Annotated in this window: 48 protein-coding genes, 1 tRNA gene and 1 pseudogene (1 of these 50 running past the window's edge); 26 read left to right on the top strand and 24 right to left on the bottom strand. The window is 70.4% G+C overall.

The features are described from left to right. Positions 1 to 133 precede the first annotated feature (133 nt). Positions 134 to 1,927 carry a methionine--tRNA ligase gene (metG, locus tag AB0F91_RS01945; RefSeq protein ID WP_360593911.1) on the bottom strand — a complete coding sequence of 598 codons (1,794 nt, stop codon included), beginning with the start codon at positions 1,925 to 1,927 and terminating at the stop codon, positions 134 to 136. A 62-nt stretch (positions 1,928 to 1,989) separates the two neighbouring features. Here metG and AB0F91_RS01940 point away from each other — a divergent pair, with 62 nt between their 5' ends. The 5 genes from AB0F91_RS01940 to AB0F91_RS01920 all read left to right on the top strand — a co-directional run bounded on the left by AB0F91_RS01940 (position 1,990) and on the right by AB0F91_RS01920 (position 6,436). After that, the gene (locus AB0F91_RS01940; protein ID WP_360593910.1) at positions 1,990 to 2,577 is read left to right on the top strand and encodes a helix-turn-helix transcriptional regulator; all 588 of its coding nucleotides are present in this window, start codon (positions 1,990 to 1,992) and stop codon (positions 2,575 to 2,577) included. A 91-nt stretch (positions 2,578 to 2,668) separates the two neighbouring features. Further along, entirely contained in the window at positions 2,669 to 3,679 is a 1,011-nt protein-coding gene (locus tag AB0F91_RS01935) for an ATP-binding cassette domain-containing protein (protein WP_360593908.1), read from the top strand. After that, on the top strand, positions 3,669 to 4,433 hold the full coding sequence (locus tag AB0F91_RS01930; protein WP_360593907.1) for an ABC transporter permease: 765 nt from the start codon (positions 3,669 to 3,671) through the stop codon (positions 4,431 to 4,433). Before AB0F91_RS01935 ends, AB0F91_RS01930 begins: the two co-directional genes overlap by 11 nt. A 96-nt stretch (positions 4,434 to 4,529) precedes the next feature. Continuing rightward, entirely contained in the window at positions 4,530 to 5,141 is a 612-nt protein-coding gene (locus AB0F91_RS01925) for a GH25 family lysozyme (protein ID WP_360593906.1), read from the top strand. A gap of 44 nt (positions 5,142 to 5,185) precedes the next feature. Next, entirely contained in the window at positions 5,186 to 6,436 is a 1,251-nt protein-coding gene (locus tag AB0F91_RS01920; protein WP_360593904.1) for an aminodeoxychorismate synthase component I, read from the top strand. A gap of 174 nt (positions 6,437 to 6,610) precedes the next feature. On the opposite strand, the gene AB0F91_RS01915 is transcribed toward AB0F91_RS01920, so the two are convergent. Next, positions 6,611 to 7,570 carry a zinc-binding dehydrogenase gene (locus AB0F91_RS01915; RefSeq protein ID WP_360593902.1) on the bottom strand — a complete coding sequence of 320 codons (960 nt, stop codon included), beginning with the start codon at positions 7,568 to 7,570 and terminating at the stop codon, positions 6,611 to 6,613. A 57-nt stretch (positions 7,571 to 7,627) separates the two neighbouring features. Between AB0F91_RS01915 and AB0F91_RS01910 the strand changes: the two genes are divergently transcribed. Beyond that, complete coding sequence (locus AB0F91_RS01910) at positions 7,628 to 8,227, top strand: QsdR family transcriptional regulator (protein ID WP_360593900.1); 600 nt, start codon at positions 7,628 to 7,630, stop codon at positions 8,225 to 8,227. Between the two features lie 169 nt (positions 8,228 to 8,396). Here the strand turns inward: AB0F91_RS01910 and AB0F91_RS01905 are convergent, their stop codons facing one another. Together AB0F91_RS01905 and rsmI are read right to left on the bottom strand one after the other, a co-directional pair. After that, on the bottom strand, positions 8,397 to 8,909 hold the full coding sequence (locus AB0F91_RS01905) for a hypothetical protein (protein ID WP_360593898.1): 513 nt from the start codon (positions 8,907 to 8,909) through the stop codon (positions 8,397 to 8,399). 12 nt (positions 8,910 to 8,921) lie between these two features. Then, entirely contained in the window at positions 8,922 to 9,749 is an 828-nt protein-coding gene (gene rsmI, locus AB0F91_RS01900; RefSeq protein ID WP_360593896.1) for a 16S rRNA (cytidine(1402)-2'-O)-methyltransferase, read from the bottom strand. 54 nt (positions 9,750 to 9,803) lie between these two features. Here rsmI and AB0F91_RS01895 point away from each other — a divergent pair, with 54 nt between their 5' ends. Then, positions 9,804 to 11,372, top strand: coding sequence for a phospholipid carrier-dependent glycosyltransferase (locus AB0F91_RS01895; RefSeq protein WP_360593895.1), 1,569 nt, complete (start codon positions 9,804 to 9,806; stop codon positions 11,370 to 11,372). Here the strand turns inward: AB0F91_RS01895 and AB0F91_RS01890 are convergent. After that, on the bottom strand, positions 11,323 to 12,114 hold the full coding sequence (locus tag AB0F91_RS01890; RefSeq protein ID WP_360593893.1) for a helix-turn-helix transcriptional regulator: 792 nt from the start codon (positions 12,112 to 12,114) through the stop codon (positions 11,323 to 11,325). The genes AB0F91_RS01895 and AB0F91_RS01890 overlap by 50 nt on opposite strands. 55 nt (positions 12,115 to 12,169) lie before the next feature. On the opposite strand from AB0F91_RS01890, the gene AB0F91_RS01885 reads away from it, so the two are divergent. Beyond that, entirely contained in the window at positions 12,170 to 12,742 is a 573-nt protein-coding gene (locus AB0F91_RS01885) for a class I SAM-dependent methyltransferase (RefSeq protein ID WP_360593890.1), read from the top strand. On the opposite strand, the gene AB0F91_RS01880 is transcribed toward AB0F91_RS01885, so the two are convergent. Continuing rightward, a complete protein-coding gene (locus tag AB0F91_RS01880) occupies positions 12,736 to 12,876 on the bottom strand; it encodes a hypothetical protein (protein ID WP_360593889.1) in 141 nt (46 codons plus the stop codon). The two genes, AB0F91_RS01885 and AB0F91_RS01880, sit on opposite strands and share 7 nt — an antisense overlap. A gap of 322 nt (positions 12,877 to 13,198) precedes the next feature. After that, positions 13,199 to 14,932: a serine/threonine-protein kinase gene (locus tag AB0F91_RS01875; protein ID WP_360593887.1), complete on the bottom strand. Its 1,734-nt coding sequence runs from the start codon at positions 14,930 to 14,932 to the stop codon at positions 13,199 to 13,201. A 206-nt stretch (positions 14,933 to 15,138) separates the two neighbouring features. Here AB0F91_RS01875 and AB0F91_RS01870 point away from each other — a divergent pair, with 206 nt between their 5' ends. From AB0F91_RS01870 to AB0F91_RS01855, 4 genes are all read left to right on the top strand, one after another. Continuing rightward, complete coding sequence (locus AB0F91_RS01870) at positions 15,139 to 17,013, top strand: propionyl-CoA synthetase (protein ID WP_360593885.1); 1,875 nt, start codon at positions 15,139 to 15,141, stop codon at positions 17,011 to 17,013. 46 nt (positions 17,014 to 17,059) lie between these two features. Then, positions 17,060 to 17,842: an alpha/beta hydrolase gene (locus AB0F91_RS01865; RefSeq protein ID WP_360593884.1), complete on the top strand. Its 783-nt coding sequence runs from the start codon at positions 17,060 to 17,062 to the stop codon at positions 17,840 to 17,842. A 23-nt stretch (positions 17,843 to 17,865) separates the two neighbouring features. Beyond that, positions 17,866 to 18,681: a helix-turn-helix domain-containing protein gene (locus tag AB0F91_RS01860; protein ID WP_360593882.1), complete on the top strand. Its 816-nt coding sequence runs from the start codon at positions 17,866 to 17,868 to the stop codon at positions 18,679 to 18,681. 105 nt (positions 18,682 to 18,786) lie between these two features. After that, the gene (locus tag AB0F91_RS01855) at positions 18,787 to 20,361 is read left to right on the top strand and encodes a beta-N-acetylhexosaminidase (RefSeq protein ID WP_360593880.1); all 1,575 of its coding nucleotides are present in this window, start codon (positions 18,787 to 18,789) and stop codon (positions 20,359 to 20,361) included. Between the two features lie 53 nt (positions 20,362 to 20,414). Here the strand turns inward: AB0F91_RS01855 and AB0F91_RS01850 are convergent, their stop codons facing one another. After that, the gene (locus AB0F91_RS01850; protein WP_360593879.1) at positions 20,415 to 21,110 is read right to left on the bottom strand and encodes an MOSC domain-containing protein; all 696 of its coding nucleotides are present in this window, start codon (positions 21,108 to 21,110) and stop codon (positions 20,415 to 20,417) included. Between the two features lie 237 nt (positions 21,111 to 21,347). On the opposite strand from AB0F91_RS01850, the gene AB0F91_RS01845 reads away from it, so the two are divergent. Continuing rightward, positions 21,348 to 22,493, top strand: a complete 1,146-nt coding sequence (locus AB0F91_RS01845) for a hypothetical protein (RefSeq protein WP_360593877.1) — start codon at positions 21,348 to 21,350, stop codon at positions 22,491 to 22,493. A 191-nt stretch (positions 22,494 to 22,684) separates the two neighbouring features. Here the strand turns inward: AB0F91_RS01845 and AB0F91_RS01840 are convergent, their stop codons facing one another. Continuing rightward, positions 22,685 to 22,945 (bottom strand): hypothetical protein, encoded by a 261-nt coding sequence (locus AB0F91_RS01840; RefSeq protein WP_360593875.1) that lies wholly within the window; start codon positions 22,943 to 22,945, stop codon positions 22,685 to 22,687. Between the two features lie 41 nt (positions 22,946 to 22,986). On the opposite strand from AB0F91_RS01840, the gene AB0F91_RS01835 reads away from it, so the two are divergent. Further along, positions 22,987 to 23,262 carry a hypothetical protein gene (locus tag AB0F91_RS01835; protein WP_360593874.1) on the top strand — a complete coding sequence of 92 codons (276 nt, stop codon included), beginning with the start codon at positions 22,987 to 22,989 and terminating at the stop codon, positions 23,260 to 23,262. An 831-nt stretch (positions 23,263 to 24,093) separates the two neighbouring features. On the opposite strand, the gene AB0F91_RS01830 is transcribed toward AB0F91_RS01835, so the two are convergent. Continuing rightward, positions 24,094 to 24,414, bottom strand: a complete 321-nt coding sequence (locus AB0F91_RS01830) for a helix-turn-helix transcriptional regulator (protein ID WP_360593872.1) — start codon at positions 24,412 to 24,414, stop codon at positions 24,094 to 24,096. Between the two features lie 155 nt (positions 24,415 to 24,569). On the opposite strand from AB0F91_RS01830, the gene AB0F91_RS01825 reads away from it, so the two are divergent. Together AB0F91_RS01825 and AB0F91_RS01820 are read left to right on the top strand one after the other, a co-directional pair. Then, positions 24,570 to 25,355, top strand: coding sequence for an SGNH/GDSL hydrolase family protein (locus AB0F91_RS01825; protein ID WP_360593870.1), 786 nt, complete (start codon positions 24,570 to 24,572; stop codon positions 25,353 to 25,355). Then, positions 25,352 to 25,921 (top strand): TetR/AcrR family transcriptional regulator, encoded by a 570-nt coding sequence (locus AB0F91_RS01820; RefSeq protein WP_220244346.1) that lies wholly within the window; start codon positions 25,352 to 25,354, stop codon positions 25,919 to 25,921. Before AB0F91_RS01825 ends, AB0F91_RS01820 begins: the two co-directional genes overlap by 4 nt. Before the next feature lie 297 nt (positions 25,922 to 26,218). On the opposite strand, the gene AB0F91_RS01815 is transcribed toward AB0F91_RS01820, so the two are convergent. Beyond that, positions 26,219 to 27,604 carry an NAD(P)/FAD-dependent oxidoreductase gene (locus AB0F91_RS01815; protein ID WP_360595109.1) on the bottom strand — a complete coding sequence of 462 codons (1,386 nt, stop codon included), beginning with the start codon at positions 27,602 to 27,604 and terminating at the stop codon, positions 26,219 to 26,221. A 199-nt stretch (positions 27,605 to 27,803) separates the two neighbouring features. On the opposite strand from AB0F91_RS01815, the gene AB0F91_RS01810 reads away from it, so the two are divergent. The 3 genes and pseudogenes from AB0F91_RS01810 to AB0F91_RS01800 form a co-directional block, all read left to right on the top strand. Beyond that, positions 27,804 to 28,532 (top strand): DUF2786 domain-containing protein, encoded by a 729-nt coding sequence (locus AB0F91_RS01810; RefSeq protein ID WP_360593868.1) that lies wholly within the window; start codon positions 27,804 to 27,806, stop codon positions 28,530 to 28,532. Positions 28,533 to 28,671: 139 nt separating this feature from the next. After that, positions 28,672 to 29,406 carry a Long-chain-fatty-acid--CoA ligase gene (locus tag AB0F91_RS01805; protein ID WP_360595107.1) on the top strand — a complete coding sequence of 245 codons (735 nt, stop codon included), beginning with the start codon at positions 28,672 to 28,674 and terminating at the stop codon, positions 29,404 to 29,406. Positions 29,407 to 29,554: 148 nt separating this feature from the next. Then, positions 29,555 to 30,550 (top strand): annotated as a pseudogene (locus AB0F91_RS01800) (adenosylhomocysteinase); the annotation flags it as partial. A 143-nt stretch (positions 30,551 to 30,693) separates the two neighbouring features. Here the strand turns inward: AB0F91_RS01800 and AB0F91_RS01795 are convergent. Genes AB0F91_RS01795 through AB0F91_RS01785 form a run of 3 tightly spaced genes read right to left on the bottom strand, consistent with a single transcriptional unit; the run spans position 30,694 to position 32,032 of the window. Further along, entirely contained in the window at positions 30,694 to 31,017 is a 324-nt protein-coding gene (locus AB0F91_RS01795) for a VOC family protein (protein WP_360595106.1), read from the bottom strand. A 50-nt stretch (positions 31,018 to 31,067) separates the two neighbouring features. Then, positions 31,068 to 31,436, bottom strand: a complete 369-nt coding sequence (locus tag AB0F91_RS01790; RefSeq protein WP_360593866.1) for an SgcJ/EcaC family oxidoreductase — start codon at positions 31,434 to 31,436, stop codon at positions 31,068 to 31,070. Then, entirely contained in the window at positions 31,433 to 32,032 is a 600-nt protein-coding gene (locus AB0F91_RS01785; protein ID WP_360593864.1) for a hypothetical protein, read from the bottom strand. Before AB0F91_RS01785 ends, AB0F91_RS01790 begins: the two co-directional genes overlap by 4 nt. Before the next feature lie 86 nt (positions 32,033 to 32,118). Between AB0F91_RS01785 and AB0F91_RS01780 the strand changes: the two genes are divergently transcribed. Continuing rightward, positions 32,119 to 33,084: a LysR family transcriptional regulator gene (locus AB0F91_RS01780; protein WP_360593863.1), complete on the top strand. Its 966-nt coding sequence runs from the start codon at positions 32,119 to 32,121 to the stop codon at positions 33,082 to 33,084. Positions 33,085 to 33,108: 24 nt separating this feature from the next. Further along, complete coding sequence (locus AB0F91_RS01775; protein ID WP_360593861.1) at positions 33,109 to 33,555, top strand: VOC family protein; 447 nt, start codon at positions 33,109 to 33,111, stop codon at positions 33,553 to 33,555. Positions 33,556 to 33,569: 14 nt separating this feature from the next. Here AB0F91_RS01775 and AB0F91_RS01770 read toward each other — a convergent pair whose 3' ends face one another. The 3 genes from AB0F91_RS01770 to AB0F91_RS01760 all read right to left on the bottom strand — a co-directional run bounded on the left by AB0F91_RS01770 (position 33,570) and on the right by AB0F91_RS01760 (position 36,922). Then, positions 33,570 to 34,712, bottom strand: a complete 1,143-nt coding sequence (locus tag AB0F91_RS01770) for a P-loop NTPase fold protein (protein ID WP_360593859.1) — start codon at positions 34,710 to 34,712, stop codon at positions 33,570 to 33,572. After that, entirely contained in the window at positions 34,679 to 36,226 is a 1,548-nt protein-coding gene (locus tag AB0F91_RS01765) for a P-loop NTPase fold protein (protein ID WP_360593857.1), read from the bottom strand. The genes AB0F91_RS01770 and AB0F91_RS01765 overlap by 34 nt, the downstream gene beginning before the upstream one ends. A 294-nt stretch (positions 36,227 to 36,520) precedes the next feature. Further along, positions 36,521 to 36,922: a hypothetical protein gene (locus tag AB0F91_RS01760; protein WP_360593856.1), complete on the bottom strand. Its 402-nt coding sequence runs from the start codon at positions 36,920 to 36,922 to the stop codon at positions 36,521 to 36,523. Positions 36,923 to 36,963: 41 nt separating this feature from the next. On the opposite strand from AB0F91_RS01760, the gene AB0F91_RS01755 reads away from it, so the two are divergent. Then, the gene (locus tag AB0F91_RS01755) at positions 36,964 to 37,374 is read left to right on the top strand and encodes an LppA family lipoprotein (protein WP_360593855.1); all 411 of its coding nucleotides are present in this window, start codon (positions 36,964 to 36,966) and stop codon (positions 37,372 to 37,374) included. A 122-nt stretch (positions 37,375 to 37,496) separates the two neighbouring features. On the opposite strand, the gene AB0F91_RS01750 is transcribed toward AB0F91_RS01755, so the two are convergent. From AB0F91_RS01750 to AB0F91_RS01730, 5 genes are all read right to left on the bottom strand, one after another. Further along, positions 37,497 to 37,569: transfer RNA gene (locus tag AB0F91_RS01750), tRNA-Ala, on the bottom strand. A gap of 72 nt (positions 37,570 to 37,641) precedes the next feature. Then, positions 37,642 to 38,496, bottom strand: a complete 855-nt coding sequence (glpR, locus tag AB0F91_RS01745) for a gephyrin-like molybdotransferase receptor GlpR (RefSeq protein ID WP_360593853.1) — start codon at positions 38,494 to 38,496, stop codon at positions 37,642 to 37,644. 161 nt (positions 38,497 to 38,657) lie between these two features. Beyond that, positions 38,658 to 39,317, bottom strand: a complete 660-nt coding sequence (locus tag AB0F91_RS01740) for a GNAT family protein (RefSeq protein WP_360593852.1) — start codon at positions 39,315 to 39,317, stop codon at positions 38,658 to 38,660. Then, complete coding sequence (glp, locus tag AB0F91_RS01735; RefSeq protein ID WP_360593851.1) at positions 39,317 to 40,600, bottom strand: gephyrin-like molybdotransferase Glp; 1,284 nt, start codon at positions 40,598 to 40,600, stop codon at positions 39,317 to 39,319. Before glp ends, AB0F91_RS01740 begins: the two co-directional genes overlap by 1 nt. After that, on the bottom strand, positions 40,597 to 41,502 hold the full coding sequence (locus AB0F91_RS01730) for a UTP--glucose-1-phosphate uridylyltransferase (protein ID WP_360593849.1): 906 nt from the start codon (positions 41,500 to 41,502) through the stop codon (positions 40,597 to 40,599). The genes glp and AB0F91_RS01730 overlap by 4 nt, the downstream gene beginning before the upstream one ends. 24 nt (positions 41,503 to 41,526) lie before the next feature. Here AB0F91_RS01730 and AB0F91_RS01725 point away from each other — a divergent pair, with 24 nt between their 5' ends. From AB0F91_RS01725 to mscL, 4 genes are all read left to right on the top strand, one after another. Next, positions 41,527 to 42,120: a 5-formyltetrahydrofolate cyclo-ligase gene (locus tag AB0F91_RS01725; protein ID WP_360593847.1), complete on the top strand. Its 594-nt coding sequence runs from the start codon at positions 41,527 to 41,529 to the stop codon at positions 42,118 to 42,120. Positions 42,121 to 42,209: 89 nt separating this feature from the next. After that, a complete protein-coding gene (locus AB0F91_RS01720; protein ID WP_360593845.1) occupies positions 42,210 to 42,518 on the top strand; it encodes an FmdB family zinc ribbon protein in 309 nt (102 codons plus the stop codon). 130 nt (positions 42,519 to 42,648) lie between these two features. Then, positions 42,649 to 43,296, top strand: coding sequence for an SAF domain-containing protein (locus tag AB0F91_RS01715; RefSeq protein ID WP_360593844.1), 648 nt, complete (start codon positions 42,649 to 42,651; stop codon positions 43,294 to 43,296). A 57-nt stretch (positions 43,297 to 43,353) separates the two neighbouring features. Next, a complete protein-coding gene (mscL, locus tag AB0F91_RS01710; RefSeq protein WP_360593843.1) occupies positions 43,354 to 43,761 on the top strand; it encodes a large-conductance mechanosensitive channel protein MscL in 408 nt (135 codons plus the stop codon). Between the two features lie 3 nt (positions 43,762 to 43,764). On the opposite strand, the gene AB0F91_RS01705 is transcribed toward mscL, so the two are convergent. Together AB0F91_RS01705 and AB0F91_RS01700 are read right to left on the bottom strand one after the other, a co-directional pair. Continuing rightward, positions 43,765 to 43,932: a hypothetical protein gene (locus tag AB0F91_RS01705; protein WP_360593842.1), complete on the bottom strand. Its 168-nt coding sequence runs from the start codon at positions 43,930 to 43,932 to the stop codon at positions 43,765 to 43,767. 90 nt (positions 43,933 to 44,022) lie between these two features. Next, on the bottom strand, positions 44,023 to 44,400 hold the 3' portion of the coding sequence (locus AB0F91_RS01700; protein WP_220244409.1) for a MogA/MoaB family molybdenum cofactor biosynthesis protein. It continues 123 nt past the right edge of the window; 378 of the gene's 501 nt are visible here — the last part of the coding sequence; its start codon lies beyond the right edge, outside the window — the gene reads right to left on this strand; it ends in the stop codon at positions 44,023 to 44,025.

Raw genomic sequence — 44,400 nt, 5'->3', positions numbered from 1 at the left:
CCACTCCGGGGGGGCGCCGGGCGGGGCCGAGCCGGGGGGGGCGCTCACACCGCGCACCCCGGGGGGGCTGGCGCCGAACCCCCCCCCCCACGCCACATTGGGTGCGCTCAACGCACCCGATGCCGCATGGGGGTTACTTGACGATCGGGGCCCAGTCGGGGCCGGTCTCGCCGAGGCCCGGATCGAGCTTGGTGAACAGGGGCGTCGGCTTCTGCAGGGGGCGGCCGACCTCGATCGGCTGCGACTCCCACTTGGCCTGCTCACCTGTGTAGTCGCCGGTGAGGATCGGGTTGATCCGGCCCGGGATGTCGAGGTCCTCGACCTCCTGCAGCTCCGGCTGCGCGGCCCACACGCCCGTGCCGCCCAGCGCCTCGTGCACCTTCTGCGCCGAGTGCGGCAGGAACGGCGTGAGCAGTGTGTTCGCGTCGCTGACCACCTGCAGCGCGGTGTGCAGCACGCTGTCGCGGCGAGCGGGGTCGTCCTTGAGCTTCCACGGCTCCTGGTCCGACAGGTACCGGTTGGCGGCCGTGACCACGCGCATGGCCTCCGATGCCGCCGCCTTGAAGCGCGAGCGGGCCAGGTGGGCACCGGCGACGTCGAACGCCTTGCGCGACAGTGTCTTCAGCTCCTCGTCGGCCGCAGTGGGGGCGTCCGGACGCGGAATGGCGCCGACGTTCTTGTGGGCCATCGAGATCGAGCGGTTCACGAGGTTGCCCCACTCGTTGGCCAGCTCGAAGTTGGTGCGGCGGACGAACTCGTCCCACGTGAAGTCGGTGTCCTGCGTCTCCGGGCCCGCCACGGAGATGAAGTAGCGCAGCGCGTCTGGGCCGAACTCGCGCAGGAAGTCGTGCACGTAGATGACCGTGCCGCGCGAGGTGGAGAACTTCGAGCCGCTCATGGTGAGGAACTCGCTGGACACGATCTCGTCGGGCAGGTGCAGCTTGCCGTACTTGCCCGGCTGGCCGCCGTGGTCACCCTCGCCGTTGTGGCCGAGCAGCAGAGCCGGCCAGATCTGGGCGTGGAAGGTGATGTTGTCCTTGCCCATGAAGTAGTAGGAGCGCGCGTCGGCGTTGTTCCACCACTCCTGCCACGCGTCGGGGTTGCCGCTGCGCCGGGCCCACTCGACGCTGGCGGAGAAGTACCCGATCACGGCGTCGAACCACACGTAGAAGCGCTTCATCGACTGGTCGCGCCAGCCGTCGAGCGGGATCTTCACGCCCCAGTCGAGGTCGCGCGTGATCGGCCGCGGCCGCATGTCGTCGATGAGGTTCTTGGTGAAGTTGAGGACGTTCGGGCGCCAGTCGTTCTTCGTCGACAACCAGTCGCCGAGCGTCTTGGTGAACGCCGGCAGGTCGAGGAAGTAGTGCTCGGTCTCGACGAACTTCGGCGTCTCGCCGTTGATGCGCGAGTGCGGGTTGATGAGCTCGGCGGCGTCGAGCTGGTTGCCGCAGTTGTCGCACTGGTCGCCGCGCGCGAACTCGTAGCCGCAGATCGGGCAGGTGCCCTCCACGTAGCGGTCGGGCAGCGTGCGCCCGGTCGACGGGCTGATCGCGCCGCGCGTGGTCTTCGGCACCACGTACCCGTTGCGGTTGAGCGCGAGGAAGATCTGCTGCGTGACCTCGGCGTGGTTGCCGGTGGAGGTGCGGGTGAACAGGTCGTAGGACAGGCCGAGACCGCGCAGGTCCTCGTCGATCTGGCGGGTGTACTTGTCGGCCGTCTGCTGCGGGGTGAGGCCCTCGTTGTCGGCCTGGACGGTGATCGGTGTGCCGTGTTCGTCGGTCCCGGACACCATGAGCACCCGGTTGCCGGCCATTCGCTGGTAGCGGGAGAAGACGTCGGACGGGACGCCGAATCCGGATACGTGGCCGATGTGGCGGGGGCCGTTGGCGTAGGGCCAGGCCACCGCTGTCAACACAGAGGTGCTCATACCTGTTTAGCCTACGGAAACCGTCCAAGGCATTGTTGGGCGGTACGCGAAGGGAGAACGCGGTGTCGGCGACGCGTCTGCTCGTGCTCGGAGTCGTGCGCATGTTCGGCCGGGCGCACGGCTACCAGGTGCGCCGGGAGCTGCTCACGTGGTCGGCCGAGAAGTGGGCGAACGTCCAACCGGGTTCGATCTACCACGCGCTGAAGAAGATGACGGCCGAGAACCTGCTGGAGAAGGTGGACGTCGAGCCGGGCGACTCGGGACCCGACCGCGTCGCCTACCGGCTGACCGACGACGGCGAGCAGGAGTTCCAGCTGCTACTGACCCGCGCGTTGTCCGACCCCGAGGTGGGTCATCCGGAGATGTCGGCGGGCATCGGGCTCATGCCCGCACTGCCCCGGCAGCACGCGATCAGCCTGCTGCGGCAACGGCTCGTGCACCTCGAAGGAGAGGAGCGGCGGGCGCGGCTGATGCTCGACGATCAGGCCGATTGGGGCCAGCCGCCGCACGTCGTGGAGCTGTTCCGGTTGTGGGCCGGCATCTCGGGCGCGAGCCACATCTGGCTGGAGAATCTGATCGAGCGCCTGGAGAAGGGCGAGTACGTGATGGCCGACGACGCCGAACCGTTGTTCCGCAAACCCCCGGAGTAATCAAATTTGCCTAGCGCAGCGGGCTCCGGCACAGTGTGCTCGTCGATTAGTCAATTTTGACTAGTTGATCTCTGGGAGGAGAGGGGTCTTCATGATCACGGCACGCGGTCTCGAGCGGCGGTTCCGCCGCAAGGGCCGGGGCGGGGGCCGGGGTGGGGCCGGCAAGGAAGTCCACGCCGTCAAGGGGGTCGACCTCGACGTGGCGGCCGGCGAGCTGGTGGGGTTCCTGGGCCCGAACGGGGCGGGCAAGACGACGACCCTGCGCATGCTCACCACACTGCTGAAGCCGTCGGCCGGGACGGCGACCGTCGGCGGGCACGACCTGCTCGCCGATCCGCTGGGGGTCCGGCGCAACATCGGGTACGTCGCGCAGGGCGGGGGCGCGTCACCGGAGGTGCGCGTCGCCGAGGAGATCGAGCTGCAGGGCCGGCTGTACGGCATGTCCAAGGCCGACGCGATCGCGCGTGGCGCGGTGCTGAGCGAGCAGCTCGACCTGGCGGGGCTGGACCAGCGGCTCACGAAGACGCTGTCCGGGGGTCAGCGGCGCCGGCTCGACATCGTGCTCGGTCTCGTCCACGACCCCGGGCTCGTGTTCCTCGACGAGCCCTCCACCGGGCTCGACCCGCAGAGTCGCGCGAACCTGTGGGACCACATCCGCCGCCTGCGCGCGGAGCACGGCGTGACGATCTTCCTCACCACGCACTACCTCGACGAGGCCGACGCCCTGGCCGACCGGCTGATCGTGATCGACGACGGCCGGATCGTCGCGGAGGGCACGCCCGATTCACTGAAGTCCCGGGTGTCCGGCGACGGCGTGGTGATCGGCGTCGACCCGTCGGCGGCCGCGGACGCGGCGGATGTCGCCCGGCAGCTCAGGGGCGCGCACGAGTTCGACGTGGCCGGCGGGTTGATCCGCTTCCGCGTGCCGCGCGGCGACACCGCCATGCCGGAGCTGCTGCGCGCACTCGACGCGAAGGGCATCGTGATGGAGTCCATGCAGGTCACGCGCCCGACGCTGGACGACGTGTTCCTCACGCTGACCGGCCGCACCCTGCGTGACGCCGAGCAGCCGAGTTCCCCGGAGGTGTCCGGTGTTGCTTGACACGTGGCTGATCTTCCGCCGCGACATGACCGCGGCGCGGCGCAATCCCGCGTGGCTGCTCATCGGGATCATGCAGCCGCTGCTGTACCTGTTCTTCTTCGGGCCGCTGCTGGTGAAGACGCTCAACGCGCAGGGGATGTCCGACGTCGACGGCTGGATGGTGCTCACGCCCGCGCTCATCGCGCAGCTGGCGCTGTTCGGCAGCTCGTTCGTGGGGTTCTCGCTGCTGGCCGACTACCGCTCCGGCGTGGTCGAGCGGCTGCGCGTCACGCCGGTGAGCCGCGCCGCGCTGCTACTCGGGAAGGTGCTGGCCAACGCGTTGCAGGCAGTGGTGCAGTCGGTGCTGATCATCGTGCTGGCGTACCTGGTGTTCGACCTCGACGCGCCGGTCGGCGGGGTGCTGCTGAGCCTGCTGATCGTGTTCCTGCTGGCGCTCACGCTGGCTTCCTGCTCGTACGCGTTGGCGCTCACGCTGAAGAGCGAGGAGTCGTTCCCCGCGCTGCTCAACGCGGTGCTCATGCCGCTGCTCCTGCTGTCCGGGATCCTCATTCCGATCACGGCCGGACTGGCGCCGCAGTGGCTGTACACGATTTCGCAGATCAACCCGTTCCGGCACGTGGTGGACGTGGAGCGCAACAGCTTCCGCGGCGACTTCTCCATGGACGCGCTGTTCACCGGCAGCGTGGTGGTGCTCGTGATGGCCGTGCTCGCGATCTGGTGGGGCACGCGCACGTTCCAGCGGGAAAACGCCTGATCAAAGGCCGGGACACGCCGCGTCTTGGCCGCGCTGTGCCTGGGTTGGGGACGTAGGGTGGCCTCTCACCCGTCGTGGGGCTGGCAGGGGCGCAGAGTGATCGAACCGGAGAGCGAGCGTGGGCTCACCCTCACCCATCGTGAGCAGGTGCTCGACTGGGCGGCGGTGCGTGCCGCCGACATCCGCTTCGCGTCGGTGACCATCAGCGAGAACGTGAACTGGAGTGACCCCGGCGCCGAGCGCATGCTCGCGTCGGCCCAGCACGCGAGGATCCACACGGGAGCGCGGCACTATGCGCGGCCGGGCGCCGCGCACGACCAGGCCGAGCACTTCGTGCGGACGGCCAGCAAGCTGGGGGCGTTCGCGCCCGGGTCGCTCGCGCCTGCGCTGGAGGTCGATGCGCAGAGCGTGGACGACCGGTTCGTGAAGGCGTGGATCAAGCACGTGCGCCACGCCGCGCGGATCCGGCGCGTGCTCGTGTACGCCGGGCACGACTGCTGGGCGCACCGCCTGCACCCCGACCGCTGGGCCGATCCCGACGTGGTGCTGTGGCTCGTGCGGCACAACGGCATTCCCGGTCGGCCCGGCTGGTTCCACGCGCGGCTGGGGTTGCACCAGCACGCGTTCTCGGGCCTGCCGGGCGTGGCGGGGCCGGTGGCACAGGATGCCGTGGTCTATCCCTTCACAATGTCGGACGTGCTGCTCTGATCACGTCTTGTTTTTGACGCTTTTCGGTGGGGCAGAATGTCCGGATGCGGTTCTCCCGGCAGCGGTTGACGACGGATGTGCCGCCTTCGCGGGCGGTTGCTCTGTTGTCGGCTCACGCCGCTGCCGTGGGGTTGCCGCAGCCGGCGGCCTTGTGCGGGTCATGGTTCGGGTCGTCGGCTGTGGTGGCGCCGTTCGTCGGGGTTTCGCCAGGGCCGTTTCCTGATTCGTCGCCGGTTGTCGCGCCGCCGGGGTGCGTCGGGGGCGGGTGGTTCGGGTACCTGTCGTACGACTCGGCGGACCCGTCGGGGCGTTCCACGGGGTTGCCCGCTTCGGCTTGGGGGTGGGCGGATCACGTGCTGCGGTGGGATCTTGCCGGAACGTGCTGGTTCGAGTCGCTGGCGGATGATCCCGGTCCGTCGTTGACCACTGTGGAGCGCGTGCTGCGTTCTTCTGGTTCTTTGTCGTGGACTGCTTCAGCTCTTGAGCGGCCTTCTGCTGCTTCGCACGAGCAGGCGGTGAAGTCGTGCGTCGCCTCGATCGAGGCGGGGGAACTGTTCCAGGCGAACGTCTGCACGCGGTTCACGGGGACGTTTTCGGGGTCTCCCGCCGCATTGTTCTCGGAGGGAGTTTCTCGCCTGTCCCCTCGACGCGCTGCGTTTGTTTCCGGCGCTTGGGGCTCGGTGGTCTCGCTGTCGCCGGAGCTGTTCCTCTCGCGGCACGGCCGGCGAGTGCGCTCGATGCCGATCAAGGGGACGTTGCCGCGGCGCGGTCCCGTTGACGACGGCAACGCCGTGCTGCTGCGGCAGTCGGTGAAGGACGTCGCCGAGAACGTGATGATCACCGACCTGGTGCGCAACGACCTCGGCCGGGTGTGTGCGGTCGGGAGCGTGGTGGTGCCTTCGCTGCTCACCGTGGAGCCTGCGCCGGGGGTTTGGCATCTGGCGTCCACTGTGGACGGCGTGCTGGCCGGCGGTGTCTCGGATTCCGCGTTGCTCGACGCGACTTTCCCGCCGGGTTCGGTGACCGGCGCCCCGAAGATCCGCGCCCTGGCTGAGATCGCGTCGCTGGAACCGGCCGCGCGCGGCGTTTACACGGGCGCCGTCGGGATGGCTTCCCCGGTGGCCGGGCTGGAGCTGAACGTCGCCATCCGCACCTTCGAGATCTCTGGTTCCCGGATTTCCCTGGGCGTCGGCGGTGGCATCACGGCGGACTCGGACAGCGCGGCGGAGTGGCAGGAGTGCCTCCACAAGGCTGCGCCTCTGGAAGCACTCCTGGCCACGCCACCTGCGGTTTAGTTGCTTGCGGGGGGCGCCTGTCGGGCTGGCGGCGGCCGCCGCCGGAGCCGCTTCGACTTCACAGCCGCCGACAGGACTCTTCCTCACCCCTCGCTCGTCCGACCGGACCGCGCCGCGGCGCACGTTGACGGCCGCGGCTCCGCCGCCCCGGTCGGTCAACCGGGCGCCGTGCCGCTACTTGCGGGGGTCGAGCAGCAGCTTGCCGACCGTGCCGCGGGAGCGGAGGGCTTCGTGGGCCGCGCGGGCGTCGGCGAGGGCGTACTCGCCGCCGGCGATGGCGCGGAGCTTGCCGTCCTGGATGAGGGTGAAGAGTTCGGTCAGGGCGGTGCCGAAGACATTGCCGGGCAGGCGGAAGACGTGCGGCAGCCACATGCCGGTGACCGTGGTGCTGTGGCCGAGCAGGTTGCGCAGCTCCACGGGCTTGGGCTGCTGGCGGCCGGCCATGCCGTAGAACGCGAGGCGGCCGAACGGGGCCAGCGCCGCGATGCTCTGGTCGGTGGTCGTGCCGCCGACCATGTCGAGGACGACGTCGACGCGCTTGCCGTTGTTGGCCTGCGTGAGCGTCTCGGTCATGTTCTCGGCTTTCGAGTCGACCGCGACGTCGGCGCCGAGCTGCAAGGCCAGCTCGCGCTTCTCGTCGCTGCTGGCCGTCGCGATGACGCGGCCCGCGCCCCACACCTTCGCCAGCTGCACGGCGATCGACCCGACCCCGCCGGCCGCCGCGTGGACGACCACGGACTCACCGGGATCGAGGTGCGCGTTCTTGCGCAGCAGGATCCACGCGGTCGCACCCTGGACCAGCATGGACAACGCGTTGAGATCATCGACGCCCTCGGGCACCTCGAACGCCATCGCCTCCTCGGCCACGGCCTTCTCCGCGTACCCACCCCCACCGTTGAGCAGCGCGACGACCCGCCTCCCGTCCTGCGTCCGCCCGACCACCTCGCCGCCGGGGACGAGCGGCAACTTACTCGGCGCCAGATACGAGTTCTCCGCCTGATGTGTATCCGCGTAGTTCACCCCGACGCGATCCACGTCGATCAGCACCTGCCCGCTGCCGGGCGTGGGCTCCGGCAGCTCGACGAGGTTGAGCACCTCGGGCCCACCGAACTCGGTCACCTGCACAGCACGCATGGCTTCTTCTTTCGTCTTTTTCGTCGTCGGGTGGTGAGACATTCTGCCAGATGTCTCATGAGTGCGACACTCCGTGCTAACGTCTCACCCATCGACACCCCACTCACCTCCCTGCAACCCCGCCCGGACGCCGCCTCCGCCTTCACCTTGGCGTGCTCGTGGTTCGCCGCGGGCCGCCGCGTGGACATGCGCGAGCTCGCCGCCGAGCTGGGCGTCTCCCGCGCCACCCTCCACCGCTGGCTCGGCAGGCGCGACCACCTCCTGGCGGAGGTCCTGTGGGCCGAGACGTCTCGGGTGTTCGACAACGTCACCTTCACCGGCCGTGGCGCTCTTGGCATCGCAGACGCCATCGGGTCTTTTGTCTCGACGGTCAACTCGTCCGCGGCTTTCCGCACCTTTCTGCAGCGAGAACCAGAACGCGCGCTGCGGCTGCTGACCACGAAGGCGAGCGTGGTCCAGTCGCGCACCATCGCTCAGCTGACGGACTTGCTTTCTGCGGAGATCTCCGCCGGCCGCCTGACCACCCCGTTACCGACCCCGGACCTCGCCTACATCCTCGTCCGCCTGGCCGAATCCTTCATCTACACAGACTTGATCACCGGCGACGAACCCGACGCGGCGAAGGCCCACGCTGCCACACAATCCCTACTTACCTGATACACACCGCGGGTAGATCTAGCTGCGTACGTCCTCGTCTCCGTTCCGACCGATCGGTCAATTCCGACAGATCGACCAGCGTCGCGAACGACTCGCTGCAGGTGAGAATCCCTTCCTCAGCCGGCATTTTCAGCCTCGGTTCAGTTCCAGCTCCACGCCTGCGCCTTCCTCACCCGAGCCGCCCTTTCCGCCGCCACCGAACGAAGGCGGACGGCCGTCGCCCGGGCTCGGCTTCGACGCGGGGCGGGAGGGAAAGCTCGTACTGCAGCAACTCCGTGAACGACGGCCACCCATAGGACGGCACATCTTCGCCTTTGACATAACGAACGACTTCCGCGCCGGCCCCATGCGGACCGCCCATGACGTAGAACTCGCGCTCCTGATACAGGCCGACCACGACGAGGCCATCGGCATGCGCGATCCGGCCGCGAAGCGACGGGAACTCGTCGAGGGCTTCGGTCTTGAGACCGAGGATCTGCGGATAAAACAGTTCGGTGTCCACAAACAACAACCCGCCGACTCGGCGCCCCATGAGCGACAGGAACCTCCGCCACTCCCGCGGCAGCTCCGCGACGTCCTGATCGCGCCTGACCTCTTCGAGCTCGGCATCCGACAGGCCGCTGACGCCGGCCTTCCCATACCGATCACGCAAGTCGCGTGCCACCGCGTCGACGTCGGTCACCGGACCGGTCGATCACTTCCGGGAAGCGACCACAGCATCATAAAGGTCCTTTTTAGACACCCCAGCCCCCTCCGCCACCTCGGAAGCCACCGCCTTCAACCTCTCCCCAGCAGCGACCCGGGCGGACACCTCCGCAACCAAGTCCGAAACCGACACGGCAGCAGCCACAGCCCCCTCGAGCACCACCGTGATCTCCCCCCGCACCCCATCCGCAGCCCACGAGGCCAGCTCACCCAGAGTGCCCCGTTTGACCTCTTCGTACGTCTTCGTCAGCTCACGACAAACAGCAGCCCGCCGGGAAGAACCCAAAGCCGCGGCAGCGTCCGCCAGCAGAGACCCCACCCGGTGCGGCGACTCGAAGAACACCACGGTCCGCGGCTCCGCCGCCAGCGAGGCGAACCACCGCGAACGCTCCCCCGGCTTGCGCGGCGCGAAACCCTCGAAGCAGAACCGGTCGCACGGCAAACCGGACAAAGCCAGCGCCGTAGTCACCGCGGACGGGCCCGGCAAACAGGTCACCGGCAGGTCTTCCGCGACGCAGGCCGCAACCAGGCGAAAGCCCGGATCCGACACCGAGGGCATGCCGGCGTCCGTCACCAGCAGCACCGTCTCGCCGGAGCGCAGCGCCTCCAGCAACCCGGGCAGGCGCGAAGTCTCCACGTCCTCGTAGAAGGACACCACGCGCCCGGAAGGGGTGACGCCCAACGAAGAAGCCAGTGAGCGCAGGCGGCGGGTGTCCTCGGCGGCGATGACGTCCGCCGAGGCCAGGGCGGAGACCAGGCGCGCCGAAGCGTCGCCCGGGTCGCCCAGGGGGGTGGCGGCGAGCACGAGACGTCCCATGCCCGCCAGCCTAACGACACGACCATCACACCCGGGGTCGTAGTATCAGGCCCCGTGACCGCGCTGCTGACCCGTCCCGACGACGAGAGCGTGCGGCCGGACCCGGTCGACTCGCTGCGTCCACCGACCGACCGCGAGGCCACCCTGCTGGGCCGCGGCATGCCGACCGACCGCCTGCGCGGCTGGCTCGTCACGCTGATCCTCACGGTGATCGGCGGCGTCGTGCGCCTGCAGAACCTCGGGGTGCCCACCGACCACGGCACGCCGGTGTTCGACGAGAAGCACTACGTGCCCCAGGCGGCGCAAATGCTGCGCAACGGCGGGTACGAGGACAACGCCGGCTACGAGCTCATCGTGCACCCGCCGCTCGCGAAGGACTTCATCGCGATCGGCGAGTGGCTGTTCGGCTACAACGGCTGGGGCTGGCGCATCATGCCGGCGCTCGCGGGCACGCTGATCATCCTGCTCACCATCCGCGTCGCGCGGCGGCTCACGCGCTCGACGCTGCTCGGCGGCATCGCGGGCGTGCTCGTGATCAGCGACGGCGTGCTGCACCTGCAGTCGCGCATGGGGATGCTGGACATCTTCATCGCGTTGTTCGTGCTGGCGGCGTTCGCGTGTGTGCTGTGCGACCGCGACCAGGTGCGACAGCGGCTGGCCGTCGCGGTGCGCGAGGGGTGGGTCAACGAATCCGTCTGGGGGCCGAAGCTCGGCTTCCGCTGGTGGCGCTTCGCGGCGGGCCTGATGATCGGGCTGACGTTCGGCGTGAAGTGGTCGGCGCTGTACTACATCGCGGCGTTCGGCCTGCTCACGGTGTTCTTCGACGTCGCGGCGCGGCGCGCGGCGGGTGTCGAGCGGCCGTGGGTGGGGACGATCCGCCGGGACGTCGCGCCGGCGTTGTGGGCGATCGTCGCGATCCCGCTGCTGATGTACTTGGCGGCGTTCTGGGCATGGTTCGCCAGCGAGACGGCCACCGACCGCCACTACACCGAGATCAAGGACATCGACCCCGGCCTGTTCGCCTGGGTGCCGCCCGCGCTGCGCTCGCTCGGCGACTACACGCTGAACGTCCTGCACTTCCACGAAACGCTGCTGACCCCCAAGGACAACCCGCACCCGTGGGAGTCGAAGCCGTGGACGTGGCCGATGGGCCTGCGCCCGATGCTCTACTACTACGACGGCGCCGTCACCGGCTGCGGCGAGTCGCGCTGCGTCGGCGCGACGATGCTGATCGGCACGCCCGCGATGTGGTGGCTCGCGCTGCCGATGCTCGGCTGGGGCCTGTGGCGCTGGATCTTCCGCGCCGACTGGCGCTACGCCGCCGTGCTCACGGCCTACTTCGCCGGACTGCTGCCGTGGTTCACGAACATCGACCGGCAGATGTACTTCTTCTACGCCACGCCGATGGCGCCGTTCCTGGTGCTCGGCCTCGTGCTGGCGCTGGGCCAGATCCTCGGCGGAGCCCGGCGCGGGTTCGAGCGCAGGGGTACCGGCCTGCTCGTCGTGGCGCTCTACACAGGACTCGTGGTGGCGAACTTCGCGTGGCTGTGGCCGATCCTCAACGGCGTGCCCATCACGACCGCGCAGTGGAACGCGGAGATGTGGCTGCCCTCTTGGCGGTAGCGGTTGCGGCGGTGAAGTAGGCCCCCGGCGGCACGCCGACGGCCCGCCGGAACGCGGCGACGAACGCGCTCGCCGTCGCGTACCCCACGCGGTGCGCGACCGTCGTCATCGGCAGCCCTTCGGCGAGCAACGGCAGCGACGCGCGCAGTCGCGCCTGTGTGCGCCAGGTCCCGAACGTCATGCGGCAGTCGCGCACGAACGCGCGCGCCAGCGTCCGCTCGCTCGCCCCGACGGCGCGACCCAGCTCGGCCAGCCCGCGGCGGTCGGCGGGATCGGCGAGCACCATCGCCTCGACGTCCCGCGCCCGCGGATCCTCCGGCGACGGCACCACGATCGGCGCGACGTCCACCGGCTCCAGCACGTCGAACACCACGGCCTCGGCGCGTTCACGGGCCTCCTGCCCGGGATGACCCGTGAGGTACTCCAGGAGCTCCCGCAGCAGCGGTCCCACCGCGACGATCCGCGGCTGCGCCCACGTGACGGGGCAACGCTGCGGGTCGGCATAGACGCCGCGCAGCTCGGCTTTGGCCACGGCGCCCGTCCGGTGCGGCACGCCGGCGGGCACCCACAGCGCCCGCGTCGGCGGCAGCACCCAGTAGGCCTCGCCGATGCCGACCGCGACCACGCCCTCGGCCGCCCAGACGAGCTGGTGCACCGGGTGCTGGTGCCACGGGTACCACGCCCCTGCAGGCAACCGCAGCTCACCGAGAAGCATCGCCCCGGCATGACCGTCCCACGACATGACTTGGCAGCCTATCGCCTATCGGTCACGCCTGGTGGTTTCTACCGTTTGAGGCATGCCCATGAACCTGATCCACCGCCGGTTGTGTTCGTCCGACAAGTGGGCGTCGATGGTCGCCCAGATGCTCCCGCCGTGGCTCGCGCAGTTCGACCTGGGCGACGACGTCCTCGAAATCGGCCCCGGCTTCGGCGCCACCACGCGCGTCCTCCTCGACGCGGTGCCTCGGCTGACCTTGTTGGAGATAGACCCGGCTTCGGCCGGGTTGTTGCGCTCCGCGTTCGGCTCGCGGGCCACGGTCGTCGAAGGCAGCGGCGCGGACATGCCCTTCGACGCGGGGCGCTTCTCGGCCGTCGTGTGCTTCACGATGCTGCACCACGTGCCCACTGCTGACCTGCAGGATTCGATCTTCGCGGAGGCGTTCCGCGTGCTGCGCCCCGGCGGCGTGTACTGCGGGACGGACAGCCAGCTGAGCTTCCGCTTCCGCCTGCTGCACCTCGGCGACACGATGAACGTGGTCGACGCCTCGACGTTGCCGTCGCGGCTGTCGGCGGCGGGGTTCGGGGAGGTGGAGGTGAAGCACCGGCCGAAGGAGCGGCTGGAGTTCTCGGCGGTGAAGCCGGGTCAGTAGCTGATTCGACGCCGCCACCACGGCCATTCCGCCGGCGCGGTCGGGTCGGGCAGGGTCTTGCGGCGGATCTCCTCGTTGGACGTCTCGACGACAGCCTGCAGAGCCTTGCGGCTTCGCGGTGGCAGTGCGCGCACAGCTTCCGCGAGTGTCCAGCGGGTGTCAGGTTCGCAGCAGGGGCAGCCGAGTGTCAGGGAAGCGCCTGTGCGGTGGGCCACGCGAGCGTATTCGCGCAGATCACGGGCTGCTGTGGCGACGCGGCCAGGCCCCCGGAAGGTCGCCTCGACGCGGTGGATATCGGCCAGCACCCAGTGCTGGCAACCCGGCGATGACCGAGAACGGGCGGCCCTGGCGCGGCCTCACCGGAAGCGCCGCCCGGACGGCGGCGGGCGGTCTACGCGCCACGGCCCTTTCGAAGAGTCGTCATGCTCCGATCATCGCGCACGCCACCACCGGATTTCAGCGGTGCAGCCGCCGCGGGACGATCTGGGTGACCGGGCCGTCCGGAGACTTCCCGGCGCGCGACAGCCAGCCCTCGACCTCTCGGCGCACCGCGTTCAACGTCGGTCGACGACGGGGCTCCGGGTCCAGCGAAGCCCCCAGGATCCGCGCATGCGCCGACCGCACCGGCAGCCGCGACACGGGCTCGGCGCGCGCGGCGGCCATCAAAGCCGCCATGGGCGTCTCCCGGGTCCCGCGCGGAGGCTGGCCGGTCAACGCGTAGCTGATGGTCGCCGCGAGCTGCCACGCGTCGGAGGCCGGGCTGGCCTGGGCGCCCATTGCCTGTTCCGGGGCGACGAAGTCGGGCGTGCCGATCATCATGCCGGTGGCCGTCATCTTGGAGTCGCCCTGGCTGCGGGCGATGCCGAAGTCGATGAGGTGCGCCAGGCCGGCCGGGTCGAGGACGATGTTGGACGGCTTGATGTCGCGGTGTAGCACGCCCTTCTCGTGCGCCGCGACGAGGGCGCCCGCCATCGTGGACCAGAGGCGGCCGGCGGCGACGTCGTCGAGGGGGCCCTGGCCGTCGACGACCTCGGCGAGCGGGCGGCCCTCCAGGTACTCCATGACCAGCGCCAGGCCGTCCGGCTCCTCGACCAGGTCGTACACCTTCACGCAGTTCGGGTGGTTCACCGCGGCCAGCGCCCGGGCCTCGCGCTGCATGCGCTCCTCGGTGTCGCGGTCGGGCGCGTGCGCGATCTTCAGCGCGACGGTGCGGTTGAGCTGCGTGTCGACGGCCTCCCAGACCGTGCCGAACCCACCGTGGCCGAGCCGCCGGACGCGTCGATAACGACTCCCGCCCGCGCCGCGCGAACCGGGCGGCGGCGGGACCGGACCGGGGGCGGCGGCCAGCAACCCGGGCTCGGGGGCGGACGCCAGCGCCGTGGCCGGGTAAGGCTTGTTCGCCGGAGGCGGCGGGGGCGGCGGCAGCTGCGGACGCGGCGCGGCCTGCGAAACCGGCGGACGTTCCGGCTCGCGGCGAGGTTCCGGCTCCCGGCGCGGCTCCGGCCGGTTGATCACCGACCACGGCGGCGGCCCGACCAGGCCGACGGGGATCAGGCCCAGCACGCTGAACGGCAAGAACCCGAGCCAGAAGTGCACAGCCACGTTGGCCGTCATTCCGACGCTCGCGACCGCCATCACCACGAACGGGATCCAGAAGAATCGCGACGGCCACTTCGGCCCGCGCCGGAACGCCGTGCGCGCCTGCAGCATCACGAACAGCAGCGAGCCCGCCGGCAGCACCGTGAACGCGAGCAGGTAGATCCCGAACGACAGCTTCAGGCCCTGGTTGTAGAACAGCGACTCGAAGACGTTGCTGCCCCCGCCCAGGTACGTCTTCTGCACCCCGGCGAAGCAGTAGTCGGTGCTCAGCGAAGCGGCTTCGGCGTGCGACAGCCCGCTGTTCCTGCCCTCGTTGACTGCGCGGAACGTCTCGGAGATGCCGTTGGACAGCAGCCACGGCAGCACCAGCACGGTGACGACGCCGATCAACCCGAACACGGTGAGTGTCGTCGCGTCGTAGCGGTTGCCCGTGCCCTTGCGGACGATGGCCACCACCAGCGCCCCCAGCGCGGGGAACAGCGCGACGAGCGCACCGGCTGTGGTCGTCGCCCAGACCCAGTCACCCGGGCAGAACCCCGGGCCGAACAGGGTGTGGGCGAACGAGAGCAGCGCGCTCGCGAATCCGCTCACCGCCTGGTTCCCCTCACTCTCCGTGGTCACGTGGTACCGCCACGCGGCCGAACTCCGTGGTCCAGCTTAGGACGCACACCGCCTTCGCGGGGTTGCCGGGTCGGCGGGTCGTGACCGTCGCGAAACCTGCGCGACACCCTTGCCAGGGCCATCATGAGTGACGGGTCCGGTCGACCGGATCGAGTGACGCTGTCGAGGGAGACACCGTGGGCGCTTATTCCGAGACCTACCGGCGCAGCCTGGACGATCCCGAGGGGTTCTGGCTGGACGCGGCGAGGGCGATCGACTGGACGAAGCCACCGACGAAGGCCCTGGACGCCTCACGCGAACCCTTCTACCGCTGGTTCCCCGACGGGGAGCTGAACACGGCGTACAACGCGCTCGACCGCCACGCCGACGGCGGCCGCGGCGGGCAGCCCGCGTTGATCTGGGACTCGCCGGTCACGGGGCAGAAGCGGCGCTACACCTACGCCGAGCTGCGCGACGAGGTGGCGGTGTTCGCGGGCGCGCTCAAGGCGCTCGGCGTGACGCAGGGCGACCGCGTGATCCTGTACCTGCCGATGATCCCCGAGGCCGTCGTCGCGATGCTCGCGTGCGCGCGGATCGGGGCGGTGCACTCGGTGGTGTTCGGCGGCTTCGCGCCGAAGGAGCTCGCCGCGCGCATCGAGGACGCGAAGCCCAAGCTCGTGCTCGCCGCGTCGTGCGGGATCGAGCCGACGCGCGTGGTCGAGTACAAGCCGATCATCGACGCGGCGCTGGAGCTGACCGAGCACCGGCCCGACCACGTCGTGGTGTTCCAGCGCGAGCAGGCACCCGCGGAGCTGTCGGGCACGGACCTCGACTGGGTGGACCTCGTCGAGACCGCGCAGCCGGCCGCCCCGGTGCCGGTGAAGGCCACGGACCCGCTCTACATCCTCTACACGTCCGGCACCACCGGGAAGCCGAAGGGGGTGGTGCGCGACGCGGGCGGCCACGCCGTCGCCCTGGCCTGGTCGATGGGCGCGCTCTACGACATCCACGCAGGCGACACGTGGTGGACGGCGTCCGACGTCGGGTGGGTCGTCGGGCACTCCTACATCGTCTACGCGCCGCTGCTGATCGGCGCGACGACCGTCCTCTACGAGGGCAAACCCGTCGGCACGCCCGACGCCGGCGCGTTCTGGCGTGTGATCGCCGAGCACGGCGTGGGGGCGCTGTTCACCGCGCCGACGGCGCTGCGCGCGGTGAAAAAGACCGACCCGGGCGCGGCGGAGCTCAAGAAGTACGACCTGGCCAAGTTCCGCACGCTGTTCATGGCCGGTGAGCGCCTCGACCCCGAGACCTACCACTGGGCGAGCGACATCCTCGGCACGCCGGTGATCGACCACTGGTGGCAGACGGAAACGGGCTGGCCGATCGCCGCCAACCCGCGCGGCCTCGAGCCGATGCCCGTGAAGCCCGGATCGGCGACGAAGCCCGTGCCGGGCTGGGATGTGCGCGTGCTCGATCAGGGCGGCGACGAGCTGCCGGCGGGCCGCGAGGGTGCGATCGTGATCAAGCTGCCGCTGCCGCCCGGCTCGCTGCCCACGCTGTGGGGCGACGACGAGCGCTACCGCGAGGCCTACCTGTCGCGTTTCCCCGGCTACTACCTCACGGGCGACTCCGGTTACCTCGACGAAGATGGCTACCTGTTCGTGATGGGCCGCACCGACGACGTGATCAACGTGGCCGGCCACCGTCTGTCGACGGGGTCGATGGAGGCCGCGCTCGCGTCGCACCCGGCCGTGGCGGAGTGCGCGGTGATCGGTGTCGCCGACGAGCTCAAGGGCCAGGTGCCACGCGGGTTCGTGGTGTTGAAGGCGGGCGTGGACGTCGACGAGGGCCGGTTGCGCGACGAGCTCGTGGCCGTGGTGCGCCGCGACGTCGGGCCGGTGGCGGCGTTCCGTGACGTGGCCGTGGTCGAGGCGCTGCCGAAGACGCGTTCGGGGAAGATCCTGCGCAAGACCATGCGGGGGATCGCCAACGGGCGCGAGGAGCCGGTGCCGTCGACGATCGAGGACCCGGCGGTGCTCGACGCGCTGCGGGCCGTGCTGCGGCGCTGACATTTCTCCAAGACCCGCGACGGTGCGTGGGCGCATCGTCGCCGGTATGAACGACTTCCTGCACGTGGTCCACGACGGCCCGGCCGACGCGCCGCCGGTGCTGCTCATCCACGGCTCGGGAGCCACGAGCGGCTCCTGGAGCGAGATGATGCCGGCCTTGGCCGAGTGCCACCGCGTCATCCGCGTCGACCTGCCCGGCTGCGGGCGGTCGACGCCGCCGCCGTCGTTCGCCGTGCCGCGACAGGCGAGCCGGGTGGCGGCGGTGCTCGACGAGCTGGGCCTCGCCCACGTCGTCGTGGCCGGCCATTCGAGCGGCGGCTACGTCGCCGTTTCGCTGGCGGAACAGCGGCCGGACCTGGTGGGCTCGCTCGCGTTGGTCAGCACCGGCCCGCGCCTCGACGCGCTCCTGCCGCAGCCGTTGATCCTGCGGCTGCTGCTGGCTCCGCCGTTCGGCCCGCTGCTGTGGCGGAGGCGATCGGACGCGGTGATCCGCCGCGGAATCGGGGCGACGATGGCCCGTCGGGTGGCCATCCCGGACGACCTGGTCACCGAGCTTCGCGGGACCAGCTATCGGGCGTTCCGGCAGGTACTGCACCACAACGGTGCGTACCTCGCCGAGCGTGGCATGCCCGAGCGGCTGGCGGCGCTCGACGTGCCGGCGCTGGTCGTCTTCGGCGGGGCGGACCCGCGGTGGGACCCGTCGTCGGCGCACGACTACGACACCGTGGCGCGCGTCGAGTACCTGCCGGGCGTCGGGCACGTGCCGCTCGTCGAGGAGCCCGCGAAGACCGGCGAGCTGCTGCTGGCCTTCGCGGCAACCCGCCTGTGACCCGCGACGCCTAGCGTGGTCACGTGCAGGCCTTCGACTGGACGGGCGTGGACATCGCGGTCCCGCCGCGACGGCTGCCGGGCATCCGCATGGCCGGGTTCCGGCAGGCGGTACCCGCGCCTGTCGACATCACGATGGTGGCGCACCCGGCCGTCACGGTGCTGGTGGATCTGAGCGACGGCCTCGGCTACGAGGCATCCGGACGACGTGGGCGCGGCAGCGTCGTCGTCGGGCTGTGCCCGGGCGAACTGAGGGCCGCGGGCCGGATCGGCGAGTGCTTGCAGATCCGGCTGGCACCGGCCGTGGCCACGGCGGTGCTCGGGGACACACTGAGCGGGGCGGTCTCGCTCGAGGACGTCGTGGGCCGCGACGCCGCGCGCTGGGAGGATCGGCTGCGCACGGCGGCGTCGTGGGACGACCGGTTCGCACTCGCGGCCGAGCTGCTGAGGCGGCGGCTGGGGTCCCGCCGCGTCGATCCGGAGGTGGCCCAGAGCTGGCGGCAGACGTTGGCGGCCCGGGGACTCGCGCGCGTCGAGGGGCTGGCGGACGAGGTCGGCTGGAGCCGTAAACGGCTGTGGTCGCGGTTCCGGGCACAGCTCGGGATCACGCCGAAACGCGCTGCGCGCCTGGTGCGGTTCGACCACGCGGCTCATCTGCTGGCGTCGGGGCGGGCGCCTGCTGACGTCGCCGTGGAGAGCGGGTTCGCGGACCAGTCGCACCTGCACCACGAGGTGAGGGCGTTTTCGGGACTGACGCCCGCGGCCGTGGCGGTGGCGCCGTGGCTGGCGATCGACGACGTCGCGTGGCCGGCCGCACCGAACCGTTCGCGATGGGCGTGACGGGGCAGCCAGTCGGGTGCGGGCGATCCTTTCGGCTGTTGTCCACTACCTGCCTAGTGGTCTATACCTCTTAGGGTCTGTCTTCTCCCCGACCGGAGGTAGTCCGTGAGGAAGAGCTTGTCCAGAGCCGTGCTGGGGGCGACCGTGCTGAGCCTCGCGGCGCTCGGCCTGCCGGCGTCGGCGACGGCCGCGGCCGCCGCGCCCGAACGCAGCGTCGCCGACATCGTCCCGCTGCCCGTACAGGCCAAGGCCGACCCGAAGGCAAACTTCACCCTGTCGCCGCTGACCGTCATCCGCGCGGGCAGGGGCACGAACCAGGTGGCCGACTACCTGCGCGGCCTGCTGCACCCCGCCACCGGCTACCCGCTGCCGGTCGTGCCGGTCAACGCCGGCCTGCCCGCCATTTCGCTCGACCTGGGGCACGCCGACAGCCGTGTCGGTGCCGAGGGTTATCAGCTGTCCGTGGCGAAGTCGGGCGTGACGCTGGAGGCCAACACCGCCGACGGCCTGTTCGAGGGCGTGCAGTCGTTGCGGCAGCTGCTGCCGTCGGCGATCGAGGCGAAGAGCGTGCAGTTCCGCAAGTGGACGATCGCGGGCGGCACCGTGCTCGACTACCCGCGCTTCGGTACGCGCGGTGCGATGCTCGACGTCGCGCGCCACTTCTTCGACCCCACGCAGGTGAAGACCTACATCGACCAGCTGGCGCAGTACAAGATCAACACGCTGCACCTGCACCTGGCCGACGACCAGGGCTGGCGCATCGAGATCAAGAGCTGGCCGCGCCTGGCGACCGAGGGCGGCAAGGGCGCAGCGTACGGCGACCCCGGCGGCTACTACACGCAAGCGCAGTACAAGGACATCGTCGCCTACGCGGCGTCGCGGCACATCACCATCGTGCCGGAGATCGACATGCCGGGTCACACGAACGCGGCCCAGTCGGTGTACGCGGAGCTGAACTGCGACGGCGTCGCGGTCCCGCCGCGCACCGACACGGAGGTCGGCTACAGCTCGCTGTGCATCGACTCGCCGACGACGTACAAGTTCGTGGAGGACGTGATCCGAGAACTGGCGGCCATCACACCCGGCAAGTACCTCGGCATCGGCGGCGACGAGGCGCACTCGACGTCCGACCCGGACTACAAAGCCTTCTACGCCAGGGTGAACCCGCTCGTCGCGAAGTACGGCAAGGTCGTCACGGGCTGGCACGAGATCGCGAAGTCCGACCTGCCCGCCACGGCGATGCCGGAGTACTGGGACCAGGGCGGCGCGAGCCCCGACCTCGCCGCGTTCGCCGCGCGCGGTGGCAAGGTGCTGATGGCGCCGTCGAACCACGCGTACCTCGACATGAAGTACACCGAGGACACGCCGCTGGGCCAGGACTGGGCCGGCCTCGTCGAGGTCAAGGACTCCTACGACTGGGATCCCGCGACGTTCGTGCCGGGCGTCGGCGAGAGCTCCGTGGCCGGCGTCGAGGCTCCGCTGTGGACCGAGACCATCCGCACGAACGACAACATCGAGTACATGGCGTTTCCCCGCCTGCCGGGCCTCGCCGAGATCGGCTGGTCGCAGCAGTCCGGGCGCGACTGGGACACCTACCGCGTGCGGCTGGCGAAGCAGGCGCCGCGCTGGGTGGCGCAGGGGATCGACTTCTACCGCTCCCCGCAGGTGGACTGGAAGTAGTTCGTTTCGAAGAAGTGCCCCTTCCCTGGGTTTCTCAGGGAAGGGGCCTCTTTTCAGCCCGCGTTGCGCAAGCGCCAGCGCTCGACCGACGTGCGGATGCCGCCGGAGTACGACGGCGCAAGCGCAGGCGTCGCCAGGATCTTCTCCGCGCGTTCGACTCCCGCTTCCGCGATGCGCGGCTCGAGCTGCGCGAAATTGGTGAAGGCGATCAGGTGCACCTCGGCCACGGTCGGGGCCGCGGGATCGGACTCGACCACGCGCACGCCACCGGAGGTCGGCACGCGGCCCGGCCGCAGCACCCGCATGTACCAGCCACAGCGCCCCGAGTCGATGAGCGCCGGCACGACGTCCTTGCGCCCCGTCCGCATGGCCAGCTTGAAACACGGCTCCCGCGGCTGCGACACCTGCAGCCGCGCGTCGCCCCACTCCCAGACGTCGCCGATCCGCACGCGCGTCTCGTCCGCGCCGCTCACGGCGAGGTTCTCCCCGAACGCCCCGAGCCCGACCTCGAACCCGTCGACCGCCCACGCCGGGTAGTGCTGCGCGGGGTAGACGTAAACGGCTTTGTCGACCCCGCCGTGCACGCTCAGGTCGGCCTGCTCGTCGCCGTCGAGGTTAAGCGGTGTTAGCTCCAGCTCGGGCACGGCCACGCGGTCCTTGACGATCGCGCTGAGCACCGGGCGTTCCCGCCGGTGTCCGAGCACGGCGGGGCGGCCGACGAAAACGCCGGCGAGTTCGAGTGTGATCACCTGCGCGAAGCTAGCACGCGGCCCACCGCGGAGCGGGCGCTTTTCGTCCGCCGCCGAAGCCGGCCGCCGGCGCGCTGCGCAGACGCTTGCGGCAAGCGTCGGCGCCCGGCCTCATCCGGGCTGCTCCGATCGGAGATTTCGGTCGTTTGGTGGCGACACGGCCCCTTGATCTTGATAAAGGAACCTCTCCGGTGTGGTCTGGAGCACAACTGCACCACGGAAAGAGGGGTTCCGAAAATGCGACTGTGGCCGCGGCGCCGCACTTCCCGGTCTTCGCGACATTCCCGCGACGACATCGCGGCTCTGATGCCCTACGGCCCGTTCTCCTCCGTACGCGTCCGCAACGAGGCGGTCGAGCGTGGAGAAGCGGGGTGGGACGTCGCGTATTGCTGCTTCACCGACCCCGACGAGGCGACGCGGTGCCACGCCGCTTGGCAGCAGCACGCTCCCGCGCTGAAGAGCACGTTGCTCCACGGCCGCCGCAGCGCCTGCGAGCCGGATGTCGACGGCTCTTACCTGCACGAGGACGGAACGCGGCACTGCGGGCAGCCGGCCGAGATCATCGCGCTGATGGCCGAACTGGCGCCGCCGAGCCGCGAGGAACTGGCTGCCCGGCAGGCCCGCGACGCCGAGCTGGCCCTCGAAACCGTGCGAGCGGAGAAGGCCGCGTGGGAAGCGCGGCAGCCGAAGGAGATCGTGCTGGCGGAAGCGGGCGACGATGCCCCGATCCCCCACCACGACAAGTTCGTGAAGGCCACGCAGATGACCGTCGGCGGCCAGCCCGTCGACCGGGTGAAGTTCCACTTCACCGAGTTCACCGGCGACGAGCCGGAGCCGGTCGTACCCGAGCACGACAGCACCGACACCGAACGGCAACGGCTGGTCTGCGACGAGTACGACGTCGCCCGCACCTTGTGGGCGAAGGCGGTCTATCGGCGTGAGGCCACGCCGGTGCTGCGCGCCGCCGCGTCCGCCTGGCCCGAGGTCGCCGAGGCCTTCGCCCGGATCGGCCAGGCCTGGTCGGATCTCGACGACCCGCCGCACGGCTGGCAGGTCGCGGTCAAGCGGCTGCTCGACGCCCACGACCACGCGAGACCCATCGTGGAGGACTGGGAGCATCTCCACGCCCGCAAACTGGCCACCGTCGGCGCCGAGCTGACCTACAGCTGCGGTGAGCTGGCCGAGCTTCGCACACAGCTGAGCCTCGAGCTGGGTATCGACAACATCGAGGAGTGGCACATCGGTCGGGTCGAGGACGGCACCCCCGATCCGCTCCACGCCGACATCCAGGACGGGGCGAGCGTGCAGCTCGAATCCCTCATCCAGCCTCAGCGCGACCGGCTAGCGCTGATCGCCGATGTCGCGGGGCGGCTGACGGCGTGAGCGTGCGCCCCTGCCGGAGTCGGAGACCCTGGCGACTCCGGAGGACGCGAGTTCCTCGCGTCGCAGGTCCGCGTGCCGACGACCCCGAGGTGCTCGACGCGATGTGCGCGGCCTCGGATCCGGCGGACCCCGGCCGGCGGTGGCGCGGACGCACCGGTCGTGGCTGACCTGAGCCTTGTTGACTTGTGCGGTCAGGCTTTCGCGGTTTCCCGGATGGCCTCGTCGACCGAGCGGTGGACGGGTGGGTCGACGAACAGCTCGCGCAGGAACAGCCCGTCGAGGTGTTCGATGGTGAGCCCGGGCTGCTTGCCGGTGAGGGCGTTCACGCGACCGCCGAGGCGGAACATCGCGCGGACGACGCCGGCGGGCAACGTGCGGACCGAGCGAGGCTTTCCCGCGGCGCCGGCCAGGCGGGTGAGGATGTCGGTCCAGCGCAGGTTTTCCTCGACCACGGGGATGTCCGCGCCCGGCGCCGTCCTCGAGAGCGTCGACGGTGACGATGCCGACGCCGCGCGCACTCGTCGCCGCGCTGCCGCCCTGGGGCGCGAACAGCGGCGCCGCCGACCGCACCCACTTCACCACCGGCACCACCCACTCCTGCACCCGCCCGGGCGCGACGCCGAACACGTACGGCACCTCGAGGACCGCCACCGGCAGGTCCGGCCCGGCCGTCTCGCGGGCGAGCTTGACCTGCTCGATCCGGCTGCGCACGTACGGGTGCTTCGCCGCCAGGCCCCATTCCGGGTGCACGCGGTCGAAGTACGTGTAATACGACGCGAGCACCGCGGCCCTCGTGCACCCGACCTCGCGCGCCGCCTTCAGCAGAGCACGACGTACCGCCTCGACCCAGCAACAACACCACGCTGCCCGGCTTTGGCCACGTCCGCGAGATCACCCTCCGAAGCGCGACCCCCATCCGCGCGCTCTGCGGGTCCGCCACCCACAGCCCACTCCGGCCCAGCGGCAACACCACGCTCCCCAGCCTCGGCCACATCCGCGGAAACCCCCCAGCGCATCTCCGGCATGCGTGCGGCGGCCGACCGCGCCATCGGCGGACTACCGCTGCCCCGGCCCCGCAGTACGACCGGCCCGCCAGCCGTCTCTCCCGCGGACCCGCCCCTTCCGCGCGCCGCCGCGCCACCGCGCGACCCCGGCTCGGCGAAATCACTCGCGGAAACTCCTCCCCCACCGTCTCGCGCCGCCATTCCAGTGGGCGCCGGCCGGGGCACCCCGGCGGCAGGACGCGCGTCGCCGGCTGTTTTGTCTGGGGCTACAGGGCTCCCGGCTTCTCGCACCGGCTCACTCCGTCCGATCCCAGGCGCCTCAGCGGACCCGCCGTCTGCCATTTCCCTCGCGGCCAAGCCATTACCCGACCCAGCGTGGTCGAACCCGGCAACGCCGTCGTCGACGATCTCCCCTGTCACAAGAGGGTTTCCGGCAGAACCATCAGAGCCGATCTCGACCGACCCCAGCTCGCTCGCCAGGAACGTCGCGACCATGTCCTCCTCCCAGCGCTCCCGGTACCACTGCGGCAACAGCCGCAGGACGGCTCGGTACCGTCTCTCCAGTTCCGTCACTTTCCCTCCCCGGTCAACGAAGTTCATGCGTGCCTCGCCTGCCAACCGCGCAGGCGGGCCGTTGCCGCCTCGGCGTTGGCGTGTTGCCGGGCAGCCTCGGCGGCGACCGCGTCGGCGCCTGAGCGGGTCAGGCGGTAGTAGCGGCGCAGCCTGCCTTTCAGGACCTCTTCGCGGTCGTGTTCCACGAGGCCCTCCGCGGTGAGGCGGTCGAGCGCGCCGTAGAGCGTGCCGACCTTGAGCTTCACACGCCCCTCCGACAATTCCGCGACTTCGCCGACGATGCCGTAGCCGTGCCGCGGCTCGCCCACAAGCGCGGTGAGGATGAAGAAGACCTGCTTGGACATCGCCATGCACCAACGTATCGCCGACCGATATATCTCGGCAAAACCCACACGGGTGAACCTCGGGGCCCATGAAGAAGTGAACCTCACGTAGACACCGTCTACTGCAGTTTGATAGACAGTGTCTACAAGGTGAACCACGGGTTACGGAGATCGACATGGGCTTTCAGAAATTCGTCGCCGTCGGCGACAGCTGCGCCGAAGGGCTCGACGACCCGTACCCGGACCACAGCCAGTACCGCGGCTGGGCAGACTTCGTCGCGGGCCGCCTCGCGCAGGACGAGCCCGATTTCCGCTACGCCAACCTCGCGGTGCGCGGCCGGCGCCTCGACCAGATCGTCGACGAGCAGCTGCCCGCCGCCGAGCGCCACGAGCCCGACCTGATCGCCCTGTTCGGCGGTGGCAACGACGTGATGAGCGGCGGCTGGAACGCCCGCACCGTCGCGCGCCGCGTCGACGCCGCGATCCGCCGGTGCACGCACATCGCACCTACCGTGGTCACCTTCACCTTGAGCGACATCGCCCACCGCATGCCCTTCGGCGCCCGCATGCACCCGCGCTTGACGGCCCTCAACGACGCCATCCGCCAAGCGTCGGTGAGCTACGGCGCCAAACTCGTGGACCTGTGGCCCGACCACGCCGCCCACGACTCGCGCTACTTCGGCCCCGATCGCCTGCACCTGTCCGAAGCGGGCCACCTGCGCGTGGCCGGCCACGTGCTCGACCGCCTCCACATCGGCCACGACGACGGTTGGCTCCAGCCGCTCCCCGGCTCCCCCACGCGCCCGAGCCTGCGCGCGGACCTGCGGTGGTTCTGGCAGGAGGTCGTGCCGGTCGCCGTCACCCGCCTGCACAACCGCCTGATCGGCCGCTCGCCCGGCGACGGCTTTTTCCCCAAGCGCCCCGACCTGCTGCCCGTCGCGTTCTCCGAAGCGCAGCTGTGAGCGCCCGCCAACGGCTGATCACCACCGCCGAGACCCTGCTCGCCGACGAAGGCGTGGACGCCGTGACGTTGCGGGGTATCGCGAAGGCCGCCGGCGTCTCGCACGGCGCGCCCCTGCGGCATTTCTCGGGCCGCGCCGAGCTGCTGTCGGCCGTCGCGACGCTCGGCTTCGCGCAGCTGCTCGAACGCGGCGCGAAGCTGCCCGAAGGCAACCCGCGTGAACGCGTGACGGCCGCCTGCCACGCGTACGTGGCTTTCGCCTTGGCCAACCCCGCGATGTTCGAGCTGATGTTCCGCCGCGACCTCATCGACCCCGCCGAACCCGGGCTGGTGGCCGCGAGCAGCGCCGTCTTCGACTACTTCGCCGACCTCGTGCGACTCGACCGCGAAGCAGCGCACGACGACCGGCTCAAGCCCGGCACCGACCCACGGCTCGTCGCGGCCTCGCTGTGGGCAGCGCTGCACGGACTCGCGCAGCTGTGGCTGTGGGGCGGGCTGGCGGGCGCCAGCTTCGCGCCGTCGCCGGAATCGGCCCTCGCGGTGACGCTCGACGCGTACTTGGGCTGACGCTCGGCGGGGAGCAGCTCCGGGGTCCTCCCGATCACCCGTCGCCTCGTGGAGGCGTTCACGCGCACGCCGCCGGGGCGGCCGAGCCCGAGCCCGAGCCGAGGTGCCTGACCGAGCTGGAGGTGCTGTGGTTCGTCGGCACCTGCGCGTCCAACGCGAACGTCGCGGCCGGGCCGCTGGGGAGCGGGCGACCGTGAAGACGCACCTCGACCGGCTGATGACGAAGCTGGGCGTCTCGAGCCGCGCGCAGGCCGTGGTCGTGGCGGACAGACGGGCATGGTCCGCCCGCGCGGCTGATCACCAGCCGGCGGGCAACGCGAGGCCGAACTCCTTGCGCAGCGCGGTTTTCGCGGCGTGCAGGCCGGCCATGCCGTGCACACCGGGGCCCGGCGGGGTCGCGCTGGAACAGAGGTAGACGCCGCTCAACGGGGTCGTGCACGGGTGCCAGCGCACGACTGGACGGGCGAGCAGCTGCCGCAGGGTCACGGCGGCGCCGGAGATGTCGCCGCCGACGTAGTTCGCGTTGTAGTTCTCCAACTCGGCCGCGGAAACCCCGCGTGAGGCGAGGATCGTGTCGCTGAACCCCGGGGCGAAGCGTTCGATGCGGCGGCGGACGACGTCGGTGGCATCGAGTGGATCGCCGTTGGGCACGTGCGCGTAGGCCCAGATCGGCTGCTTGTGCGGAAGCCCGCGTGAGGCATCGGCGGCCATCGGCTGGGCCAGCAGCACGTACGGCTCCTCCGCGCGCCGGCCACCGGCCACCGTGTTCTCGCCGGCGCGGACCTGCGCGGCCGTCCCTCCCATGTGGACGGTCACGGCCCGGGCCAGCTCCGGCTCCCGCCACGGGATCGGCTCCGACACGAGGAAGTCGACTTTCGCCGCGCCCGGTCCGTAGCGCACGTTCTCGAGCGCGCGACGGTAACCGGCCGGCGCGAAGGGACCCGCGAGTTCGAGCACGCCACGCGGGCTGACGTCCAGGAGCACCGCGCGCGCCTCCGCGAACTCCCGCAGGTCCGTGACACGGCTGGAGGTGTGGACACGACCGCCGTGCGCGACGAAATCGGCGGCGAGCACGTCGGTGAGCACCTGCGTGCCCCCGCGCGGAACCGGCCAGCCACTCGCGTGCGCGAGGTGCCCGAGCAGCAGGGCCGTGCCCCCGCCGGCCAGCGACGGCAGCCGGCCCATCGGGTGCGCGGCCACGCCGGCGAGCAGTGCGGGGGCCTCGGGACCGCGGAACAGGACTTCGTCGACGCCGGTGCCGAGCGCGAGGATCCGTGGCGCGAACAGAGCGGCGAGGGAGGGGCGCGGCGGATGCCGGAGATCGCTGAGCAGCAGGTCGGTGATCTCGGCGGTGTGCTCGACGAGCGGTCCCATCAGGCGGCGCCAGCGCTCACCGTCGGGGCCGAGCCGTGCGCAGGTGCGGGCGAGGTCCGCATACGCGAGGCCCGTGCGGCGCTCGTCGACGGGATGCCCGTACGCGACTTCGCTCCGGCACAGCTCGACGCCGTGCGCGGCGAGGTCGAAGCCCCGGAAGAACGGCGAGGCGACAGCCATCGGATGCACGGCCGAGCAGACGTCGTGGACCACGTCGGCGTCGAACAGCCGGGCCGAGCGCGCGCCCCCGCCGAGCTCCGGCGCGGTTTCGTGGAGGTCGACCGCGAGACCGGCGCGGGCCAGCAGCACGGCGGCGGCCAGGCCGTTGGGCCCGGAGCCGACGACCACCGCGTCAGGGGCCTCAACACGGGAATCCACTCACGGATCGTATCGACACGCGGGCACCCTGCCACGCGCCCGAACACCTGATCGAATATTGTCGTACCCCGCGCCTACCTTGGACCCCACGCCGGCCCGCCCTGGCCCGGCCCAGCAGGAGAGGGGGATCATGCCCGCCCACGACACGCAGCTGGAGCGCATCCGCAAGCTGCTCGCGAAGGCCGAAGACCCGGCGGTGACCGCGGAAGAAGGCGAGCTGTACAACACGAAGGCGGCCGAGCTGATCGCCCGGTACGGCATCGACAACGCGATGCTCGCCGCCGCCGGGCAGGGCTCGGACGACATCACCGTGCTGAAGATCCCCATCGAAAACCCGTACAGCCGCGACAAGGCGAGCCTGCTCACCAATATCGCGTACCCGTTGCGCTGCCGCACGTTGCTGCACCGCGTGGGCCAGGGCGTGGACACGGTCACGGTGTTCGGGTTCAAGTCCGACCTCGGGCGGGTGGAGCTGCTGTTCACGAGCCTGTTGCTGCAGGCGAGCACCCAGCTCACGCGCGTGCGGCCCGACGACCGGGTGTTCCGCGAATCCCTCGCCGCGTACCGCCGCACGTGGCTGCACGGCTTCGCGCGCGCCGTCCACGATCGGCTGGTGCGGGCGGAGGACACGGCAGTGCGCGAGCACCCGGGCTCGGGCGGGCAGTCGGCCGAGCTGGTGGTGCGCGATCGGAACACGCTCGTGCAAAGCGCGTTCGACCGCGAGTACGGCGACCTGCGCGCGGCCGCGCCACGCCGGCTCTCGGGTTCGGGGTACCGCGAAGGCCATCAGGCGGGCACGCGCGCCACGCTCGACCCGGCCGCGCTGGCCCGGCGCCGGCAGGCCCTGCCAGTGCGGTGACCATATTCTGGGGCTGTCCCGACGATTCGCGGTTTACCCTGCGAGCCATGAACGTTGCCGGTCACCTCGCCCCTCGTCCGGAGCCGCCCCCGGCTTCCGGCGGGAGAAGCGGTGCCCGGTCGTGAGGGGCGAGCCGGTCGTGCGCGTCGAGGACCTCGCGACGCGGCCGGACCTGCGCCGTCCCGCGCTGGAGCTGGGTGTGGTCGGCGGGGAGTTCCTGGCGCACGACGTGATCGGCGACCTCGCGGCGTCCGCGAGGTTGGCGGCGCGCTGGCCGGAGTTCTTCCTGGTGCTGCTGGAAGACGACGTGCCGGTGGCCCGGGCGGCGGCGATCCCCGTGGCGTACCCGACCGAGGAGCGGGCCGAGCTGCCCGACCACGGCTGGGACGGCGCACTGCTGTGGGCCGCGCAGGACGTCCTGGACGGGCGCGAGCCGACCACACTGGTGGCGCTGGAGGTCAACGTCGCCGAGCGCGCACGGGGCCAAGGCGTCGCGGCGCTGGCGCTTATGGAGCTGAAGAACCGAGCCCGGCGGGCGGGGCTGTCGCGGCTCGTGGTGCCGGCGCGTCCGACGGGCAAGGCAGACCACGCGTTCGAGTCCATTGTGGACTACGTGGCTCGGCGGGACGAGCATGGCCGGTCGGCGGATCCGTGGCTGCGCAACCACGAACGGCTGGGCGCGCGGCTGGTGAAGATCGCGCCGTTCGCGATGATCGTCACCGGCACGCTGGACCAGTGGGAGGCCTGGACGGGAGTCCGGCCCGGCGACGGCCTCACGACCGTGCCCGGCGGGATCGCGCCCGTGCTGGGGTCGGTGGCGCAGGACCTCGGCGTGTACGTGGAGCCGAACGTGTGGCTGGAGCATCCGCTCTGACCTCGGCTATCGTGGTGGTGTGTGCACTCGTCGGCAGGAGCTCGTGACGCCGATCTTCGGCGACCACTCCTACCGGTGTGACTTCTACGGCTGACGACGTCTTCCGTCCCCGTTCGAACGTCACCCACAACCGAAGAGGAACACAGTCATGCCCGAAACCCATCCCGCCACGGCCTGGGCTCTCAAGCACATGCCGCTCACCGCGCAGGCGGTCGCCGAGCTGACCCCGGTGCTCGCCGGCAAGCGGCTGGCGATGTGCCTGCACGTCGAGCCGAAAACCGCCGCGCTGGTCACGCTGCTCGTGCGCGCCGGCGTCGACGTGCGGCTCACCGGCTCGCCCGGCACCACCCACGACGACGTCGCGGACGCCCTGGGTGAGCTGGGCGTCGCCGTGTTCACCCGCCGCGGTGACGGCGAGGCCGAACACGCCCGCAACATCGAGCGCGTGCTCGAGGTCGAGCCCGACCTCACGCTGGACAACGGCGGCGACCTCACCGTTTCGCTCCTCGGCTCCGGCACGCCGGCGGGTTATCTCGGCGGCACCGAGGAGACGACCACGGGTGGAATCCGGCTGCGCGAAACGAAAGCGCGGCTCGGCAAGCCCGTGGTCGTGATCAACGACTCGCGGCTGAAGCTCCTGGTGGAGAACGAGTTCGGCGTCGGGCAGAGCGTGGTGCAGGGCTTCCTCAACGCCACCAACCTCATGGTGCCGGGGACGCGGGTCGCGGTGCTCGGTTACGGACCGTGCGGCAAGGGCGTTGCCGACACGTTGAGCCGGCTCGGCGCGCGCGTTGCGGTCTGCGACACCGACCCGATGCGCGCGCTGGAAGCGATCCTCAACGGCCACAGCATCGGTACTGCCACCGAGGTCGTGGCCGACGCGCAGCTGGTGTTCACCGCCACCGGCGACCCGGGCGTGCTGGGCGCGGCCGAGTTCGCGGCGTTGCGCGACGGCGCGGTACTCGCCGGCGTCGGGCATTTCGCGTGGGAGATCGACCGGGCGGTGCTCGCCGAGAAAACCGTCCGCACCGTCGAGTACGGCGCACCTTCGCGACGCACGGGCCACGTCCTCGACGACGGCCGCGAGATCGTGCTGCTCGACCAGGGCCGGATGCTCAACCTCACGGCCGCCAACGGAAACTCCATCCAGGCCATGGATCTCGGCCTCACGCTGCAGGCCCGGAGCCTCGCTGCCGTCGCCGCGGGCGGCCTGGCCGCCGAGGTGCAACCCTGCCCGCGGACGTGGAGCACCGCATCGCGACCGACCTCGTGGCCGCGTTGCGCTAGCTACTTCTCAAGGCCCGGCGGCAGGAAACCGTGCTCGGACAGGTCGAACCAGTTGCCTTCCGGGTCGATCGCGCGGTACTCGGCGAACGGACGGTCCCCGCCGCGCAGCACCGGTCGGGGAACGCCCGCTTCGGCGAGCTTGTCTGCGATGGGCGAGATTTCCGCGACCTGGAAACCGAAGTGGTTGAGGCCGGTGGCGACGTCGCCGTCGAGCTGCTGCTGGATGAGCGCCAGGTTGAGGTAGCCGTCGGTCACGAAGTGGCTGCCGTCGGGGTCGGTGTGGAACAGCTCCATGCCGAACTGCTCGCAGTAGAACGCGGCCATGCGCTTCGCGTCCTGTACGACGAAGGCGAGATGACGCAGGCGGGGGCGGGTCATGCGGTGGGTCCCTTCGGGATCATGCTGTGAAAAGCGGTGATCGTCGGTTCGCCGTCGTGGCGGACCACGGCTTGCGCGTGCGTCACCACGCCGGCGGGCCCGATCTCCGATGTTGCGTGCACGAGCGAAAGCTCCGGCGACAGGCGACGGATCAACGTGACTTCGGCGGACAACGTGGTGCCGCGGTACGCCGTGGCGAACAGCTGCGCGTGGCCCGTTTCCACGGCTTCGCGGCCGACGAGCGCTTCGCCGCGCACGTTGACGAAGTGGACGTCGGACGCGAAGACGGAAGCGAACTGCGTTGCGTCCCCGCGCGCCCAGCCGTCGGCCATGGTGCGCCAGAGCGCGCGAAACGACTCGTTCACGCCGCCACCATCCCTACGCGCAGTGGCAGCGATTCGCAGTCGCCGTTCCACGCGGCCAGCGAGTAGTAGAACTCGCCGTGCCGGCGTTCGAGGTAACAGACGACATTGAGCGGCCAGCCCGCGCTGCGGAAGACGTACGCGTCCATCGGCGTCGGGCGTTCGCTCAGCGGGCGGCCGCGTTCGCATTCGGGCCCGAGGCGATGCCAGTCGGGGTGCAAGTGGACCGAGCCGAGCACGTCCAGACCGCGCGCGCCGGCCTCGCGTGTGATGCGCAGCAGGTCGGTGGGGTCGAGCCACCACGCGCGCACCGAATTCTCATACGCGGGGCCGAATTTCGGCACGATCATGGTCGCGAAATCTTCGCGTGCGCTCGGGTCGGTGACCCGCGCGTTGCGGCCGAAGGCGAGGTCCGAGACGATCAGCGCGTCTTCGGCGCAGGTGCCGAGCAGCACGGCGAAACACGGTCTCGGTTCTTCGGGCGTGATGAACGCGTATTCGATGGCTGCGGCGTCGAGGAACCGCTGCAGCACTTCTTCGGAGAACAGCACGGGAAGCTTCGTTTTCCCGATGAGCGGAACGGGGACCAGAGATGTCACGCCCGGCACCGTAACCAGGCGCGATGCGGTGTGGCCATGCTCATCACGGGTTCGGCCCTATTGCATCCGGCGATAATGTTTTCCCCATGCGCCTGGAAATCCGGCACCTCGAGCTCGTGGTCGCGATCGCCGAGGCGGGCAGCCTGCGCAGAGCCGCGGCCCGCCTGCACCTCACGCAACCGGCGGTGACCACGCAGCTCAAGCGGATCGAGCAGTTCCTCGGCGGATCGCTGTTCGTCCGTTCGGCTGAAGGCGTGCTGCCCACCCACACCGGCACGGAGCTGGTGCGCGACGCGCAGAAAGTGCTGCACGGCTTCGACGCCCTGCAACGCGCGGCGCGCGTCATCGCGCAACACGAAGCGGGCGTGCCCGTGCGCGTCGGCGGGATTCCGGCGCAGCAGTTCAGCCTGCTGGTGAACACGTTGACGACCATGCTGCCTCGGCGCGAAGTCACCAGCCGAACGATCCGCGAAACCAGCGCGCTGACGGCGTTGCTGCGCTCGGGTGAGCTCGACGTCGCCGTGATGCGTGCGTTCCCGAGTTTCCCCCTGATCCCGCCCGACGGCGTCGAGCACCGCTTGCTGCTGCGCGAGCCGTTGTTCATCGGCGTCGCGGAACACCACGCCTTGGCCGCGCGCGGAGAGGTCGCGCTGGCCGACCTGGCGGGCGAGAAGTGGGTGATGCCCGACCCGGACGACAGCGGGATGAACGAGTTCTTCGCCCGCACCTGCGCGTCGGCCGGCTTCGACCAGCGCATCACACACCTGACGAACGAAGCGCACGTCGCGTTCGCCCTCACTGCCGAGGGCCGCGCGATCTGCCTGCTCTACCCCATCGGCACCGACCGCACGGGCATCGCGACGGTGTCGCTTACCGGCACCCCGCTGTATCGTGAGCTCGTCCTCGCGTGGCGCACCGACTCCCCGATCGCTTCGCTGGTGGACGAGATGTGTGCCAAGATCGACGCCGGGTACCTCGCCCTGGTCGAGGACTCGCGGTTCTACCGGAAGTGGTGGCACGAAGGCGGTTCCGCGTTCTCGCTACCGCTGTGAAGTCGTTGCCGTGAAGGAGTTGCCATGCCGATCAGAGGTCTGAACCACGCCGTGCTCTGGGTCCGCGACGCCGCCCGCAGCTGCGCCTTCTACGTCGACGTCCTGGGCTTCCGCGCGGTGCACACCTCGGACCGCGCCGTCTTCCTCCAGGCCCCGGACTCCCACAACGACCACGACCTGGGCCTCTTCACCCTCCCGGACGCCACCGCGGCCCCTTCGGGTTCCGTCGGCCTCTACCACCTGGCGTGGGAAGTCCCCACCCTCGCGGACCTCCAGACCTACCTCGACGCCCTCACCGCCGCGGGCGCTCTCGTCGGCTCCACCGACCACGGCACCACGAAAGCCCTCTACGCCAAGGACCCGGACGGGCTGGAGTTCGAGATCTGTTGGCTCGTGCCGCAGGCGCAGATCACGGACATCTCCCGCTTCGGGGCCGACACGCCTGGTGAGTCGGCCCGCATCCCGGCCTGAGGTCACTCCGCCGGCTAGAGCACGTAGGAGAACCGGCGGATCACCGGAACCCACTTCTGGAAGTGGGCCAGGCCGTCCACTTGCAGCGCAGCCGAAACCTGGGCAAGCCCCCGGTACATCCGAAGCCAGTCTCGTGTTTCTTCTTCGCCCAGGACGCCGACGATCGCGTTCCGCCACCGCTCGCCCTCGCGCCGGGGCTCGCAATCCGCGACGAACTCGGCCCACGTCGCTTCGCTCGAGCGGCGGGCCAGACCACCGCGGATCGACCGGCTCGCGTCTGCCGGGCCGCCCAGCGCCATGCCCAGCAGATGGGCCGGCGCGGTCAGCAAGCCGAGCAGCGCGACGACCACCTGGTACTCACCGGGTTCCCCGTCTTCGCCGAGGAACCGCGACGCCTCGGACAGATCCCGGGTCGAGCGGAGCATCCGGTACAGGTTGAACAGCCGTTTGGCCTCGCGCGGCGTGGCGACCAGCCGGTCCAACGAGGACAGTAGTTCGATCTCCCGGTCGGTGAGCGGACGTGGCGGTTTCACGGCGCGCTCGGGCCGCCGTCGCCTGTCCACTTCGGACCCTACTTCGACGTCCGGAACGGCCTGCCGCACAACAGGCGATCGGAGCAGCGGCTCGGGCACGGATCGGTCTTCGATGCTCTCTTCCGGCACGAGCGAGCGCAGCAATCGGCGCAGGCTTCCCGACGACATGCCAGGCAGAACCAGCGGCAAGTTGATGATCTTCTCCAGGTAGTCCTCGGGCGTCACGTGCCCGCCGGCGGGCGTCTCCGCGAGGATCTCGTCGTAGTGGCTGCTCAGCGACCGCACCAGCCACCGGGGGTCGACCCCGACCACCACCACGAACAGCTCCAGCGCGAGCAGCAGGTGGACTGCCTCGAGCACCTCGACCACCTGCCGCGAGCTGCACCGGTCGAGGGCGTCGATGTACAGCACGATCCGGTCGATCGCCTTGCCACCCGGCTCGGGATGCGCTCGCCAGTCGGCCATCAGTTCGACGAGCTGCTCGAAGTCCTTCCGGATCGTCGAGACGAGGCCGAGGTTGCGGCGGTAGGAGTCGTCGCGCGCGCGTTCGGCGAGAAACGTATAGAGGCTCCGGCCCGGCGTCAGCTCGGTCAGCCGGCGACCGAGCTCACCGACGCGAGCCACGACCTCGTCCAGCTGTGCCTCGGCGACCCGTTGATCGGCCTCCGTCCTGCGGATCTCGTCCAGCAACCCGGCGACTTCCGGCGAGGCCTGGTCCATCCCGCTGCGCAGCTGGTCGCCGAGCTCGCGCAGCGCCTGGATTCCCGATCTGGCCCGGCCAGGAACGCGATCCCGGTGCCGGCCAGCGCGGCGAACCCGGCGCCCGCCGCAGTCAGCCACTGCCATGCGGCCGGCGCGACTACGGCGACGAGGAAGCCCACCAGCAGGATGACCGCGGCCGCGGCCAGCGCGACCTTGCCCCAACGGTCCTTGGGCGATCTCCGCAGCGCGTCGGCCTCGGTCAGCGCGCCACGCAGCTGCTCGACCAGCAACGCGCCTTGCTCGGCCTCGTCCTGCACGCCGAGGTGCCGCCACACCTGCGGTGAACCCGCCAACGCGTGGACAAGGGCTTTTCCCGTGGTTTCGCGTTTTGAAGTGGCCTTGTCGACGTCGGCCTGGAGCTTGGCGACTGCGGTCTGCGCCTGGTCCTTCGCGTCCTCGAGTTCCTTGGCCTGCCCGAGCCGTCCGCTGAGCTCTTGTCGCAGCTTCATCCGACGTTCCTGCGCGCTCGGGCCGGGTCCGGCGAGCTGGCGGAAGATCTCGTCGCCGAGGCTGGCCCACAGGTTGGTGTCGGCGTAGTGCCAGGCGTTGAAGCCGATCTGGACGACCTCGTGCGTGTAGGCGGGGTTGCCGGAGCCCGCCAGCCGGTTCACCTCTTCCCGCAGCAGTCCCATGAAGTAGCTCTTGCCCGACCCCCACTCGCCGAAAATCCCGACGGACAACGGCAACGGGGTGCTGCGATCGGCGATCACCGTCGCCATCATGGACACGTACGGCGCGACCCCGAGGCGGTCGCGCTCGAGCGGAATCCCGACGTTGGGGTCGACCCGGTCACTCGAAACGCCCCCGGCCAGCTCGGCCGCACACGTCTCGCCGCTCCAGGCCGCTCGGATCGCGGCTTCCGTCGCGCTGTCGCGGCAAAGGAAAACAAGTCGTCGGAGACCTCCGTCGTCGGCGCCTTGAAGCGCCTTCACCGCCGCAGGAATGGCCACGGCAGCAACGGCGTCCGGCTCGAAACCGAGGCTGCCCGCGCCCAGCAGCGGCAAGCCCAACGCGACCGCGCCCGCGTTTGCCGCCGTCTGCACGACGGCTTCGGTGGACGTTGCGATCGCAGGCAGCGTCGGGTCTTGGAAGGAACCACCGTCGTGGGGTGTCGCGAGCAGTACGAACCTCAGCGAACCGGAGACCGTGTCGCGCAGATCGAGGACCTGCGGCAGCTCCGGCGTGATCGAGTCGTAGGCGATCGCTTCCCAGTTAACGTCGGGAAACTCCCGGCTGACCGCGTGCCCGAGGGTGCCGAGCGTGCCGCCGACGGAAATCACGATGGCGTCGACACCGGCTTCCCACGGCCGATCCGTGCGCGCCACGTGACACGAAACCGCGCCCGCTGAGCCGAGGTAGCCCGGTTCCCCTGCCATATCAGCGTGCGGCCTCCCCGTCGCGACCTGACCTTGGCGATCAGCCTAGCCCGCGCAACGGTGTCACCGCCTCATCCGGAGATCCTCCGACGGATCCGCATACATCGGCGGACAACCACCCTCGACCACTTCCGGCCGCAACTCGTAATGCCACGGCTCATTCCGGTAGATCTGGCACAACCCATCCCGAACACCGTGCTCCGACAGCCAGGTCCCGGCCGTCGGCGGCCCGACGTCCACCGCGTGCCCGACACGTGAGCGGATGTATCCGGAGCAGCCACCCAGCGCGCGGCTTCAGCCGCAGACGCCGTACCGCGCCACGGCGTCTGCGAGCAGCCACTCCTGGTACTCCGGTGACCGCCACCCGCCGTTGACGAAGATCTCGACACCCTCGGCAGCAGCATCGGTCGCGGCCCAGCGCAGGACGGCCAGCAAGGCGGGATCGAGATTCACCACGTCGGCGGCCCATCGAAGGCCGTCACCGGAACGGGGACGGCGCCGTGCGACTGGGGCGGCCGGATTTCGAGCGAGGCATGCGGCCTGTGAAAGCAGCGCGGTGTTGCCGGCACGTTCGAGGTTTTCGATATACCACTCCTCCAGCGGCACGTAGTCCGCCGAACTGCTCGACAGTTGCGGCAAGCCGACCGACCCTTTCACCCCGGGAGCAGATGAGGATGCCGCCTCCACCAAGCTCATGAAGCTTCCCGACATCGACGAAGCAGCCAAGCAGTACCAGGATGGCCACTGACCTCCAGACCACGCTCGGCGACCGGATACCCGCGCTCAAGCAGTGGACCGCGACGAACGAACAGATCCGAGCAGCATGCGGCAACGACTACCCGGGCATCGGCTCAGCGGGCGAAGACCTCAGCCTCGAGAACTACGTCGTGCCCGTCAAGCTGCCCGATGCCGCCAACGAACGCGCACTCACCATCGTCGGCACCACCGCGGCGAAGGACGGATTCACAGCCCAGCCACAATGCCTGCACGACGCCCCAGGCTCGCACGACGCCTTCTTCCACAACCAGACCGACGCCAGCTCAAACCAGTTCTGCGCCGACAAGCAAACCCTCATCGGGATCACCATCGGCTGCCACCTCACCGTCGCGACCAAAAAGCTCGGCCAGCTTCCGCCGGCACCCACCTAACGCAACCACTGCGGGGCCCGGGGGCGAAGCCCTCCCGGGCGGGGCCTGGGGTTACACCCCAGAAAACAAAACGGAGCGAGTCGGTCGGCGTTTTCCGCCAACACAACTCGCCCCGAATTACGTGGAGCTGAGGGGAATCGAACCCCTGACCTTCTCGATGCGAACGAGACGCGCTACCAACTGCGCTACAGCCCCTCAGAGGCGCGAGCCCCTTGTTCAGTGCTCGTAGAGCGTATCAGCCGCCCCAAGAGCACCGAACGCCGGGGGTCACTCCCCGACCGCCCGGCGGTACGGGCTGGTCCCGGGCTCGTCGAGCTCCTCGAAGGCCGGGTCTTCGTCGTCCAGGTCGACCACGACGGCCTGGCGGCGGATGCGGGACATGGGTGATGGCTTGCGTTCCACGATCTCGCGGGGCGTGGGGGAAACGACCTCGACGTGGTCATCTTCCTCCGAAGCGACCGGAGCCGGAGCGGAGGCCGAAGCGGCAGGATGCTCCGTACGGCGCGGTGCCGGAAGAGGCTCCCGAGCTTCCCGTCCCTCCCGCGCATACCGCGCCATGCGCCGCTGCCGGATGTCGTTTTCGATGCGGACCTGGCGGCGCAGGTACACGAGGTACCCGACCAGGATCAGGTCCACGACGGCGTTGCCCCACCACACCACGGACATCACGAAGCCCGCGAAGGCGGCCGACGCGACGGCGAGGATCAGCAGGATCACCACGATCCGCTGGCGGAACGCGTACTTCGCCCGCGCGGCGATCTCCGCCGCCTCCGGGTCGAAGCCACCGCGGCCGGGTCGGTAGCCGGGGCGCGAGCGGGCGGGCTCGTCGCGCACGTCGGCGGCCGGCTGAGGCAGCGGCTCGGGTTCCGGTTCTTCCTCTTCGAGGTCGGCGTCGAGCTCCGCCTCGAGTTCGGCGAGGTCGTCCTCCACCGAAGGTTTCGCACTTTCGGACACGGCGAACTCCTCCTGTCCTTCGTTGCGAGCTCCCCCGCTGCGCACGACGCGCGCTGCGAGCGCGGACGACGGCGTCCGTGCGACCTGCTGGCGCTTGCGAGCCACCATGGGCACGAGAACGACGAGCCATGCCGCGGCGAGCGCGACGATGATCACCGAGCTGGGCATCTCCCGTCACCTCCCCCGATCCTCTGCTGTAGTCACGCTAGCCACAACAGTCACACAGGAGACGCAGACTCGCCGGGTCCGATCACGAAATTGCCTCACCGGATTAGGTGAATCTCACAGTATGTGGTAAAGCGTGATCGGAACCCGACCCCTAGTCACCATCAGAGCAGGTCGGCGCGCCCCATGGCCACGAGCCGGGAGACGAGGCCGTCGCCGATCTCCTCTTTCGTCACGGCGAAGCAGAGGTGGTCGCGCCAGGCGCCGGCGACGTCGAGGTAGCGCTCGAAGAGGCCCTCTTGCCGGTAGCCGGCCTTGGTGAGAACGCGGATGCTCGCGTTGTTCTCCGGCCGCACGGTCGCCTCGAGCCGGTGCAGGCCGGACGCTTCGAAGGCGTGATCCGTCACGAGGGCCACGGCCGCCGTCGCGACCCCGCCGCGCACGATGTCCGACGACACCCAGTACCCGATCCAGGCCGATCGCAGCGAGGCGCGGATGACGTTACCCACCGTGATCTGGCCCGCGAACTTTCCGTCGACCGTGATCGTGAACGGCAGGCACTGCCCGCGCCGCGCGAGGCCTCGCAGGGCCGCCCACTGCGAGGGCCACGACCAGAACGCATTGCGGTCGGGCCACGGCCCGATCCCCGTCGGTTCCCACTGCTCGAGGTGCTCGCGGTCGCGCAGGCGGATGCGGCTCCACTCGCCGGCGTCGCGCAGCCGCACGGGCCGCACGCCGACGACCCCGGCCGGCACGCGCAGCCCACCGAGCTTCGCGGGCCAGCCCGGGTGGCGGCTTTCGACCGGATACGAGTACGAGCCCACTACGCCCGCTGCGCGAGGAACGTGACCTTCACCTGCTCGCCCGCGGCCACCTCGGTGAGGTCCTCGTCCACGGTGATCAGGCAATTCGCCTCCGCCAGCGACGCCAGCAGGTGCGCACCCGACGTGCCGAGCGGCTGCACGAGGTACTCGCCGTTGGCCTCGTCGCGCAGCAGCTGGCCACGCAGGTAGCCGCGCCGGCCCTTCGTCGACGTGATGGGCGACAACAGCCGCGCGCCGACGATGCGCCGGTGCGGGTTGCGCGTGCCGCGCGCGGCGCGGATCAGCGGCCTGACCAGGACCTCGAACACCACCAGGGCGCTCATCGGGTTGCCGGGGATGAGGAACGTCGGCACCGAGTCCGGGCCGAGCCGCCCGAAGCCCTGCACGGAGCCCGGATGCATCCCCACGCGCGTCATGTCGATGTGGCCGAGGTCGGCCAACGCGGCGTGCACCTCGTCGCCCGAAGCGCCGCCGGCGCCGCCCGCGACCACCACGATCTCCGACATCAGCAGCCGACCCTCGACGATCTCGCGCAGCCGCTTCGGGTCGCTCGGCACGATGCCGACGCGGCTCACCTCTGCGCCGGCATCGCGGGCGGCCGCGGCCAGTGCGTAGGAGTTGACGTCGTAGACCTGCCCGACGGACGGCGTGCGGTCGACGTCCACGAGCTCGTCGCCCACGGAAACGATCGACACGCGCGGACGCGGGTAGACCAGCACCTTCGCACGTCCGACGGCGGCGAGCAGGCCCACCTGCGCGGACCCGATGGTGTCGCCCTTGCGCACGGCAACGTCACCGATCTGCACGTCTTCGCCCGCGCGGCGCACGTACGCCGCCGAGGGCACGGACTTGTGCACGGTGAGCTTGGCCTGGTGCCCGTCGGTGTAGGCGGTCGGCACGACGGCGTCGGCGAGCGTCGGCAGCGGCGCGCCGGTGTCCACGCGCACCGCCTGGCCCGGCTGCAGCCGCCGCGGCTGGCGGGAGCCGGCCTGGATCTCGCCGACCACCGGCAGCTGCACCGGCTCCTCCCCGGCGGCGCGGACGTCGACGCTGCGCACCGCGTAACCGTCCACGGCGGCCTGGTCGAAGCCGGGCAGGGCGTGCTCGGCCACCACCTCCTCCGCGCACAGCAGGCCCTGTGCCTCGGAGATCGCCACGCGGACCGGCTGCGGCCGGACGGCGGCGTCCAGCGTCAGCGCGATCTGCGCGTCGACAGAGCGCAGCTCCGCCTCCGCGGGTTCCGGGGCCTCTTCGGCCGGGGCAGCGTCGAGGGAGTCCGTCATGGGCGTTCGGTCCCGATCCGTTCGGTCAGCCACGTCCGTAACGATGGCCCGTATTCGGGCGTTTCAAGCGCGAAATCGACGGCGGCGCGCAGGAAACCACCCGGATTGCCCAGGTCGTGTCGGCCACCGCGGTGCACGACCACGTGGACGGGGTGTCCTTCCTTGATCAGCAGGGCCACCGCGTCGGTCAGCTGGAGCTCGCCGCCGGAGCCCGGCTCGATCCGGCGCAGCGCGTCGAAGATCGCCCGGTCGAGCAGGTAACGCCCGGCGGCCGCGTAGGTCGACGGTGCCTCTTCCGGCCGCGGCTTCTCGACCATGCCGTGAACCTGCTTCACGTCGGGGTCGTCGGTGTCGGAGACGTCGAACACGCCGTAGGGCGAGATCTGCTCCTTGGGGATGTCGAACGCGCAGAGCACGCTGCCGCCGTGCTGCGCGCGCACTGCCGACATGCGGTTGAGCACGCCGGTGGGCAGCACGAGGTCGTCGGGCAGCAGCACGGCGACGGCCTCGTCCTCGTCGGTCAGGTTCGGCTCGGCCTGCGCGACGGCGTGGCCCAGCCCCAGTGCCTGCTCCTGGATGGCGACCTCGACGTCGAGCAGCCGCGACCCGCGGCGCACCTTCTCGAGCAGCTCGGTCTTGCCCTTCGCCTCGAGCGTCTTCTCCAGCTCGGGCTGCGCCTCGAAGTACTTGACCACGGCGTCCTTGCCGGGCGAGGTCACGATCACCAGGCGTTTCGCCCCCGCGGCCGCGGCTTCGCTCGCGACGAGCTCGATCCCCGGTGTGTCGACCACGGGCAGTAGCTCTTTCGGCACCGCCTTCGTGGTCGGAAGGAACCGGGTCCCGAGTCCGGCCGCAGGCACGATGGCTGTTCTGAACGTCTGGGAGGTTGAGGCGCCCGTCATGGGCGCAAAGCCTAACGTGGTCGCATGCTGGCACCGGGCAATGAGCACCTGAGCAAGGCGGAGTGGCGTGCACGAGTTCTTCAGGCGCGCGCCTCAGTGAGCCCTTCGGAGCACGCGGCGGAGGCCGAGGCGCTGGCTTCCGTGGCCGCCTCGGTGGCGGCGGCGACGGTGTGCGCGTACGTGCCGTTCGACACCGAGCCGGGCTCCGTTTCGCTGCTCAACGCGCTGGTCAAGGCCGGTTCCCGGGTGTTACTGCCGGTGATCCCCGACGTCGTCGGGCCGCTGGACTGGGCCGTCTACACGGACGAGTCGAACCTCGTGCCCGGCCGGCTGCGCGGCATCCTCGAGCCGTCGGGGCCGAGGCTGGGCGTCGACGCCGTGTCGGAGGCCGACGTGGTGCTGGTGCCGGCGCTCGCCGTGGACCGCCGCGGGGTGCGGCTCGGACGTGGCGCTGGTCACTACGACCGTTCGCTCACTTCGGGCGATGCGGACCGGTTCGCGGTGGTCCGGGCCGAGGAACTGGTGGATTCGCTCCCAGGTGAGGCTCACGACGTCCCGATGACCGGGGCATTGACCCCCACCGGTCTGGTCCGGTTGCCCACTGCCGCAGTGATGTGAGCCAGGGGGAATTGCGCACGGGGAATGCCGTCCAGCACAATCGGGTTAGCACTCTTGTCTCACGAGTGCCAGCGCATGAAGGAGCTCCAGTGCCCACGTACCAGTACGCCTGCAAGGAATGCGACCACCGCTTCGAGGCCGTGCAGTCCTTTTCCGACGCCAGCCTGACCGTCTGCCCCCAGTGCTCCGGTCCGCTGCGCAAGGTCTTCAGCTCGGTCGGCGTGGTCTTCAAGGGCAGCGGGTTCTACCGCACCGACTCGCGTGACTCGTCGAAGTCCTCGACCGCGGCCGCCACGCCGGCGAAGTCCGAGACCAAGACGGAGACCAAGAGCGAGTCGAAGACGGACTCTTCATCGTCCTCCTCGACCACGACGAAAACGGCCTCGACCGCGTCCTGACTCCCTGGGTTATCCACAAGGGGGTAGTTGTCCACAGGTCGCGGAAGTTCCTCTTTCCGCTGGTCACCACCGTCCCTAACGTCGGTTCCGTGCGGCATCGCGCCGCACGGGGACCGACGAGGGGACGACCGTGGACACTCTGCTCAACCGCCTGACCGATCTGCACTTGCTGCGCGGCAGGCGCGCCCGGCTGCTTCGCCGGTTCCTGGCCGCGGCTCTGCTGCTGGCCGGCTTGCTCCTCCTTCTGCACCCCGCTTCCGCTCGTGGTGCGCCTTCCACAGCCACAGTGGTGGCCGCGCGGGACCTGCCCGTGGGCTCCGTGCTGCGCGCCGCCGATCTCAGGCTGGCCGACCTTCCCGACGACGTCCGGCCCGCCGGCGCGCTCGGCGACGTCGGCGTGGCCGTGGGCCGGTTGCTGTCCGGCGCCGCGCGGGCAGGGGAGCCGCTGACAGACGTCCGCCTGCTGGGAACGGCCCTCCCCGCCAAAGGGGACTCCGGCACGGTCACCGTCGCCGTGCGGCTCGCCGACGCGGGCGTCGCGGAGCTGCTGCGGCCGGGTCAGCACGTCGGCGTCGTGGCGGCTCCCGATGCCACACACACCGCCGCTGAGCTGGTGAAGGACGCCACGGTGGTCACCGTGCACCGTCCCGAAGGCGGGGGTCAGGGGGTGATCGCACCCGACCACGGCCCGTTGGTGCTCCTCGCGCTGCCCGTGAGCGTTGCCACCGAGGTCGCCGCGACGTCGCTGGAACGACCGGTTACGGTTACTCTCCGCTAACCCGTCCCTGTTCCGATGGGCGACGGCACCCCCGTAGAACCTCTCGAGGAGTGGCACATGCTGAAGGGCTTCAAGGACTTCCTGATGCGCGGAAACGTCGTGGACCTGGCGGTCGCGGTCGTGATCGGCGCCGCGTTCACCGCGATCGTCACCGCGTTCACCAACGGCTTGATCAAGCCGCTGATCAACGCCATCGGGGGTAGTGATGCCGCGCAGGGCCTCGGGTTCTACATCTTCGATTCGAACAGGGGCACATTCCTGGACTTCGGGTCCGTGATCAACGCGGCGATCAACTTCGTGATCGTGGCCGCCATCGTGTACTTCCTGTTCGTGCTGCCCGTGAAGCACCTTCAGGAGCGCCGCAAGCGCGGCCAGGAGCCGGGTCCGGCGGAGCCCACCGACGTCGAGCTGCTCACCGAGATCCGCGACCTGTTGCGGGCGCAGGCCACCAAGTCGGACGCCTGAGGGTCAGCGGTCGTGGTGCGGTGGCCGGTTCTCCAGGTACCAGGAGTCCGGGGTGTCCCCGCTCAGCCCTCGCTCGTCCGAGGTGGTCTCGGGCAGCACGTCACCGAAGATCTCGTCGACCCGGCGGCGCTCGGCCGCGGGGTCGCGGGGACGGCGTTCTTCACGTGGCATGACCCCATCGTCCCACTCGCTGTTTGACAACTGCACAGAGAGACGCGAATCGCCCGGCCCACGTGGTGACGGGCCAGGCGCAAGAGGGGTTCAGACCTCGTCGAGGCCGGAGAGCTCGTCGATCACGTGCGGCACGAGCGACGACAGGGTGGCCATGCCGTCGCGCACCGCGGCGCGCGAGCCGGCGAGGTTGACGACCAGCGTGCTGCCCGAAACGCCCGCGAGGCCGCGGGAGATCCCGGCGTCGACCGCGCCCGCGGCGAGGCCCGACGCGCGCAGCGCCTCCCCGATGCCCGGAATCGGCCGGTCGAGCACGCCGGCCGTGGCGTCGGGCGTGCGGTCGCGTGGCGACACCCCGGTGCCGCCGACGGTGATCACGAGGTCGGCACCACCGATCACCGCGGTGTTGAGCGCGTTGCGGATGCCGGCGGTCTCGGCCTCGACCACCACGACGCCGTCGACGATGAA

Origin of the sequence: Amycolatopsis sp. NPDC023774 (assembly GCF_040639695.1) — a bacterium.
Classification (GTDB): domain Bacteria; phylum Actinomycetota; class Actinomycetes; order Mycobacteriales; family Pseudonocardiaceae; genus Amycolatopsis.
The sequence above is the reverse complement of the archived record's forward strand: the minus strand, read 5'-3'. Positions and strand labels throughout refer to the sequence as shown.

Excerpts from the sequence above, each read along its gene's own strand:
- metG (WP_360593911.1), bottom strand. The coding sequence starts at position 1,927 with ATGAGCACCTCTGTGTTGACAGCGGTGGCCTGGCCCTACGCCAACGGC.
- AB0F91_RS01935 (WP_360593908.1), top strand. The coding sequence starts at position 2,669 with ATGATCACGGCACGCGGTCTCGAGCGGCGGTTCCGCCGCAAGGGCCGG.
- AB0F91_RS01920 (WP_360593904.1), top strand. The coding sequence starts at position 5,186 with ATGCGGTTCTCCCGGCAGCGGTTGACGACGGATGTGCCGCCTTCGCGG.
- AB0F91_RS01915 (WP_360593902.1), bottom strand. The coding sequence starts at position 7,570 with ATGCGTGCTGTGCAGGTGACCGAGTTCGGTGGGCCCGAGGTGCTCAAC.
- AB0F91_RS01910 (WP_360593900.1), top strand. The coding sequence starts at position 7,628 with ATGAGTGCGACACTCCGTGCTAACGTCTCACCCATCGACACCCCACTC.
- rsmI (WP_360593896.1), bottom strand. The coding sequence starts at position 9,749 with ATGGGACGTCTCGTGCTCGCCGCCACCCCCCTGGGCGACCCGGGCGAC.
- AB0F91_RS01890 (WP_360593893.1), bottom strand. The coding sequence starts at position 12,114 with ATGTCGTGGGACGGTCATGCCGGGGCGATGCTTCTCGGTGAGCTGCGG.
- AB0F91_RS01885 (WP_360593890.1), top strand. The coding sequence starts at position 12,170 with ATGCCCATGAACCTGATCCACCGCCGGTTGTGTTCGTCCGACAAGTGG.
- AB0F91_RS01865 (WP_360593884.1), top strand. The coding sequence starts at position 17,060 with ATGAACGACTTCCTGCACGTGGTCCACGACGGCCCGGCCGACGCGCCG.
- AB0F91_RS01845 (WP_360593877.1), top strand. The coding sequence starts at position 21,348 with ATGCGACTGTGGCCGCGGCGCCGCACTTCCCGGTCTTCGCGACATTCC.
- AB0F91_RS01830 (WP_360593872.1), bottom strand. The coding sequence starts at position 24,414 with ATGTCCAAGCAGGTCTTCTTCATCCTCACCGCGCTTGTGGGCGAGCCG.
- AB0F91_RS01825 (WP_360593870.1), top strand. The coding sequence starts at position 24,570 with ATGGGCTTTCAGAAATTCGTCGCCGTCGGCGACAGCTGCGCCGAAGGG.
- AB0F91_RS01810 (WP_360593868.1), top strand. The coding sequence starts at position 27,804 with ATGCCCGCCCACGACACGCAGCTGGAGCGCATCCGCAAGCTGCTCGCG.
- AB0F91_RS01795 (WP_360595106.1), bottom strand. The coding sequence starts at position 31,017 with ATGGCCGCGTTCTACTGCGAGCAGTTCGGCATGGAGCTGTTCCACACC.
- AB0F91_RS01780 (WP_360593863.1), top strand. The coding sequence starts at position 32,119 with ATGCGCCTGGAAATCCGGCACCTCGAGCTCGTGGTCGCGATCGCCGAG.
- AB0F91_RS01775 (WP_360593861.1), top strand. The coding sequence starts at position 33,109 with ATGCCGATCAGAGGTCTGAACCACGCCGTGCTCTGGGTCCGCGACGCC.
- AB0F91_RS01765 (WP_360593857.1), bottom strand. The coding sequence starts at position 36,226 with ATGGCAGGGGAACCGGGCTACCTCGGCTCAGCGGGCGCGGTTTCGTGT.
- AB0F91_RS01760 (WP_360593856.1), bottom strand. The coding sequence starts at position 36,922 with ATGAGCTTGGTGGAGGCGGCATCCTCATCTGCTCCCGGGGTGAAAGGG.
- AB0F91_RS01755 (WP_360593855.1), top strand. The coding sequence starts at position 36,964 with ATGGCCACTGACCTCCAGACCACGCTCGGCGACCGGATACCCGCGCTC.
- glpR (WP_360593853.1), bottom strand. The coding sequence starts at position 38,496 with ATGCCCAGCTCGGTGATCATCGTCGCGCTCGCCGCGGCATGGCTCGTC.
- glp (WP_360593851.1), bottom strand. The coding sequence starts at position 40,600 with ATGACGGACTCCCTCGACGCTGCCCCGGCCGAAGAGGCCCCGGAACCC.
- AB0F91_RS01730 (WP_360593849.1), bottom strand. The coding sequence starts at position 41,502 with ATGACGGGCGCCTCAACCTCCCAGACGTTCAGAACAGCCATCGTGCCT.
- AB0F91_RS01725 (WP_360593847.1), top strand. The coding sequence starts at position 41,527 with ATGCTGGCACCGGGCAATGAGCACCTGAGCAAGGCGGAGTGGCGTGCA.
- mscL (WP_360593843.1), top strand. The coding sequence starts at position 43,354 with ATGCTGAAGGGCTTCAAGGACTTCCTGATGCGCGGAAACGTCGTGGAC.
- AB0F91_RS01705 (WP_360593842.1), bottom strand. The coding sequence starts at position 43,932 with ATGCCACGTGAAGAACGCCGTCCCCGCGACCCCGCGGCCGAGCGCCGC.